A 57,671-nucleotide genomic window follows, 5' to 3' on the forward strand; every position below is an offset into this window, starting at 1 on the left:
GTTCGCGCTGGGGCTTCTTGCCTCGGGGCTGGCATCAACCTCGGTCGGGGCGTACGCCGGCGCGATGATCATGGACGGGCTGTTGCAGCGCAGGATCCCGCTCATACTCCGACGCCTGATCACCCTGATACCTGCCATCACAGTGTTGGCCATCGGAATCGATCCCAGCCGAGCTCTGATTGTCTCGCAGGTCGTTCTGTCCTTCGGCATCCCCTTCGCACTGGTTCCGTTAGTGCGTTTCACCAGCGACAGGATGCTGATGGGCGAGGATGTGAACAATCGACTCACCACGTCGCTGGCCTGGCTGACTGCAGCGGTCATCATCGTGCTCAACGTCGCCTTGATCTACCTGACAGTCACCGGTTAAGCGAGTCCGCGCGACGGTTCGATCCCCTAGGCGTCGCGCGGAGCTGACCATTCTTGCCGCAACACATCTAGCACGATCAGGACGACGCCGATGGTGATGAATGTGTCCGCGAGGTTGAACGTGGGGAACCAGCCGGTATGGAAGTAGTCGGTGACGACGCCGTCGGCGGCGCGGTCGATCAGGTTGGTGAGTGCGCCGCCGAGGACTGCAGCAAATCCGATCCGGCCGGCGACCCCCGCGTCGGGTGCGACGTGCACTGCGTAGCCGGCCAGTGCGAGGGTGATTAACCCGGCCACGGCGAGTATGGCCCAGCTGGGCAGCTGATCACCGAGGCTGAATGCAACACCGGGGTTGAACGCTAACCGCAATTGGAGCACTCCCAGATCGGCCGTACTGCCCTCGGTGAGTCGGCTGACAACGAAGGAGTTGACTGCCAGCCCGACGGAGGTCACCACGACAACCAGGACCAAGAGAACGCCTCGGGGGTGGAGTGTTTTCGTCACTGCCGGCGTCGCGTCGGTCACGTAAATGCTCCAGCCGGGGTAGAACTCGCTGACGCTGCGGCGGCGTCGCCGGCATAGTTCGGGCACAGCGCTACCGCGCTACCAGTGGCCGCCAGCAGGGTCTCCGCCGAGGCCAGCAGATCCATCAACTCGGGCCGAGTGAGGCGGTAGAACACCTGCCTACCCTGTGGGCGTCCCTCAACGAGCCCGCAGTCGCGCAGACATGCCACATGCGCCGACACTGTCGACTGCGCCAAACCCAACTCCCCTACCAGGTCGGCGACCCTGACCTCCCCGCCGGCAAGACGACGCACAATCGACAAACGGGTGCTATCGGACAGGCTGTGAAACAACGCCACCGCCGCGTCCACATTCGTTCCGGCTCTCGACGTGGGACACCCATCCATGCTATTGATCGTCACCAGACGATAATAAGCGGTCTCCGCCGATGAATGAGGGAGGGTGGTCAACAATGTTGATGAACCGCGTGGAGACTGTTCTGGTGAACTCGCCGCCCCGGCGGTGGCTGCAGCGCTACGAGGCGCGTGTATTGACCGCGTTGGGCGGACGGACCCCGGGAGCGCACGTTGCTGAGCTGGGGTGCGGGTCGGGTTACGGCACCCGGCTGATCCTCGACGAGTTCGGCGCCGCGCGCGTCGACGCGGTAGACCTCGATCCGGCGATGATTTCTCGCGCTCGCCACCGCCTGCGCCGACACACCGGCAGGGCACACCTCGCCCGAGGTAGCGCAACGGACCTGCGTTCAGCATTTCACGACGTCGGCGGAGGGCAGAACGGTACTTATGACGCAGTCTTCGACTTCGCGATCATTCACCACATCCCGAACTGGCGGGAAGCCTTGGACGAGGTGGCCCGCGTACTCAAACCGGGTGGGCGGTTCTTCTTTGACGAGGTCACCGCGACCGCCCTTGCTCGGCCGACCTACCAAGTGCTGTTTGACCATCCGAGCGAGGATCGGTTCACCGCCGGTGAATTCCTGCACGAGTTGTCCCACCACGGTCTCGACGTCGGCGAGCGGTGGCAAACACGCATCGGCGGGGATTACCTGTTGGGTGTCGCCACACGGCAATAGTGAGGTCGACGTGGTGGCTCGGCGGTGGCCCACCACGAAGACGTTTCGAACCTTCTCTCACGCGGTGCAGCGGGTAAAGGAGCGCACAGCCTTCAACTACTATCGTGGTTAGTAAAGCTAGTCCAGCGCCGAGTGGGAGGGTTCGACAATCGATGGGCCGCGTAAGAGGGACTCGAGCTACCGAAGAGCCACGTGATCGCCGATCGACTCACGGTGGGCAGCCGCAGTGCTCGGGCTCTCGTGAATGCCGCGGGTCGGTCCGGTCCGGTATCCCGCGACTGCTGATGCTCGCAACGCTGACGGCGGTGGTGATGGTGTTGACCTCGTGCAGCTCGACCGGAGGTGCCGTCTACAGCAACGAGATTCGGGCCGTTGACAGCTTCGCCGACATCACACACCCTTCCATCGCTGTGGCCACTGAAGGTGGCGGGCGACTTGCGCCCAACGCGGTTGTCGAACCTGGGCTTCCTATTGTTGTCACGGCCAGTCGCGGCGCGTTGACTAACGTCCGTATTCCCACAGCCAGCGGCCGTCCCTTGGCGGGCTCCCTGAGCGAGGACGGCTCAACGTGGACAAGCACCCAGCCCCTGGGGTATTCGAAGCGATACGTGGTTCAAGCCGAGGCCGTGGGCGTGGGCGGTCGATCGGTCGTCTCGCAGCGTTTCACCACGACCTCACCGGAATCGTTGACCAGCGCGGCCATTCTCGGCGAGAAAACCGTCGGGATCGCCCACACGATCGGCGTGCGGTTCGCCGATCCCATCCCTGACCGAAAGAAGGCACAGGCGGCGATCACCGTGTCGTCTGACCCCCAGATGCAGGGTGCGTTCTATTGGATCAGCGACTCTGAGGTCCGGTGGAGGCCCGAACGCTTCTGGACACCGGGCACCAAAGTCAGTGTCGCCGTCAACATTTACGGAGTCGATCTCGGCGACGGGCTCTACGGCGACGAGAACTTGTCCTACGACTTCACGATTGGCCGAGCTCAGGAAATCGTTGCCGACGACAACACCAAAACGATCGTCGTCAAACGAGACGGCAAGGTCATCCGCACGATGCCGACCTCGTTCGGCAAAGACAGCACTCCGACGCCCCGCGGCATCTACATGATCGGAGATCGCGTCGAGCACATCATCATGGACTCGTCCACCTACGGAGTGCCTGTCGAGTCCGCAGCGGGATACCGCACACCCGTTCAATGGGCGGTGCAAATGTCCTACAGCGGCATTTACATGCACGGCGCACCGTGGTCGATGTCGGCGCAAGGCAACAGCAACGTCAGCAACGGTTGCCCAAACCTGAGTCCCGCAGACGCGGAATGGCTCGTGAAGAACACCCTGCGCGGTGACCCCGTCACGGTCAAGAACACCAACGCCGACACGCTCTCGGGAGTCGATGGACTCGGCGACTGGAACATCCCGTGGTCACAGTGGAAGAAGGGCAACACCGACACCTAGGCGCCCCCCGCCGGGCTGGAGCTTGTCGACGCCAACTCGCCATATCGATGGGTGTTGAGGTATTCGCGCCGGCGCGCCTACAATGGGCCATATCAATGAACGTAAGGATGTTGATATGACTCAGGAGTCGGTGGACACATGCGACCTGCTGTGCCTCGATCTGCCGCACGCAGAAACTATCCGGACTGCGCTACCCGAGGTGACCGCGGTCGACCGTGCCGCCGCCGGAGCTCGCGCACTCGGTGATCCCACCCGGCTACGTGTAGCGACGGCGTTGCTGTCGGGCGAGGAATTATGCGTCTGCGACCTCGCGTGGGTGGTAGGCCTGGCGCAGAACCTTGTCTCGCACCATCTGCGCTTACTCAAGGGCGCCGGCCTGGTGACCGGGCGCCGGCACGGACGGTTGGTGATGTACGCGTTGACCCCCTCCGGCCACGCTCTCGTGACAGCCGTTCTAGCGATTGCATGTGTCTCCGTACCAGCCACGACGACGTCATCGGCGGCGGCCACAGTGCAGGGGCGAGCTCATGGCTGACGCATGCTGCGGACCATCAGATCCCGCCGACCTCGACGCCGAGGTCGATCAGGGCCCGGTTCGGTTGTGGCAGGTGCGCGAGCTGCGTTTCGCCGCCGCCGCAGCAGTGTTCCTCGCGCTCGGCTGGATCATCGGAGGCTCTCTGTCAGAGACCGCGGGCATCGTCGTGGAACTGGTCGCGGTCGTCGTCGCTGCCTCAACGTTCGTGCCGTCGACGCTGAGGTCGCTGCGCCACGGGCGCATCGGTGTCGGAACGCTGATGACGATCGCCGCGATCGGGGCTGTGGCGCTGGGCCAAATACCCGAGGCTGCGCTGCTGGGAATCTTGTTCTCGGTCGCTGAAGGACTCGAGCATTACGCGGTCACCAAGACCCGGCGCGGGCTGCGGGCACTGCTCGCGCTGGTTCCACCGACCGCGTCGGTGATTCGTGAGGGTCGCGAGATCACCGTGTCCCCTGATGAGTTGATCATCGGCGATGTGCTGGTGGTGCGTCCCGGTGAGCGCGCGTCGACCGACGGGACGATCACCGCGGGCACTACCAGCGTGGATATGTCGGCGATCACCGGCGAATCTGTTCCGGTGGAGGCGGGTCCGGGCGACTTGCTCTACGCCGGCGCCATCAACGGTGGCGGTGCGATCGAAGTCCGCGTGACCGCCCGCGCCGCGGATAGTTCCCTGGCCCGCATCGTTCACATCGTCGAGCAAGCGCAGGAACGCAAAGGCGCCGGCCAACGTCTCGCCGACCGCATCGCCCGCCCCCTGGTCCCCGCCATCATGGTGCTCGCGGCGCTCGTGGCAGGTATCGGTGCGCTGCTCGGTGATCCCCTGCTGTGGCTCGAACGCGGCCTGGTAGTCCTCGTTGCCGCGTCCCCGTGTGCGTTAGCGATCGCGGTGCCGCTGACGGTGGTCGCCGCGATCGGCGCCGCCAGCCGCCATGGCGCACTGGTCAAAGGCGGTGCTGCACTAGAGGAGTTGGGACGGGTCCGCGTCGTCGCACTGGACAAGACCGGCACCTTGACCCGCGGCACTCCGGAGGTCATCGCCGTGGTGAGCACACCCGAGATCACCCGCGAAGACGCGTTGTCCTATGCCGCCGCGCTCGAGGCACGCAGCGAGCACCCGCTGGCGAGCGCCATTCTCGCGGCCGCACCTGCCCTGGACTCACCTGCCGAGGACGTCACCGCGATCGCCGGTCACGGACTCACCGGCCAGATACGCGGACAGCAACTGCGCCTGGGCAAACCCGGGTGGCTCGATCCTGGCGCGCTCGCCGGCGAGGTCACCCGGTTGCAGAGCGACGGTGCCACCGTCGTGCTGATCGAACGCGATGGCACCGTCGTCGCCGCCATCGCCGTCCGCGATGAGCTTCGCCCCGAGGCCGCTGAAACGGTCGCTCAGCTGACGGCGCTGGGTGTCAACTCGGTCATGCTGACCGGGGACAACGATCGCACCGCACACGCCTTGGCCACGGCGGCCGGAATCAGCACCGTCCATTCCGAACTGCTTCCCGAAGACAAAGCCGACTTGCTGCCCACGCTGGCGCGCGGGCGGGCGATCGCCATGGTCGGCGACGGCGTCAACGACGCCCCAGCGTTGGCCACCGCCGATGTCGGAATCGCAATGGGAGCGATGGGTACCGACGTCGCCATCGAAACCGCCGATGTGGCGTTGATGGGCGAAGATCTCCGCCATCTCCCCCACGTGCTGTCCCACGCTCGGCGCGCACGCCGAATCATGGTGCAGAACATAGGATTCTCTCTGGCCATCATCGGTGTGCTGATTCCGCTGGCCGCCACGGGCGTCCTCGGCCTGGCCACGGTGGTCTTCGTCCACGAACTCGCAGAAGTGCTGGTGATCGCCAACGCGATTCGCGCTGCCCGGACGAAAGCACTGCCAGGCACCGGTGCCATGCCCCGGGTAACCCCCGGCAAGCTCAACATCTCGGTGGCGCCCTACAACGACACAGGCGACGCCTGCTGCGCCCCGGTATCCGCCACCACCACCGATCAGCCACGGCCGGTGCCCGAGGTGCCCCTGCTGCCGACTCCACGATTACGCGGCGCGGCGACCAGCACGAGTTGTGCTGCCACTACAGAACCAGGGTGCAGCTGCTGTTCGAGCCCGTCGGATGACGCCGATGACGCACCGAGTAGCTCACCAACGCCCCATCGCGAACGCCACTGAAGCAACCACGCCGCGTCAGGTGCGTTGGCGTGATCTCCACGTGCGTACAACCAGTGCCGCCAGGACCGCGGCAGCACAGATCCCTTCTCCTGCTGCTCCGATCCGCGTCGCCAGAGTCGTCGTTGTCCCCAGCGGCACCCGCGCGATGAGGACATCAGGGGTGAACAGCGCTGTGCGTTGTGCAACGGTCCCATCAGGCTCGATGATCGCGCTCACCCCACTGGTTGCTGCGATGACCACCGCCCTACCGTGCTCGACTGCCCGCACCCGCGACATCGCGAGTTGCTGGTAGGTCATCTCGGTGCGCCCGAACGTCGCGTTGTTGGTCGGTACGGCGATCAGTTGCGCGCCGGCGCGCACCGAGTCGGTCACCAGATCGTCGAACGCGACTTCGTAGCAGGTCGCCACCGCCACCGGTACACCTGCAAGATCGACGACACCATTGCCCGTGCCAGGAACGAAGTTGCCGGCCCGGCTGGCGTAGGACGACAGCTGTGTCATCAGTTCCCGCAGCGGCAAGTACTCCCCGAACGGCACCAGCTGACGTTTGTCGTGCTCCTGACCAGGACCGGTAACCGGATCCCACACCACCAACGTGTTGCGGGACGTGCCGTTGCTCCCGGCGATCACCGCTCCCACCAGGATCGGCACCCCGATCGCCCGCGCGGCACGATCAATCTGCGCCGCAGCATCGCGGTTACCGAACGGGTCGATGTCGGATGAGTTCTCCGGCCACACCACCACATCGGGACGCACGACCCGCCCAGAGCGGACCTGCTCTGCCAGGTCGAGGGTGCGTTGGACATGATTGTCGAGCACTGCGCGCCGCTGAGCATTGAAATCCAACCCCAGCCGCGGCACATTGCCCTGCACCACTGCCACCGTCACCGACCGCTCCCCCGCGTCATCGCCTCCCCCCGCGGGCGTCATCGTCCACACCAGCAGTCCAATCACGGCAACCGTGGCCGCAGGCCCGGCCAACGTTTGAGGCTGCCGGCGGACCACCGCCCCCGCCGCCGCGGCCAGGGCCGCGCCGAGCAGCACCACAACGAACGACAACCCCGGCGCGCCGGCCAGCGCCGCCAACGGCAGGAGCAACCCGTCGGGTTGACCGAATGCGATTCGGCCCCAAGGGAAACCGATAAACGGTATCCGGGAACGAACAGCTTCGACTGCCACCCAGGCGCCTGCCAACCACACCGGCGCGCCGCGCCATCTGCCCAGTGCCGCTGCCAACACCCCGAAGACCCCGAACGCCACCGCCTGGACTGCTGCCAAGACCAGCCACGGCACCGCACCCACATAGATGCCGACCCACGGCAGCAAAGGCACGAAAAACCCCAGCCCAGCCAGATAGCCATAGCCGGATGCCGCCCACAACGACCGCCCCCGCAGCGTCACCACCAGAACCGCGATAGCCAACGGGGCCAGGAACCACAGCTGACGCGGAGGGAAACTCACATACAGCATGCCGCCGGCGCCGACCGCAGCAGCGCTGCGCAACACCGGATGAAGCATCGGTGGAAACGACGCACCGGCCCGCCGAGCACCCGAAGAACTCACCACCGCGCACCGCACCCCTCACCGAAGTTTGTCGAGCGCACCGATCCGCCCGCGGGCGCCCGGCCGGGGCCGCGCGCCTGTAAACTACTAGCTAACGTAGTAGTAGTTTGACGGGAGTGAACATCGTGGCAGGTCAAGCGCTGAAGGTTCGACTCGAGTCGAGGGTGCCCCGGTGAGCCGCAACGTCAAGATCTCACTCGCCGTGGTGATCGTGTTCTGCCTGGCGCTGACAGTGGTGTTCGTGGTGTCCCGGGCCGGCGACAGCGAACAGGCCGACACCCAGGCGAGCATGACGGTACGGGATGATTCCCCACGTCTATCGACTCCGACCGAGTCCAAGGCAACATTCGTGGAATTCCTGGACTTCGAATGTGAAGGGTGCGGGGCGGCATACCCGGCGGTGGAGCAGCTTCGCCAAACATACGGCGATCAGGTCACGTTCGTGGTCCGCTACTTCCCGCTCCCCGGGCATTTCAACGCTGACCGCGCGGCACGGGCCGTTGCCGCCGCGGCCGAGCAAGGCCAGTTCGAACCGATGTACCGCAAGATGTTCGACACCCAACGCAGCTGGGGTGAGCAGCGGGTACCGCTGGACGATCTGTTCTTCTCCTATGCCCAGGAGCTCGGTCTGGACATGGATCGATTCGCCGCCGACTACAACTCGCAGGCCACCCGCGAACTCATCGACCGCGATGTCGCTGACGGCAAAGCGCTAGGTGTCACCGGCACACCCACCTTCTTCATCAACGACGAACTCATCAAACCCGAGAGCTATGACGATCTGAGCTCGGCGCTCGAATCCGCACTACGCCAGTGACCGTCCCACCACCACCCCGCCAGGCCTCGCCATCCTCGCCCACGGCGGCAGCTACACGATTCCCAGTGTCTCCGCGACTGCTCGCGTGGATCCTTGCGGTCTGCGGAAGTATCGGGCTCATCGCTGCGTTCACGCTGACGGTTGAAAAGTTCGAACTGGCAACCGATCCGGCGTACACACCGACCTGCAGTATCAACCCGATCGTCAATTGCGGATCGGTGATGGACACCCCCCAGGCGGTCGTCTTCGGGTTTCCCAACTCACTGATCGGAATTGCCGGCTTCTCCGCGCTGATTGCTGTCGCGGTCCTGATGGGGAGCCGGCCGCCCACCTGGGTCATGATCGGGCTGCAGAGTGGGTTGACGGGTGCGGTGGTGTTCGTCCATTGGCTGATCTTCCAGAGCCTGTACCGAATCAACGCGCTCTGTCCGTACTGCATGGCCGTGTGGGTGGTTGTCGTGGTTGCCTTTTGGTATGTGAGCCTGCGCAATGCCGACCATTTCTGCCCACCCGGGACAGCGCGCCGAGCCCTCGATGCGATCCTCACGGTGCACACCGTGGTACCGCTGGTGTGGGTGCTGGCAGTGATCGCCCTGATCGCCCACCGTTTCTGGTGGTACTGGTCGACGCTGATGTGACACCTCCGGGGCAGCGCCCGGCCCGAGACGGCAGACTCGCGTAGCAGAGATCCGCACTCGCGCAGACCGCAGGTGTGGTGTGACGCCGATGTGATCCCTCACGGGTGATGGGTGGCTAACGCTTCCTCGTGGTGGCGCTGGGCGCTGGTCTCGAGCTGGAAGGTGGAATGCTCGAAGGAGATGGCGAAGTGGGTCGCCACGCAGGTCCGGATGTCATCCAACATGGTGGGGGCGTGGCCGTCCTGGAAGCAGTCGTCATCGACCACAATGTGAGCGCTGATGATCGGTAGGCCCGTGGCCACCGTCGATGCGTGAAGGTCGTGCACGTCGTGCACACGGTCCATCTCGAGGATGTGGGCCCTGACGTCGTCGAGATCGATCCCTTTCGGGGTGAATTCCATCAGCACCCGCGTCGTCTCGGCCATGAGTTTGAGGGCGCGGGGTGCGATGAGCGCGGCGATGAACAACCCGGCCAGCGCGTCAGCTTGTTGGAAACCGGTGGTAGCGATGACGATTGCGGCGACGATCACACCCAGCGATCCCAGTGCGTCGTTGAGGACCTCCAGAAACGCCGCTCGCATGTTGAAGTTGGCGCCGCGTCCCGAGGCGAGCACGAGCATGGCGACGATGTTCGCCACGAGTCCGATGACTCCGAAGAGCAGGAGTTCGGTCGAGGGCACCTCGGGTGGCGAGAACAGTCGTCGTACGCCTTCGACAGCAGCGTAGAGGCCCACAGCGAGCAGCAGCGAGGCCTGCCCCAGAGCGGCGATGACCTCGATGCGCCGCAGTCCCCAGGTGCGGGTTTTGTTGACCGGGCGGTGCATCACGGTTGCTGCGACGAGCGCGACCGCTAAACCGATCGCATCTGTCGCGGCGTGCGCGGTGTCGGTCAGTAGCGCCAGACTTCCCGTGATCACCGACCCGACAAGCTGGGCCACGACAATGATCCCCGTCAGAGCAAACGCGATCGCCAACCGGACACGCAGCGACGAGTCGCTGGATGCGGGGTCGGTTGGTCCGTGATTGTGTCCGGCTCCCATGCGTCGTACTCCCTCTCATCCACACCCAGATAGCTACGCTGTCCACATATATCAATACATGCGCATGTGACTATATGACAGACCGGGGCGGAACGGAACCGGCGGATCACGTCACGACTGAATCGGGATGTGCTGAGATGGCCCGACGTCGGCGGCGTGACGCCGGTGGTGTTGGGTCTCGTGACGGTGCGGTGACCGGAAGCCGGTGGTGTTGGGTCCGTCGAACCGGCGCCGCCACTACAGGCCTCAGATGGGTAGTCAGATGGGTAGTTGGGTATCGGTGATGAACGCGTCGCGGACCCACACGATGAATTGATCCCACAGGCCGGTGATCAAGGCGATACCTACCGCGATCATCATGGCGCCGCCGACGATCTGGATCATGCGGGCGTGGGTCCGCAACCAGCCGAGGCTGCGCAACGCCCATGCCGAGGAAAACGCAAGCACGACAAAAGGAATACCAAGGCCCGCGCAGTACGCCACGATCAGCGCGACGCCCTTGGCTGCGGTGGCACCTTCGGTGCCGCTGGCCGTCGCAATGACCGCCGCGAGCGTGGGCCCTAGGCATGGGGTCCACCCGAGTGCAAAGACCCCGCCGAGCAGCGGAGCGCCGGCGATGTTGGAGACGCGGCGGGGGGCGAACCGTCGTTCCTGTTGCAGTGCCGGCACCAGCCCGATGAACACCAGGCCCATGATGATGGTGACCACGCCGCCGATGCGTTGGAGGACTTCACGATTCACCACGAAAGTGGTGGTGACTCCGAGTACGGTGGCGGTCGCTGCCACGAAGACCACCGTGAAACCGAGGACGAACAGGCCTGCGGCGAGCGCCACGCGCGAACGACCCCGCTTGTTCGGCTCCCCCACCGACACCGCAGGCGCCTCGGCGCCGACCACGCCAGCCAGATACGACAGATACCCCGGAACGAGGGGGACCACGCACGGTGAGGCGAACGACACCAGCCCGGCGATCACACACGCAAGCAGCGCCAGCAGGAGCGGACCGCTGGCGACGAGGTCGGCAAACGTCTCGCCGACCGCAGCCTGCACTTCGACCGACTGCGGGGTCATTGGGGTTGTGCCACAGGCTCAGCGAGGACTCGCTGAACTGTTGACCCGAGTTCGTCGGCGGTAATGGCCTTGAGGAACACCGCGGCCGGACGGTGGTCGCGGTCGAGCACGATGGTGGTCGGCACCACCGACGTTGGGGTGGTCAGCGCAGCCAGGGTCAGACCGGCAAAGTCGTAGATCGAGGGAAAGGCGACCTTTCTGTCGATCATGAAGTCCTTCGCCGCTTGCCGGTTATCGCGCAGATTGATACCGAGGAACTCGACTCCCGAGGCCTTGTTCTGGGCGTAGACATGCTCGAGGTCGTCGGCTTCTCCCCGGCAGGGTCCACACCACGAACCCCAGACGTTGATGACGACGACTTTGCCTGCGAAGTCGTCGAGTCCGATGGTCTGGTCGGTCACCACGTCAGGGCCGGAGACGTCAGCGATCCGCTGACGGCTCGAGGGCGGATCGTAGGTGATGACCGTCTGCCCGCCGGGCGAGACGAACTGAAAGGTTCCCCCCTGCGCAACGGCGTCGTCGCCAGCGCTACCACAACCCGACGCTACCCACGGCACCACGCATATCAGCGCCAGGACCGCCGCCCGCACCGCGGATACCCTTCTCCCCTGCTGCACCAGCACTCCTCGACGTTGATCTACTACGCAGCGTGGTAGATCACCATTCGAATTGTCAACATGACCATAGTTTTTGTGACATCCACCGACCGGAACCCCACTTCTCGCGACGTGCATTTTGCGGCGTCACCTCGTGTAAGAGATGCGCTCACCTGCAATTACCCTGTGTTCAGGGCGAGTTTCCGGCTTGGCAGTCACTGCGCATCCGCAACTACATCACCTAGTAGTAGAGGCCCGCGATTGCGATGGGCACTCAATCAGATCGTGTTACTGCTGTGACCTGTGGGGCCTATGGTTCGAACGGAGGGCTGCCGATCGTGGCCTCATGTGCACCTGGCGTGTGGTGCTGAACGTCAGTGCGTCGCGCCCGTCTCCGGAAGGTCTCGCTGGCATGCCTATGTCGTCCCTCACCCGCCGCTGCGGCGCTCCACGGCCCTGTCTGAGACTGGGGGTCGCGGGAATCGTTGCTGCGGTTCTGCTGAGCTTCTCAATTGACGCTCGAGCGCGAGCCGACGCCGATGCCACCCACGTGACTCAGCAGTTCGCCCAACTGGTCGCCGAGACGATCTCGGCGACACTGGGCGGCCCGGCGATGGGAACCCTCGCCGACGAGATCCGAACAGTCAGCACATGTCTGGCCGATCGAGCGCGCCCAGTCGAGCCGCCAGTGCCAGCCGAGGATCCCATCACTGCGGTGGGATGCTTCGCCGCCGTGCTCGGCGCGGGACGAGCAGCCGCCGAACTGATTGTCGACGCGCTGCCGATCGGGCGGCTGCTGGCGCTTCTGGCTTTCGAGATGCGTCCCCACGATCCCGCGGCTGCGCACCCGGCACCAGCTGGTCCACCCGTCTATTCGTCGCCGTCGCCGGGGTCGGTGGTCGCTCCCACGAACGGCCGAGTGACCTCCACCTTCGGTGACGGCCGCGGCCATCAGGGTATGGACATCGGCAACGACCTGGGGGCACCGATTTTCGCGGTCACCGACGGCGAAGTGATCAACTCGGGGCCAGCTGAAGGCTTCGGGTTGTGGGTACGCATCCGGCATGCCGACGGAACAATCACGACCTACGGCCACAACGACGACAATCTCATCGACGCGGCAGCGCCGGTCACGGTCGGTCAACCCATTGCCACGGTGGGCAATCGCGGTAACTCGACCGGGCCTCATCTGCACTTCGAGGTTGCTGATGCATCCGGCGCCGCCCTCGACCCGGTGCGATGGCTCGCCGAACGCGGCGTCAGTCTGCCCTCCGACAGCGACGCCGAACCTACTATCACGCCCAACGAACCGTCGGGCACCGGAAGCGCAGACCTCTGGCGGTAAGGGTGGGCGCGGCGCACGGCCGCGGCGGACCGGTCGGGCCGATCTCAATGAGGGAGGCGACCTTTCGTCGCGGTCCTGTCGCCTCCCGGTTGCGACTCGGAATTCCAGTATCAACTATGCTACCTAGTAGTTAATCGACTACAGTCCGTAGTAACGGCCCGGGAAGTCGCACGCACGATGCGCGTGTTGCTTCGATCAGGGCCGCCATTTTTTCAAGTCAGATGGAGGCCTCATGACCGCGGTGTCCCCGCGCCCGCCCGAGGTGGTCGCCACGCGGCCCTATCCCGAGCGGCGAAAGGCCAAAGGGTCATTCATCTACACGATGCTGACCACGACCGATCACAAGCTGATCGGCATGATGTACATCGTCGCGTGCTTCGGGTTCTTCCTCATCGGCGGACTGATGGCGCTGCTGATGCGCGGAGAACTCACGACGCCGGGCATGCAATTCCTCTCGACCGAGCAGTACAACCAGCTGTTCACCATGCACGGCACGATCATGCTGCTGATGTATGCCACCCCCATCGTGATCGGCTTCGCCAACTTCGTACTGCCCCTGCAGATCGGCGCTCCCGACGTCGCCTTCCCGCGGCTCAACGCACTGGGTTTCTGGCTGTTCGTCTTCGGTTCGACCATCGCGATTGCCGGCTTCATCACCCCAGGTGGCGCCGCGGACTTCGGCTGGACCGCCTACACCCCGCTCAGCGACGCCATCCACTCACCCGGCGTCGGCTCCGACATGTGGTTCCTCGGACTGACCGTGTCTGGTCTGGGCACCATCCTGGGCGCGGTCAACATGGTCACCACGGTCATCTGTCTGCGCGCACCGGGAATGACGATGTTCCGTATGCCGATCTTCACGTGGAACATCCTGGTCACCAGTGTGCTGATCTTGCTGGTGTTCCCGCTGCTCACCGCGGCATTACTCGGCGCCGAAGTCGACCGCCAGTTCGGCGCGCATCTGTTCGATCCGGCCAACGGCGGCGCCATTCTCTGGCAGCACATGTTCTGGTTCTTCGGTCACCCCGAGGTGTACATCATCGCGCTGCCGTTCTTCGGCATCGTCTCCGAAATCTTCCCGGTCTTCAGCCGTAAACCGTTGTTCGGGTACTCAGGACTGGTCTACGCCACCCTCGCCATCGCCGCCCTGTCGGTCGCGGTGTGGGCACACCACATGTACGTCACTGGCGCCGTGCTGTTGCCGTTCTTCTCCTTCATGACCTTCCTGATCGCGGTACCCACGGGCGTGAAGTTCTTCAACTGGATCGGCACAATGTGGCGGGGCCACATGACCTTTGAAACCCCGATGCTGTTCTCGGTCGGCTTCATGGTCACCTTCCTGTTCGGCGGACTCACCGGTGTGCTCCTGGCCAGCCCGCCGATCGACTTCCAACTCTCCGACAGCTACTTCGTGGTCGCCCACTTCCACTACGTGCTGTTCGGCACGATCGTGTTCGCCACCTACGCCGGCATCTACTTCTGGTTCCCGAAGATGACCGGACGACTGCTCGACGAACGCTTGGGCAAAATCCATTTCTGGCTGACGTTCATTGGCTTTCACCTCACCTTCTTGGTGCAGCACTGGCTCGGAGCCGAAGGCATGCCCCGCCGATACGCCGACTACCTGCCCTCAGACGGCTTCACCACGCTCAACATCATCTCCACCGCCGGCGCGTTCGTCCTCGGCGTCTCGACACTGCCGTTCCTGTGGAACGTTTTCCGCAGCTACCGCTACGGCGAGGTCGTCACCGTCGACGATCCATGGGGCTTCGGCAACTCCCTGGAGTGGGCCACCAGCTGCCCGCCGCCGCGCCACAACTTCACCGAACTGCCCCGCATCCGGTCGGAGCGTCCGGCGTTCGAACTGCACTACCCGCATATGGTGGAGCGGCTGCGCGCCGAAGCCCACGTCGGCACACGGCACGGTGAACCCAGCGAGGCGGCCGAAGAAGTCCGCCGTGCGCCGCTGACCACCGGAGACCACGAAGCATCTACAGATCCCGACCCGGAGAGCCGACCGTGAGCAACTACCCCTACCCTGCCCTCGACCAGGCCGTCCCGCGAACGCGCCGCCCGCTGACCGTTCCGCGGTGGTTCGCCATCCTCGCAGTCGGCTACACCGCGGTGATGACCTTTGCGCTGACCCTGCTCGCAGGTTCTGTCCTCGCTCAGGGCACTCCCCTGCTGCTGTGGCTGATCGCGGCGACCGCGGCAACGTGTGCGGCCCGCGGTGCGGCCGCGGTCGCGACCCGCGCAATGCAACCAGCACGAGGCCGTGCGGCGCGGCCGTAGCCGAAGCACCTCACCACCGACCCCCGCGGCCGCGGAGAGACCCGTCGCTACGCCGCGTCAGGCGAGACCACGAGCCACCGGGCCTTTCCCAAGATCACCGGGCCTGACCGAGAGCGAATCGGCTGGTGGAGCAAGGGTTAGCGGTCCCGGTCGAGCATCGGTTGGCGCTGCTCAGCACCGCACACCATGTATTTGGTACCGAACACGCAGGGTGTCGCGATAGCGCGACTGACTGGGTGTGCCGCCCGCGCAGGCAGCTGCGATCGACACGCTGAGACGAGCACCCGGTGAACAGCCTCCGCTACCGGTGGCGCAGCCAGGCGCGACACCCACGGGCGTCGAGCCGCAGCCACTGAGGAGCGAACAGGGCGTGACCGGGACTTATGCGGTAAGCCCATGCACGAGAACCGACAACACCGGAAGTGCCGCAGCCGTACACAACGCAGCACCCAGGAGGGGCAACACGCTCGCCGCAGCGTAGGTCGACTTCGTCGGCTCGATCGCGCCGTTCTCGAGCATTAGCAATCGGTAGCGCGTCGAGTGCGGCATGGGGGTCCCGGGGCCTACACCCTGGCCGGTCACATGCGCGAGTGCGCTGCGCACGGCAGCCGTGCTGGTCACCCGAGCAGCCGACATGTCGGCATCTGCTTCGATCAAGGCCGCGACTGCCGTCGGCGCCCGGCGAAACAGCGGCACAAAGGGCAGAGCACGTGCCATCACATCGCAGACCGCCAGAACGCGGTCATGCCGCGACCTCAGATGGGCGAACTCGTGCGCCAGTACTGCGGCCCGCGCCTCGGCGGGCACGTCTGTGCGCAGCGCACTTGTTGCCACAACGAAACCACTGCGCCCGCCGACGCAGTACGCCATGGGGTGGGGATGATCGATCCAGAGCACGTCGGGGGTGTCGGGTTCGGTACTGCCCACCACAGCAACGACATCGCGATGAAGACGGTGCACGCGATGCACATCGCGGGTGTGACGAGCGCACGACATCGCGGTGCGAGCGACCGCGGCGATCACCACCACGGCCACGGCAATGCCATACACCTGGCTGAAATCGTCGCGCACCGCGTGCAGGACAGCTCCCGCGCACCGAGCCAAGGTGTCAACGAAGCGTTCGGCCGGCGGCGGATCCGGCCACAACGCCGACAGCGCCGACAGAATCAACAATCCCACCGCCGTGGCGATACTGCTGACCCAGGCGGTGATCAGTACCCGCGGTGACCATCGCTGGGGCAATCGGTCGAGAACGTAGGGACCCAACACGCCCAGCACGGCCGCGCCCACCAGGTGGGCCAATGCGACGCTCACACTCTCAGCGCTTCCTCGGACGATCCGTCCGCGTCCGGGACAGGTGCTCGCTGAGGACCGCGCGCTCCTCGGGAGTAACCATCCGGGCGAAGTGCATCAGCACCGCCGTCGAATCGCCGCTGGCATCGAGCACCTGCCGCAGTGTCTGCGACGTCGCCTCCTCCCGCGACTGCAACGGGAAGTACCGATAGGCGCGGCTGATCTTCTCGCGACCCGCGAAGCCCTTCTTGTGCAGATTGGTGACCACGGTCAACACCGTCGTGTACGCCAAGTCGCGGTCGGCCAGCGCATCGACGATGTCGTGCACACTCATCGCCGCCGAAGCGCCCCACAGCACATCCATCACCGCGCGTTCCAACGAACCCAACTGAGTCACCGTCGCCTGCCTGATCGCCTCGTATTTGCTGCCAGTCTAGAACAAACTACCCTGCTTAGTAGCCGAAGCCTGGTTGCCTCAGCCCTGCTGCCACTGCCCCACGGGGGCCCTCGCATCTTGCGGTGCCGGACCCTCACCGCCTACTGAAAGCGCCCACCCGTGACCGACCTCGTTGACCACACGCACCCAACACGCCGCATCCAACTCGATGTGGGCGGGATGACCTGCGGTGCGTGCGCAGCTCGGGTGGAACGCAAACTCAACAAGCTCGACGGCGTGCGCGCCTCGGTCAACTACGCCACACGGCGAGCCACCGTGGAACTCGATACCCACGCACACGTCGCCGATGCTATCGACGCCGTGCACACAGCAGGGTATGCGGCTGCGGAACTGTCCGAGCAGGCCCCTGCCGTCAACGAAGATTCAGCGACTGCGAAGGCACTGTTCACCCGGCTGATCGTCGCGCTAGCCCTGTTCGTGCCCCTGGCCAACCTCTCCGTGGTGCTTGCTGTCGTCCCCGACCTTCGCTTTCCCGGCTGGCAAGCAGTGTTGGTGGCGCTTGCCGCGCCGGTGGTGACCTACTGCGCGTGGCCCTTCTACCGCACCGCGGTGCGCACGTTGCGGACCGGCGTGGCCACGATGGACACCCTCGTCTCGCTGGGAGTGCTGGCCGCGACCGCACTGTCGGTGTACTCGATGTTCTCGGCCGAAGCGACCTCGACCGCAGGCCAGGGGGTGTGGTCGGCAATCTTTTCCAGCGACTCCATCTATCTCGAAGTTGCAGCCGGTGTCACCGTCTTCGTGCTGGCAGGACGCTACTACGAGGCGCGTGCCCGGGCACAAGCTGTTCAAGCACTGACGGCGCTGGCCGCTCTGCGTGCCACCGACGCCCGAGTCGAGTGCGCAGGGGACACGACCATGCTCATACCCCTCGCGGAACTCAAAGTGGGGCAACGACTCATCGTGCTGCCGGGAGAGACCATTCCATCAGATGGGCAGGTGATCGAGGGCGCCGCCAGTGTGGACCTCAGCGCCATGACCGGTGAGACGACGCCGGTTCAGGTGTCAGCCGAGCAAGGCTCCACCGCCGTCGGGGGCACGACGTGCCTCGACGGGCGACTACGCGTCGAAGTCACCGCAGTCGGTGACGACACCCGCCTGGCCGAGATGATCGCGCTGGTCGACAGCGCGCAGACAGCCAAGGCTCGCGCTCAACGCGTCGCCGACCGTATCGCCGCGATCTTCGTTCCGTGTGTCATCGCCCTAGCCGCAGCCACTGTCGTGGGCTGGTCGCTCACCGGGGCGTCATGGGAGCACGCGGTGAGGGCCGCGGTGGCCGTGCTGGTCATCGCCTGCCCATGCGCGCTGGGCCTGGCCATGCCCATGGCGCTGGTGATCGCTACCGGGCGAGGCGCCCAACTGGGCATCTTCCTCAAAGGACACGCCGCATTGGAACTGTCCGGGACGATCGATGTGGTGGTCTTCGACAAGACCGGCACCCTCACCAACGGGCAGCCACACGTCACCGGCGTATACACCGTCGACGACGACAGTGCCGAGCTGATCCTGGGCTGGGCGGCGACACTCGAGCAGCACACCAGCCACCCCATCGCCACCGCTATCGCTGCCGCGGCCGGTCCGCAGTCGCTTGCCGCACCGGTCGACGAGGTGGTCACCGACGTCGGTAGCGGCGTGCGAGGGGTAATCGACGGAGTGAAGGTGCAGGTGGGTTCCCCGGCATGGATCGCCCGTAGCGCCGCGGTGCCCGCCGCGATCGACGCGCGGCGCACTGACATCGAGCGCTCTGGGGGCACCGCGGTCTATGTCGCAGCCGATGATGCAGTCCGGGGCCTGATCGACATTCGTGATGGCATCAAACCCTCTGCCCGCCAGGCGGTCGATGAGTTGCACCGCATGGGAATTCGCACGTTCCTGGTCACCGGCGATAACGCCGGCGCAGCGCAGCGCACCGCGGAGCAGGTCGGCATCGACGACGTGATCGCCGGGGTGCTCCCGGCCGAGAAAGTGGCCATCATCGACAACGTGCGCAGTAGTGGCGCCGGTGTGGCGATGGTCGGCGACGGCATCAACGACGGGCCCGCACTCGCATCGGCTGATCTGGGCATTGCGATCGGACGCGGTACCGATGTTGCTATCGGCGCCGCCGACATCGTGTTAGTGCGCGATGACCTCACCACCGTCGCTCTGGCGCTGCAACTCGCCTCGGCCACGCGACGCACGATGCGCACCAATCTGGCATGGGCGTTCGGCTACAACCTCGCCGCGCTGCCGCTGGCTGCCGCTGGATTGCTCAATCCTCTGATCGCCGGGGCCGCAATGGCTTTGTCATCGTTTTTCGTCGTCTCCAACAGCCTGCGTTTGCAGAACTTCGCGCGTATAGACCGCTGAAGGTGACAGAGGCTGGGGCTGGGCCAACTGCGAGACCATCGCAGCGACGGTGTGGGAGGTGCCGGCATCAATGGCCGTGGACTCGGACCGATCGGGTCGACGTTCGGCACGCACCCACTGCGCCAACAGCACCAAGCACACCAGCACCATCGGAATCTCGCTGATCACCGCAGCCACCACACCACCCACCCATTGCGTGCGAGCCAGATCGGGATTCCACGGTAGCTGCAACTGGCTGTAGAAAGACTCACCGATCACCGTGGTGGAGGTCATCAGCGCGATACCAAAGAAGGCATGAAAAGGCATGACGGCGAACAGCAGACCAAGCCGCGCCAGAAACGGTAACTGTCTGGGTCCAGGATCAATCCCCACAGTCACCCAGAAGAACAGGTAGCCGATGGCCAGGAACAGCACGCTCATCACGACGTGCCCCCAGTGGTAGCGCACGAGGACGTCGAACACCGGAGTGAAGTACACCAGATACGACGAGCCCACAAACAACGCGAACGCGGCAATCGGATTGAGCAGCAGCTGCAGGCCCCGCGAGCCGAGCACGATCAGCAGCGCCCGCCGGCACGCCGCGCCACCGGTGGTTCCGATCGTCGGCAGCACCCTCAACAGCAAGGTGATCGGCGCACCACCCACCAACAGGATGGGTGCGATCATGGTCAAACCCGTGTGTTCGGCCATGTGCACACTGAACAACGCGTTGCCGTAGGCCTTCAGCCCAGAGCTGGTGGACACCACCACCACAGCGCACCCCGCGACCCACGACACCGTTCGCCGGATCGGCCACCGGTGTCCACTTGCCCGCTCCCGCCGGGCGGCAACGACATAGCCCACGACACCCACCACCGCCGCCACACCCACCACGAGATCAACACGCCACAGCGAGACCAGCGATCCGACATCGGGCGGGCCAGGAAGGGAATACCCCAGGTACACATCCCAGCCCGTAAAAGGGTGGGCAATCAACCCGGGTGCGACCCTGGTGTCCATCACCGCCCAGCACGCCACGGCCACCAGTGCGGTCCCCGTGGCGAAGGCAGAAGCAGTTGCCGGCGTCACCACACCCCGGCGCAAACGCACGAGGTCGGCAATCATTAACACGGTCAGTACAGCCACCAACAACCCCGCGGCGCGACCGAACGCCGACGACCACACATCGGGAGTCCGCAGCAGCAGCGTCACAGCCACCGCGCCCGCCAGTGCCATCACATCGGCGCCCAGGACAATGCCACCAACACGCCGGTCGGCCGCCTCGTCGATGGTCGCCGACCCCAGACCACGAACCCGGAACCGATCAGCCCACCGCAGCCCCACCGACAACGCCAAGCTCACTGCGAAGACGATCACCGCGCCGGTCGTGTAGTCGTGGTCAGGGCCCTGCGCGGCATTGCCGACCACGGGCAGCGCGAGCACACAAATCGCTGCGGGAACCACCAGCGCCACCTGCATCGACCACCGCAGTGACACCGAACCGATCAGCACCACGACACCCGCTGCCGCCACGACCAGCCACGCCAGCGCCGGCAAACTCACACTGAACGCGTAACCGACCTTGCCGCTCGAGACCATCGTGCCCACAGACACGCCGGTGGTGTCTGCGGCCGCGGTGAAAGCCATGAATAGCGCAACGACCACAGAGCACCCCGCGGCGCGGCGGACGCGGCGAAACACTGGATAGACCGCAGCGTCGATGAAGCCTTGCGAGTCAGGCACGGCCGTGAGCACCATCGAGACCAGTCCCCCGAGCATCACCGCAGCCAACGCAAAGCCAGCGAAGTTGCCGACCACATCGGCGACAGCTGTGCCCGCCCCAGGATATGGATCTGCGCTTTCGACGTAGCGACTGGCGCCGGAGATCCAGGCGTAGATCACCAGCGCCACAATTAGCCCACCGACCAGCAGTGCAGCCATCAACCGGGGTACGGCTACGCCGTGCGGAGTTGACGGTGCGGTCGCCTCCGTCGACGGCTTCATATCACCCACCACCTACATGCTACTACTGCGCATAGTAATTACGGCGCACGGACTGAAGAACTGGTAGTCGCGGCTGATTCTCGGCTTGCTTGCCACCGCCTCGGTTCGCTGCGGGGCCGCGTCCGCGCGGGCCCCTACCTAATTTTTCGCAGGATCGGTTCGGGCGCCCACTCCTCATCCCCGGTCTGTCCGCTCCCCCGGGTGCGCCGCGACGCTGGTCCGCCTTCGAGATCAGTGTCGGACCAGCGTCGGACGTTGATTACCCTAGGGGGGTATGGTACCAAGGTGGGAGTGGCTCAGTTGTCACTGCCGCGGGTGGGGTCGGGATACGGCCGTCCGGGGTATCGCCAGAAGGGAAGGGCAGCATCGCTATGAGTACGTCTACCGTCACTGTCACCGGGATGACCTGCGGACATTGCGCCTCGTCGGTACGCGAAGAGATCAGCACCCTCGACGGTGTAACCAATGTCGCCGTGGACGTGGCCAGCGGCCAGGTCACCATCGACAGCTCCGCTCCGCTGGAGCGTGACGCTATCCGCAGCGCGGTGCAAGAAGCCGGTTATCAACTCGCTGAGTGAGGTCGCGGGCCGGGCCGCCCCGGTGGTGGCCCGGCTCTCCTCGGCAGCGCAGCGTCGCTGGGCGATCTCCTGACAGACAGGAACATGACAATGAACGTCCCTTCTAAGCTGGGCCTTTTCGCTGGTGCGCTGGCGGTGGTCTTCGTGGCCGCCTACACCGTGGCAGCCGCGGTGGCCCCGGACCGGTCAGGCGCTACTGGGTCGGACTCACCGGCGCACGCCGGACACCAGAGCGCACCGGCCTCGTCTGCCGCCGCGACGCCGGGTGTGCGCGGGGTCACCGTCGGGTCGGGGGGTTATCTGCTCTCCGGACTCGCAGCGCCCGCGCAGACCGGCCAGGCGGGCGTGTTGACGTTTTCGATCACCGACCCCGCCGGTTCGGCGGTCACCGACTACACGGTGGAACACGACAAACAACTGCACCTGATCGTGGTCCGGTCTGACGGCACCGCATTCCGCCACGTGCACCCCACGGTGGATGCTGCTGGGCGGTGGTCGATTCCATGGCAGTGGCAGACGGCCGGCACCTACCGGGTGTATGCCGATTTCGTTCCGGCAGCGACCGGTGAAACCCTGACGCTGACACGCACTCTCGAGGTGGGTGGCGACTATCAACCCCGCCCACCAGCCGGTGAGTCGCGGCGGTCGGAGGTGGCCGGGTTCCAGGTCGAGCTGACCGGTGAGCTGCACGCCGGCACCGACTCAGAGCTGACTGCGACCGTGAGTCGCAACGGTCAGCCGGTCACCACCTTGCAGCCGTATCTGGGTGCCTTCGGGCATCTGGTGGCGTTGCGCGATGGCGACCTGGCCTACCTGCACGTGCATCCCGAAGGCTCGACACCCACGCCAGGGCAGTTGTCCGGGCCGCAGGTGAGGTTCGCGACGAACGCACCGACACCGGGCCGCTACCTGCTCTATCTCGACTTCCAGGTCGACGGACAGGTACACACCGCGACATTCGTCGTCGACACCGCTGCAGAGCGTGTTCGAGCAAGCGCGACATCCTCGTCGTCTCCGGCGTCGTCTGCGTCGGTCCCGCCTGAGCACGCCGGGCACTGACCGCCCGTCATCCATCCCGCCGGCTCAACCCACGTCTTGGAGTCCTCATGACCACCACCTCCCCGTCCCGCTCGGCCGGGTCAGACATCGAACTCGCCGTCAGCGGAATGACGTGCGCGTCGTGCGCGATGCGTATCGAGCGCAAACTCAACAAGCTCGACGGTGTCAGTGCCACAGTCAATTACGCCACCGAGAAGGCGCGTATCACCACCTCGGGTGATCTGGATCCGCAGCTGCTGATCACCGAGATCGAGAACGCCGGCTACCAGGCCACGCTTCCGCCGTCGGCGCAGACCGATCACGATGCGAGCGCAGCGGCGACCGATGAGGCCGCCAGCGACCCCGAGCTGCAGGCATTACGCACTCGTCTGATCGGCGCGGTGGTGCTGTCGGTACCGGTCATCGCGATGGCGATGATCCCGGCGCTGCAGTTCACCTATTGGCAGTGGGCCTCGTTGACCCTGGCCGCCCCGGTCATCGTGTGGGCGGCGTGGCCGTTTCACCGCGCGGCCTGGGTGAACCTGCGTCACGGCACCGCCACCATGGACACCCTGATCTCAGTGGGTACCGGTGCGGCGTTGCTGTGGTCGTTGTACGCCCTGTTCTTCGGTACCGCCGGCACACCCGGGATGACCCATGGCTTCAGTTTTACCGTGGCGCCCTCCGACGGAGCGGGCAACATCTACCTTGAGGTGGCCGCCGGGGTCACCATGTTCGTACTCGCGGGCCGCTACTTCGAGAAACGCTCCAAACGGCAGGCCGGTGCAGCGCTGCGGGCGCTGCTGGAACTCGGCGCCAAAGAGGTCGCCGTCATCAAAGACGGCCACGAACAACGGATCCCGATCAACGAGTTGTCGGTCGGCGAGGAGTTCATCGTGCGGCCGGGAGAAAAGATCGCCACCGACGGTGAGATCGTGTCGGGCACCTCGGCGATCGACGCCAGCATGCTCACCGGCGAATCGCTGCCGGTCGAAGTCGGTCCGGGCGATACCGTCACCGGGGCAACGGTCAACGCCGGCGGGCGGCTGCGCATACGCGCCACCCGCATCGGTGCCGATACCCAGCTAGCCCAGATGGCCACCATGGTCGAACACGCCCAGTCCGGCAAGGCCCATGCCCAGCGGCTGGCCGACCGCATCTCGAGCATCTTCGTGCCCGTGGTCATCGCCATCGCTGTCGCGGTCCTGGGCGCCTGGATCGGGGCGGGTTATCCCATCGAGGCAGCGTTCACTGCTGCGGTGGCCGTGCTGATCATCGCCTGCCCCTGCGCGCTGGGATTGGCCACTCCGACCGCCCTGCTGGTCGGTACCGGACGGGGAGCCCAGCTCGGCATCCTCATCAAGGGACCGGAAGTCTTGGAGACCACCCGCACGATCGACACCGTGGTCCTGGACAAGACCGGCACCGTCACGACCGGTCAGATGACGTTGCTGCACGTGCACACCGATGCCAACACGTCCGACCGCGAAGTACTCGCCCTCGCCGGTGCGCTCGAAGACGCCTCCGAGCATCCCATCGCCACCGCCATCGCCGACGCGGCACGCACCGAGCTCGGCGCCCTGGCCGAGGTCGAGGAATTCACCAACATCGAAGGTATGGGAGTGCAGGGCACCGTCGAGGGCCATGCAGTCCTCGTCGGACGCGACAGCCTGCTCGCCGACTGGGGACTGTCGCTGGACGATCCCGATCTGACAACTGCCCGCGAATCCGCGCAAGCCGCAGGACAAACCGCAGTGATGGTGGCCTGGGACGGACAGATCCGTGCGGTGCTGGTCGTCGCCGACGCCATCAAACCCACCAGCGCCGCAGCCGTCGCCCGACTGCAGGCCATGGGGTTGACTCCGGTCCTACTCACCGGTGACAACCAGAAGGCCGCCGAACACGTCGCACGCGAGGTCGGCATCTCCACCGTGATCGCCGAAGTCCTACCCGCCGACAAAGTCCAGGCCGTCACCGCACTGCAGAACGACGGCAAAGTCGTTGCCATGGTCGGCGACGGGGTCAACGACGCCGCAGCGCTGGCCTCGGCCGACCTCGGCCTGGCCATGGGCACCGGCACCGACGTGGCCATGCAAGCCGCCGACATCACCCTGGTCCGTGGCGACCTCAACGCCGCCGCGGACGCGATCGCCCTGGCCCGCAAGACGCTGGCGACGATCAAGACCAACCTGTTCTGGGCCTTCGCCTACAACGTCGCCGCCATCCCCCTCGCCGCACTCGGGTTGCTCAACCCCATGCTCGCCGGCGCCGCGATGGCCTTCTCCAGCGTGTTCGTCGTCAGCAACAGCCTGCGGCTTCGTGCCTTCACCTCACGCACCACACCCGGTGACGACAACCGCACCTCCCACACACCCTCGACACATACCCCCCAGGGGTATAAGGTGGCGTCATGAACGAGCACACCTCTGCTGAACACGCCGGTCACACGGCCGCCGATCAGCACCACCACGGCCAGGTTGAGCACCACGAGGCGGTGCTCGATCACACCGGACATCACCACCCCGATTCCTCTGCCGGACAACGCCATCACGGTTCCGACGACCACGCCGGTCACGACAGTCACAGTGGTCATGCCGGTCACGGCGGTCACGGGCACGGCGGGCATGGTGACCATGTGGGCCAGTTCCGGCAGTTGTTCTGGATCATGCTCGTCCTCGCAGTGCCGGTCGTCGCGTTCTCACCGATGTTTGCCATGCTCATCGGCTATCAGCTGCCCGATACCGGAGTGGTCCAATGGATTTCCCCGGTACTGGGCACGGTGATGTTCGCCTGGGGCGGGCGTCCGTTCCTGTCGGGGGCCGTAAGTGAATTACGCTCGCGCACACCGGGCATGATGTTGCTGATCGCTCTGGCGATCACGGTGGCCTTCGTCGCCTCGTGGGGAGCCAGTCTCGAGGTTGTGCACCATGAACTGGACTTCTGGTGGGAACTGGCCCTGCTGATCGTCATCATGCTGCTCGGGCACTGGATCGAGATGCGGTCGCTGGCCCAGACGACCTCGGCGCTGGACTCGTTGGCGGCACTGCTGCCCGATGAGGCCGAACGCGTCGACGGTGAACAGATCAGCATTGTGGCCCCGGCGCAGTTGCAGGTCGGGGATGTGGTGATCGTGCGCCCTGGTGCCAGCGTTCCCGCCGACGGCCGCGTCATCGACGGAACCGCCGAGGTCGACGAATCGATGGTGACCGGTGAATCGCGCACCGTCCGCCGTGGCGTAGGTGATCCGGTCGTCGCCGGAACGGTGGCCACCGATTCCGGTCTACGCGTGCAAGTCACCGCGACCGGTGAGAACACTGCGTTGGCCGGTATCCAGCGGCTGGTCACCGACGCCCAGAATTCGTCGTCACGTGCGCAACGCCTCGCCGATTCCGCGGCCGCGCTGCTGTTTTGGTTCGCACTGACCGCTGCGGTCATCACCGCGATCGTGTGGACGGTGATCGGTCAACCCGATGACGCGGTCATCCGCACGATCACCGTGCTGGTCATCGCCTGCCCGCACGCACTCGGGCTGGCCATACCGCTGGTGGTCGCCATCGCCACCGAACGCGCTGCCCGCGGGGGAGTGCTGATCAAAGACCGCCTCGCCCTGGAAGCTATGCGCACCGTGGACGCAGTGCTGTTCGACAAGACCGGAACCCTCACCAAGGGGGAACCGACTGTGATCGCCGTCGAGCCCGCCCCTGGTAGCGACGCCGAGGACGTGCTGGCCGCCGCTGCCGCCGCCGAAGCGGACAGCGAACACCCCCTGGCCCGGGCGATTGTCGCCGCCGCCCGAGACCGGGCCCTGCAGATCCCCTCGGCCACCGAGTTCACCTCCTCACCCGCGGTCGGGGTCAGCGCCCATGTCGAAGGGACGGTCGTGCGGGTCGGCGGGCCGCGCATGCTCGAGGAGCACCGCCGGCACGAACTCGCCATCGCCGAGCAGTGGCGCGCCGACGGGGCCATCATCTTGCACGTCGTGCGTGACGACGAGGTCGTCGGCGCGATCAAACTCGCCGACGAAGTACGTGCGGAGTCCCGCCAAGCCGTCGACGCCCTGCACCAAGTGGGCGTGGCGGTAGTGATGATCACCGGTGATGCCGAAGCGGTCGCGCACAGCGTCGCCGCAGAGCTCGGTATCGACCGGGTCTTTGCCGGGGTGCGCCCTGAGGACAAAGCCGACAAGGTCGCCGAGTTGCAGCGCGAGGGCCGCAAAGTCGCCATGGTCGGCGACGGCGTCAACGATGCCCCCGCACTCGCTCAAGCCGACGTCGGCATCGCCATCGGCGCGGGCACCGACGTCGCGATCGCCTCGGCCGGAGTCATCCTCGCCAGCGATGACCCGCGTTCGGTGCTCTCGGTGATCGAACTGTCCAAGGCCAGCTACCGCAAGATGAAGCAAAACCTGTGGTGGGCAGCGGGATACAACCTGATCTCGGTGCCACTGGCTGCCGGGATCCTCGCCCCGATCGGATTCGTGCTGCCCATGTCGGTCGGTGCCATCCTGATGTCGGCGTCCACGGTGGTCGTGGCTCTCAACGCCCAGCTCCTGCGCCGCCTGGACCTACGCCCGCAGACCAGCACCACCCACGCGCTGCACGACACCCGCCCCACAGCCAGCACTGGGTAAGGAAACAGACCCTTGAAAAGGAGATGATTGTCCGATGACGACATCGTCCGCACCGGAGAACGAGTGCGCACATACCGCGCACGGCTACATCAGTGACAAAAGCCGCTACCTCGCGCGACTCAAACGCATCGAGGGCCAAGCCCGCGGAATCCACCGCATGGTCGATGAAGAGCAATACTGCATCGACATCCTCACCCAGATATCGGCGCTGACCAAGGCGCTCGAAGGTGTCGCGCTCGGCCTGCTCGACGACCACCTCAAACACTGCGTCCTCGACGCCGCCCAGGCCGGCGGCGCCACCGCCGAGGACAAGATCGCCGAAGCCTCCGCCGCCATCGCCCGACTCGTCCGTTCCTGATCCCCACCCGCACAACCGATCACGCCCGACCCTCGGCGCGGACGCATCCGCTCACGTCCGTGGCTGTCGCACCCACTGCGGCACCACCGGCCCGCCCGGGGCCGGGCGTTCGGCCTCGGCATCAACGGCCAGCACCACCCCACGCTCGGCCAGCCACTGTGCGGGATCGACATTCACCCCGGCGGGATCGAGAACCTCGAAATGCAGGTGCGGGCCGGTCGACACACCGCGGTTGCCCACCGTGGCCACGATCTGTCCCATCCGGACCCGGGTGCCCTGCTCGAGCAGATTCTCATCGTTGTGGCCGTAGGTGGTGATCGTGCCGTCATCGTGGCGGATCCGCATCCACAAGCCGAAGCCTTGCGCTGGGCCGGCGGTGATGATCTCCCCATCGGCCACCGCGACAATCGGAGCACCCAGATCGTTGCCGATGTCGATGCCCTGATGGCCGCGCCCATCCCCGAACGTCGAGGTGATCGAGCCGGCAGTAGGCGCCACCGCACCCCCGCTCCCCGGCACCGCAGCACCCGGAGCCCCCGGTTGTGGTTGCGGCCCATGCGGGACGCTGGGATCGTGCGGCACCAACGCCGCCACCAACGTTGCCACCAGACGAGCCAGCGGCAACGCATCGATGATGCGAAAGCCACTGAGCGGATCGACAGTCGAACCAAACGCGCCGAAACACTCCAACGCGGCCACACTGCCGCTGTCGCTGCTCCCGGACTGCGCATGATCACGTAAACACGACGACGCATGCTTGATCGGCTCACCCAAGCTCGCTGCCGCCGCACCGCCCAGCGCCGCCTTGACCGTGTCCTGCACGAGAACCACCAGCTCCCGGGCGACATGGTCATCGGGTGCGGCCGCCGCGGGCAGCCCCGGCGCCCACGCCACACCCACTGCCGTCGCCACCGCGACCACCATGAGCATCCACCGCCCGTTCACTGCGCCCGCGAACGAAGCCACCACCATGTGCATACCGTCGAACCCTTCTGACGTCGACGTCGACCACCACTCGGGCGGATCGAATCGATGCCGAAAGTCCACGCCGAGAGAGCGACGCCCAGCATCACACCACGCACACCACCAGCCCCACCAGTCACACAAGTTCCCACGACTGCAGCCGTGATTTTCGTCGCGAGACATGCTTCCCGCAGGTCAGTAGGGGAAAGGCAAGGGCCCGAACCGCACCGAACTACTATCGTGGCTAGTAGAATTGTTATCGAAGCGCCACCTTGCGGGGCGTCTGAAACAAGGAGGACAGATGTCGACAAAGCGCGCGCGCATCATCATCGGGGCATCAGCGGCGGGCCTGCTGGTGTTGGCGGGCTGTTCCGACTCCGAGGGACAAGACCACTCCTCGATGACGGGAATGGTCACCACCACCTCGATAGCGGCACCATCCTCTGTGGCCGACATGGGCGAGCACAACGCGGCCGACATGACCTTCGCCCAGGAGATGATTTCCCATCACTCACAAGCGATCACGATGAGCAACATCCTGCTCGACAAGAACGACATCAATCCCGAGGTCGTCCGACTGGCCCAGCAGATCAAAGCCGCCCAGCAGCCCGAGATCGACCAGATGAAGTCCTGGGTGACCACGTGGGGAGCTTCGATGAGCTCGAGCTCGCAGGGCCACGACATGAGTCAGATGAGTGCCGGGGAATCGATGTCGCCGTCAATGGGCGGTCACGACATGCCCGGAATGATGACCGAACAACAGTTCCAACAGCTGCGCGAGGCCCAGGGAACCGCGGCGGCTCGCCTCTACCTCACACAGATGATCGAGCACCACCGCGGCGCCGTCGCCATGGCCAAGACCGAGATCCAGGACGGGAAGAACCCCGAAGCCATCGCACTGGCGCGAAAGATCATCTCCGACCAGGAATCGGAGATCGCCGAGATGCAGCGACTACTCGCCGGCCTGTAGTGGCCCAGCCGCACCCGCCCGACGGCCTCGAGCAAATGACACGCTCGCTTTCACCATCACAGCAGGCAAGCTACCGCCACCAGCGCCGACACGGCGCCGGTGGCGGTGACGACGGTAGGTAGGACAACAACCCCTGCAACCGTGGCAGCGGCCATTGCGTGGTGACCACGTGACACACATCGCCGACCGTCATAGAGCCGGTGCAAACGCGGCGTCACACTCGCAGAATCACTGATCGACAACGCCCCCGCCGGAAAATCCGACGACCCGGCCGATCGGGCCAGCGTTCCCAACGCCGAGCACACTGTCCGGGTGCCGACCTGTTCGGCCGCCCGTGCATCAGCGGCCTGCTCGACAAGTGTCGCCACCTCATCAGCACCGCGAGCGAACAGCGGAATGAACGGCAACGCTCGGCCCAGAACCCCAGCGAGCAACACGATCGCGTGATGCCGCTGGCGTCGGTGTGCGCGTTCGTGAGCCATCACAGCATTCAGTTCAGCGCCGGTCAGAACGTCCTGCAAACCCGTCGTCGCAGCGATCCCCGCGTTGCGGCCCGGCAAACAGAAGGCCATCGGCCGCTGATCGCTGAGCCACCACACATCAGGAAACCGATCACAACGTTGGCCAACCAGACGTAACGCTTGCAGATAGTGCTCGCGTGCCCGGCCCATTGCGACCGCAGCACGTGCCACCAAGGACACCACCCAAACGGCCGCCGCCACCGTGCTGGCCAGCACCGCGGCCCCAGCCACGGTCTCCACCTGGGCCGGCGCGCCATGAGACAACACACGCAGGCAGGAGGCCACCGCCGACAACTTATGCACGCCGAAGTGGTTCGGCACCACCAGCACCGACACCGCAGCGACCCACAACGCCGTGAACATCGCCTGGGCGGCCGGCCACGCCACCAACACCCACCGAGCATCGATGCGTGGCTGGATACGCACCATCCACCGCGGCCACCACCAACCCAGCAGAGCCGCTGCAGCCACCAGCACCACCGCCATGCTCATCAGCGCCAACCCATCTCGCGCCAGGCGCCGACGGTGTTCAACTCGCTGGGACCGTTCTCCATCAATCCTTCTTCCCTCGCCACACGGCACTGCACCCAAGTATGACCGGAACACACGCCTGCATGCCCCAAGAAACTCGGCACCGCAACCCCTAGAACGCTCCCTACTAACGGAGATAGTATTTAGAGTCGATGTGGACAGGGGTCATAGTGAACCTCGCCGACAAGGGAGCGTTTCGGGTGGTCACAGGTTTCGAGCACGTCGATGATGAGCAGCGGCGGTACCGAAAGGCCATGCGAGAGGTCCGGCGGGCGCCAACACCCCACTCAGCGCACACTTTCTTCGCCGAAGCACATGGCCTCTGCACGACGAACCGCCGACGGCACGTCACCGCTCATCTAGGCATGGCGCGCCAGCTGGCGAAACTCGGCGACAATCGAGGATCGATACACCACACGGCCGCAGCAATTGGCGTTGCCGCCAAGATTCGAGCCTGCCCTAGGTGACATGGCTGGCCGATCGTGCATGGTGCGTCGCCGACCCGCAATTCGCCACCATCGGTGCCAGTGCCGCCGCAATCACCGACACCCTTGCCGACTCGAGGATCGATACCGTCGACGACGACCCAAGAGTCGATCCCCCGCGCTACCTCTGATGGCGGAGCGGCAGCACAGCGGATCACCAGCTACGACGTCGTAAGGTACATTTTCGGCGAATTGCGGTGTATAGCACTATCTTTCGTCACCAGTGACGATAGTGAACGGGAATCACGGGGCCGAACGCCCCGGCTGATGTACATTTGCAACAGCGAACCGGATCACATTGGTGGCTCTTAGAGCGCGCCGATGGTGATGTTGTTCGTTGCACGCCAGCAGCTTTGGCTACTTGTGACTGCGTCTGACCGCAGCTGGCTCGCGCGCCGCGAACATGCTTGCCCAGTTGTCGACTACAGCAAAGATCCGGTTTGCTAATGTGGCGACGCGTTCTTCTGAGTTGCCACACCCAGCCGAAGACCGTTCTCACAGGATCGGAGGGGAGGGCGGTGAGGCCCCCTACTGTGCAGTCCCTCTCCCCTCCGTCCTGGGTCCGAGGCCGCGTGTCACCCCATGCAGGGAAGGTCAGTGCCCGATCTTATGAAGTAGCTGCGAGGCCGGCATTTTCAGAGCTTTGGCGATGCGCGCCAGGGTGATGATGGTTGCTCGCCGCGATCCGTCTTCCACGCCGCGCAGCATGTTGCGCTCGACGCCGGCCTCGAGACCCAGGGCCCGCTGACTGAGGCCCAGTTCCTCGCGGCGGGTCGTGATCGCTTCTCCGAGAGCGCGTAGCAACGCAGGTTCGTCGATGTCGACGGCCATGACGGCTCCTCCTCCCCTATCGCCCGCCAGGTCGGCGGGCGCACTCGGCGTGGCTGAGCCTACCGGCGAGGTCGCCGCGGGCGGCACTACGACGGCGGTGCGCCCGGTCGGCGCGGGACAGCTGCTCACTGCGCGGGTTTCACGATCGTCAGGGTCAGCTGGTCGTCGTCGATGTGCTCGTCGAACTCCTCGACAGCCAGCCAGTGGTCACAGTAGTACTGGTCGCGGCCGGAATCGTCCATCGCCGCCCACTGCTCAGGCAGCGGGCCGACGTAGCGCTGCACCCGGCGGACCAGATACGACCGCTCGACAACCTCGGTGCGCGCCAGCTCGGGCATCGCTTGCTCGACCAGCCCGACAAGGGCGGCAGCCGCGTCATGTTCAGCGTCGACACTGCCTGCGAGGTCGCAGGCTCGGCGCCACTGCTCGATGCTTGCGGCGATCGCTCGCGCATGAACGCTCATCGGTGTTGCCGCGCAGGTGTTTTCGGTGGTCGTTGCCATGTGCTGCTCCTTCTTACGCCGTGCCGTAATGGTTGCCTATAGGCTACCGCTGATGGTAGTCTATAGGCAACCACCACGGATGGAATGGGCGAGGAAGCGACGATCATGGGGCACATCATCTCGAAGACAGCGGAACATCGACCGGCGCTGCGTCGCAGACGATTCCGTCACGACAACCCGACCGCGCTGGACTTGTTCTCAGGATTTGGCGGATTCACCCAGGGCATCGAGGCCGCAGGATTCGACACCATCGTCGGGGCCAACCACAACCGCTACAAGGTCGAGGTGCACGAGGCCAACCACCCGCACGTCGAGCACTGGATCGCTGATCTGATCAACACCGACTCCGACACCTACCACTCGGTGCGCGAACTCCCGGCGGCCGATCTGCTGGTCGCGGGGGTGACCTGCACCAACCATTCCCAGGCCAACACCCAACGTGCCTACGAACAGGGTCTGACGTTGTTCGACCTCGACGACCCCGAGTTCGAGGAACGCGCCACCCGATCCGAGCGGGACCGCGCAACGGCCAACTGCGTGCTGCACTACGCCGATCAGCACCACCCGCTGCTGATCCTGGTCGAATGCACCACCGAGTTGCAGTCTTGGGGACCAGCGGTGCCCGGGCGACGCAAGGTCGGCGACGGGTCGACGTATCGGTGGTGGCTGCGCGAGATCACCAAGCTCGGCTACGAGCACAAGGTGCTCTACCTCAACTCGATGTTCTTCGGCGTCCCCCAGAGCCGGGACCGGCTCTACATCGTGTTCTGGGACCGCACGCTGCCCGCTCCCGACCTCGATCACCGCCCCCAGGCGTGGTGTGGCCCCTGCGATGAGGCTGTCGAGGCGATGTGGGCGTGGAAGACCGGCGTGCCCGCCAGCGGATCGGTGCGCTACGGCAAGCAGTACAACTACCGTTGCCCGCGTTGCTTCGGTGAGGTCTCTCCCACCGCCACACCGTCGTTGACGGCCTTGGACCTCACCCACCTGGGCACCCGCATCGGCGAGCGGACCAAGCCGCTGGCCCCGGCGACCATGGCCCGTGCCGAGCGGTGCCGCCAGAAGTTCGCCGAGTTCCCCGCTGTGCTGATGCCGGCCAAGGCCCAACGCGGCGTGGAACGCCATCCGCTGCAACCGATGGCCACCCAGACCTCGCAGCAAAAGACCGCGCTGCTCAGTACCGGCGCCATCATGGTCGCCGCCGGAAACACCTTCGAGCGCCCCGGATCGCAGTGCCGGACCCGGACCCTGGGTCAGCCGCTGTGGACCCAGCCCGCCACCAACACTACCGGCCTGCTCACTCCCCCGGTCGCGATGGCCATCAACAACTTCCAGGGCGCACCACGCGGCCTCGACGAGGCGCTGCCCACCCAGGGCGGTTCGGAGACCCTGAGCATCGTGTCCTCGGGTGTGGTGCCCTTCCGCAAGCACACCACCCCGACCAGCCATGCCCAGGCCATGCCGACGATCACCGCCGAACAGACCCCCGGCCTGCTCACCGCGACCGGCGACCCCGCCCTGCTCGCAGGCTGGTTCAAACAGAACGGCAGCACCGGCACCGAAACCGCCGCGCACCCGCTCACCGACCCACTGGGCACCCTGACCAGCCGCGACACCACCGCCCTGCTGGCCTCCCACTGGCGCGACGCCCTCGCCGACATCCCGCTCGATGAGTGCTTCTTCCGCATGATGACCCCGCACGAGGTCGGCCGCGGCTGCGGATTCGACCCCGACTTCGGCGACCACAAAGGCACCTTCACCGTGTGGGGCAAAGGCCGCGACCAGATCGACGGCTACGGCAACGCCGTCACCCCACCAGTCCCGCTATGGATCGGCACCCGCCTACGCGAAGTCCTGCACCCCACCAGCGGATGACGACGTCGACCGCCCCGGCACACCGTGACCACTGTGCCGGGGCACGCGGGCCAGTCTGCACGGACGGGCCGCGCTCGGACAGCTCGGAAAGCCTCACCGATCACTCCCGTTGCTATTATTGCTGCATGATCGACGCTGGCCGGTGGGGCGCGATCCGCGGGCTGGCGGATCGCCAGTTCGGCCTGTTCACCACCGCCCAAGCCCGCAACCTCGGCGTCGCGCCCTACGTCCTGGCCCGCCTCGCTGCCCGTGAGGCCATCGTCCGGGTCCACCACGGCGTCTACGAGATCCCCGAGTCCACGGCCTGGACAACCCTCGGCGACTGGGCGGCACAATGGTTGGCGCTCCACCCCGCCGCCGACATCGAGGAACGCCGCACACGCCCCGACAGCGTGGTGAGCCACGCCGCCGCCGCCCAGGTCCTTCGGCTGGGCACGATCACCGCATCCGGGCTCGAGCTGAGCAGCCCGCATCGCATCAACGTCCGCGACCCGTCGGTGCGCACCTGGCGCCGGCCGATCGGTGACCGCGGCCGCGACTGGGACCTCGTCGACGGACTGCCGGTGACCACACCCGCGCGCACCGTGGTCGACCTGCTGCTCACCCACGGCGACGGCGGGCACATCGGGACCGCGCTGCACACCTGCCTGACCGAATCGCTGGTCGACGCCGACGAGCTGATCGCGGCATGTGATCGGGCCGCGCCGCGCTGGAACTACGCCTCGGGTGCTGAGCTGTTCGCCTCGTTGCTCGATCAGGCCCAGATGCCGGCCGAACCGGTGCTGGTCGGCTGATGGCGTATGCGTCCGAAGAGGCCTTCCGTGCCGGGCTGAAAGCCCGCCTGTCCGCCGAGGCTCGGACGAGCAGATTCAGCCGTGACGAGCTCGCTCAGACCGTGACCCTCCAGTTGTTCCTGGCCCGGCTGTTCCGTTCCCCCGACGCCGACCAGTGGATCCTCACCGGCGGCACCGCCCTGCAATTCCGGGCGCCGACCCAGGCCCGCCCCACCGCCGACGCCGACCTGGCGACCCGCCTCGACGCCGAACACATGCAGCACTCGCTGCGCCAGGCCGCCCACCCCGGACCCGGCGACTTCGGCGAGTTCGACATCACGATCACCGCGACTCGTAGCCCGGGCTTGTTCGCCGGGCGTATCCGTTACAACCTTGCCGGACAACGGTTCTCCGACGCCACGCTCGACCTCGCGACCCACCGGGAGATGCTGCTACCGCCCGAGACGATCAGCCCGCGCCCGGTGCTCGCGCTCGACGAACTCGACCCCATGCCCGTGATCCGGATGCAGGCCGCCGCCGAGGCAGTCGCCGACAAAGTCGCTGCCCTCTACGAGCTGCACGGCCCCCACGGCGACAGCCCCTCGACCCGCGCCCACGATCTGGTCGACCTCGTCATCCTCGCCCGCACCCAGTCGTTCGACGCCGAGCAGCTGCATGCTGCGATCTGCCACCAAGAACAGCGCCGCGACCTGACGATCCCTGCGCCGTTGGTGCTGCCCAACCCGACCTGGGAGCGCGACTACCCAGAGCGCGCCGCGCACAGCGGCTTGCCGGCGCACCTGCACCAGGCCGACGCCGCGCTCACGGCCGCCAACAGCCTCATCGAACCGATCCTGACGGGCGCGACAGAGAACGGCCAGTGGAACCCCGACGACGGTGTCTGGACTTCGGACAGGCCACGTTCGATTGGAGAACTGCTCGCCGACACCCGTGCTGCACAGGCGGCACCGCGCACACCGGCACCGGGGACCTCCCCGCGGCCATCGTCGCGTAGCACAGAACGCTCCCGCGACCACGGACCCGAGCTTTAGATTTGACCAGCGGCCCCGCCGCAAAGCGGGAATGGCGCAGCGAAGGCAGGAGGACGCGATGCGTGATGTGTTCGGTGAGTGGTACTCCGATGGCGACGATGAGCGCCGCGATTTCGTCACTAAGGCCAGAATCGCGTTGGATGCCAACGTCCTGCTGGGCCTGTACCGGATATCGAAGGAGTCCCGCGAGAAGATCCTCGTCCAGCTCGAACGGGACGATATCCGTCCGCGCCTCTTCCTTCCCTACCGCGCCGGCTTCGAATACCACCGTCAACGACTGTCCGTCGCAGCCGATCACGCCAAGCAATACACCAGAGCGACGAACATCATCTCGGGAGTCAAGGGCAAAGGCGTCAATAGTCAGCTCCTGCAGGAACTTCGCGCGGCTATCAGGGAAGTCAAGGACACCGGAGTACAGAAACGACTACTCGACGCGGCGGACACGGCATTCAAGGAAGCCGCGACTACCATCGACGGAGCGATACGGGCAGAGCGTGAGTCGAATATCCTCCACCCCAAACAAATTCAGACAGATGACCCAATCCGGGATCGTATCGAGAAGCTGTTCACCGATGCCGGTCAGATCGGTCGTCGGCGGACATCGACCGACCTCCGGGCATGGGAGGACCAGGCACGTGCTCGGCTCGCCGCTGCCATGCCCCCCGGGACCGGAGTCGATGAGTCCAAGCGGGACGGCGGGATCGGTGACCCACTCATCTGGATGGAGATGATGGACCTGGCCCGAGCTGTCGAGCAGGACGTGCTGTTTGTGAGCGACGACATGAAGGCAGACTGGCGTCAGATCGTTGACGACAAGGACTTCGGGCCTCTACCTGACCTTCTGCGTGAGTTCGCTGACGAAACCGGCCAGCGATACCACCACGTGAACTCGGACACCTTCCTCGAAGACCTCAACACCTATCTCGACGCCGATGTGGACAACGATGTGATCGACGAGGTCAAGAATGCACGCATTTCTGTCTCCGATTCTGGTTCGAGGATCGTTCTGCCCGAAGAGACTATGGAGCGCCTGAGGGAATGGGTTCGCACCAACGAGGCGTTTGACACGACGCTGCGCTCCGAGGCGTTCCGAAACTTCATGTACGGGGAAGACAATCCCGCATCTAAGTCGTTCCAGAAGTTTATGTACGGGCCAGGCAATCCGGCATCTAACCTCGATGTTTCGTGAGGTGGCGGTCCCTTGTTGAGTGGCCCGGTTGGATGGTCTGAGGACCGGATTTCGGGCGTGGGCCGTGTGGTGTTGTCCGAGGCGTCGGTGTGCGTCGGGTTTCACGGCCCCGAGGTGTGAATGTCCTTTCTGGATCGAAGGTTGGTCGGCCTGGTGGTCAGGCCGGCGCTGGAAGTGCTGCAAGCCTTGCTAGCCCGTCGAGTAGCAGATCGACGTGCGGAGCGTGGGTGGCCAGCTTCATGCGGGTTCGCCGGGCGTGGCGGCTGATCTTGGCCGCGATCGAGAACACGCGGTGGCGCAGTCGCTTGGGTTCCCACCGGCGAGCAGGGTGATCGGTGAACGCGAGCATCTGCGTCCAGGCGATCAACTCGCAGGCGAGCATCACGATCGCGCACCAGATCCGGTTCTGATCGAAGCCGTGCAGCGGGAGATTCGTCAGGCCACAGTCTTTGGCGGTACGGACCCGGTCCTCACATCGAGCCCGCCGCCGGTGACACAGCTCCAGATCAGCGAGTTGGCCACGGACGGTGTTGGTGGCGAACGCGGTCAGCCGCAACCCATCACGGTCGGTGAACCGCAATTGTGCACCCGGGTGCGGCCTCTCCTTCCGGACGATCACACGCATCCCCTGCGGCCAGCCCGATAGGTCGATCAACCCGGTCAACTCGGCCACCCACGCCCCGTCGCGTTGCACGCCGTCGGCATCGTAGGCCGGGGTCCACGCCTCGGGACTGATCCGGTCGGTTGCGGCCGCGATGGTCTCGGTCAGCCCGAATCCCACTGAATAGGCCAGGCGCCGGCGGGTGAGATAGCCGAGGAACTCGTGGGTGCCGCCGGCCGAGTCGGTGCGTACCAGCACCGACTTGCCGACCCGATACCCCTGCACCGTCGGTAGCTGCTCGAGTGCGGCGGCGGTGACCGTGATGTGGTCGGCGGCGGTGTTGGCGCCGGCGTTGCCGGGCCGCAATTGGATGGCCAGGGGTTCGCCAGTGCCCTGGCTACCGTGATCGACAAACGCACACAGCGGGTGGAAACCGAACCCGCGCTTGTAGGTTGGTGCCGCATCCTGTTTCTCCGAGTGCGCGGTCACCAAGGTTGCGTCGAGATCGACGATCAGGGGATCGCCAGTATCGGCGTCGTGATCGGGGGCGGACGTGGCGGCTGCTGACCAGCACTCTGCCCGGGCAGCAGCGCGGGCGGAGTTGATGGCCGTCAATGCCGCTGGGGCGTCGGCGGCCAACGCCGAGATCAGTCGTGACACCGTGGGGTCAGAGGCGACCTGACCGAATACGGCGGGGTCGGCGCGCAGTTGGTTGATGTCGGCCAGACAATCACCGCCGATCGCGACTGCCACGGCCAGATCCGTGATGATCTTGCCTGGATCGTGGGTCGCCAGGGGTTTACGCCACGGTGTCAACGCGTCCGATAAATCGGTGGTCAGGCCCGTTTTCTCGGCTGTCCGCAGCAACACCGTGGCGCCGGCTTGCGACACTACCCCGGTTCCGGTGCCATCTGCAGACAGCACGGGATAGGGCGACGTAGACTTACTCACCTGAATGGTGCTCCTCGATCTGGTCCGATTGATGACTTCGCAATCTCAATCATCCCAGGTCAGGGCACCATTCTTCATTCACGACACGGAATCAGCGTGAAAGCACGAGGCTAGCTCCCGCACGGCCGCGGACAGCTCATCGCGTGACGATGCCCTTGCCAGAGTGGTGCCTTGTTCTTCGTCCACCGATCCGGGGGCTACAGGTCGTGGCGCTGCTGCGGATCGGTCGTCGGCGGACACGCCAGCCATGAGCGCTGGGGTGTTCGTTGGATTGTGACGATCGGCGAGCGCGGTGGCCGCGGCCCCGCCGGCTACACAGAGAACCACCGCGGCCACGAGCGATCCACTCAGCCCGGCAACGGCCGTCGACCTGGCTGATGCGCCCGAGACCTTCTCGTCGTCGAGCACGTCGAGAAAAGCAGATCGAACTTGCTGACTGCCTTGGCAATCGAGACCGGACGCCCGCTCCCATGGAGCAGTAGGCGCTGCGGCCCTGGGTTCCTGCCGAGATCGACCGTGCGCGGTGTGCGCGGTGGCCCGAAACCCCTATGATCGAACCGGGCTGCGCGCGGCCATACATCATGCGAGCGAGACGTGTATGGACGGCCATCGCGAGGTAGATATGAAGATGAAGACGTCCCGGGCGCACCCCCCGACCGAGCGTGCGACGCGCGCGGGGGAACAGAGGTAGCGGGCCGGATGGACCTGACCACAGCTTCGGGGGAGGGAGGCATCCGATGTCGCCCCGCCGCACGCGCGACACCCGAAGGCTGCGGCCCCGTGGCTCCGAGGGTGAAGGCCGCCGAGGCACCGCGAGGGGACGTGTGCATACCAATGGGGAGCGGGCTGGGGTCAGCTTTGCGATGCCGTGCCAAGGAAGGTCCTTCAGTCCAAGAGTCGTCCCGGATGGAACAGATCGATATCAAACGAGCCACGAACAGGTTACTACTACGTGGGTTAGTTTCTCTCCGCGCGGGCGCGCCGAACCGGCGCCCCTCACGGTTCCATCAGCGTTTTAAGTTGACCAGTGGGTCAGGGCTATGCGCTGGGGCGGAAACAGTTCGCAACGATGACAGCGCCCGACTAAAGCGTTTGCACGAGCGACCCCGCTAGGCGCGGTAGAAGCCCCACGTTGCCGGAGGCCTTGAACTACGTCGATGGTAGTAGTGCCACAGTGGTAGTAGTGCCACAACGGTGCAGCGCCCCTGAGCACAACCATGGACCAACCGAAGGACGGCTGTCTACCGGTTACGGCCTCGAATAGCACTTCATTCTTTGGAGCCGATCGCCGCTGTCCTCCGTGATCTGGGCCGTGCAGACCGGGACGACGGTCAGAGGCCGAATGCGCCGCCGCTGACGAGGATGACGATTCCGAGAACGATCAGCACGAGCGGGAACAGGATGTGTTCCCACCGTTCCAAGATCTCGGCGATGGCCTTGCGGGTGGTGAGGAACTTCGCGGTGAACACCAGCACGGCGACCAAGAGCAGGAACACGACCGAGTAGGCGACGATCGCCGCTGTACCCACGGTCGCGAAGACCGGGACGTAGACGCCGATGTTGTCGCCGCCGTTGGCGAAGGTCACCGCCGCCACCGTCCAGACCGCGACCTTCTTGCCCTCGAACCGTTCATCGTCGTCGCCGTTGTTGCGCCATGCTCTCCAGGCGGCGAGCAGACCGAGCAGCAGAGGAATGAGCCCGAAGTAGGCGATGGCTTCTTCGGGCAGCAGCGCCGTGACTCCCAGCGCTACGAGGACCGACGCGGCGAGGATCGCTCCGAAACCGAGATATTGTCCGGTCGCGATGGCGGCCGTTGTTCCGCGGGTTCCCGCGCCGCGGGCGAAGAACAGCGAAAGCACGATGATGTCGTCGATGTTGGTCACCAGGAAGAGTCCGATGGCCTGCAGGATCGAGGTAACCATTCCGGCGGATGCCCTTTCTCTGGGAGTGCACTGCTGCTCGGCTGACACGCAGTTGTGTCGCGTGCCGTAGCCGCTGTCATGGGAGTGGCTATTTCAGTTTCGATCACGCGCCGGTGATGTCGGCGCGGGCGCAGGAGTGTGGTTGGGGAGTTTGGCGGCGATGGCCGCGGCCAGTAGTGCGCTGATGGCGGCGCTGGCAAGGAACACTGCGGACATGGCGTGGCTGTAGGCGTGGGCGCTGGACGCGGCCAGATCGGCGCCCGCTGGGCCGGGAATCTGGGTCGCGGCAAGTTGCGCTCCGGCGATGTTGTCACGCGCCGCGCTGACCACTGGTTCGGGCAGGCCGCTCAGGTGGGGGTCGAGGTCGCGGGTGTAAACGACGGTGAGCAGGGTGCCCAGGATCGCGACGCTGAACGCGGCACCGACCTGTCGAATGGCCATCAGCAACCCAGCTCCTGCGGCGCTGCGATGCTCGGGCAGGCTCGCCATGACCGCGTCGACAGCCGGCGCCAACGCCAGCCCGGCTCCCAGGCCCACGGTCGCCAGGCACACCGCGACGAAGCCGTAGCCGGAGTCGACGGTGATGCGGGATGCGAGCACGAATCCGGCCGCGGCGATCACCATGCCGGTGGCGATCGGGATTTTGGCGCCGAGTCGGGTCACGATCTTGTCCACAGCGGCTGCGGCGACGATGATCGCCAGCACCAGAGGCACCAAGCGCAGGCCGGTGCCGAAGGCGTCGTGGTAGCGCAGTATCTGCAGGTATTGCGGCAGCACGAACAGCACGCCGACCAGGGTGAAGGTGCCCGCGGTTGCGGCCAGGGTGGGCCAGGTGAAGGCCGGATTGGTGAACAGTGCCAGATCGACCAATGGGTCGCGGGCACGGCTTTCCCACACCAGAAATCCCGCGATCAGCCACACACCGGCCGCCAGAGCCGCGAGCACGACGGGATCGGTCCACCCGTACGCGGGAGCCTGGATGATGCCGAATACCAGCGCCGCCGTACCGGGCACGGCGGTGAGGATCCCGAGCCAGTCCAACGCCGGTGCATGCGGGTCGACCGATTCGGGCAACAGCACCACACAGGCAACCAGGGCGGCGACACCGACCGGGACGTTGATCAGAAACACCGAGCCCCACCAGAAATGCTGCAGCAGCCAGCCACCGACGATCGGCCCCAGCGGCAACCCGACACCCAGTGCACCGACCCACACCGCGATCGCGCGGCGACGCTGGTCGGGGCCGAACAGGGTCGGCAGGATCCCCAGCGACAGCGGCACGATGATCGCGGCCCCGATGCCCATGACCGCGCGGGCGGCGATCAGCGAGCCGGTGGACCCGCTGAAAGCGGCCCAGGCCGAGGCGGCGACGAAGGCGACCAAACCTATCAGCAGCAGCCGTTTGCGACCGTAGCGGTCACCGAAGCCGCCGGCGGGCAGCATGAGCGCGGCGAAGACCAGGGTGTAGGCGTTGACGATCCACTGCAACTGGGTGGTGCTCGCGCCGAGGTCTTGGGCCAGGGTGGGCAGGGCGACGTTGAGAACCATCAGGTCCAGCCCGACGGTGAGCAGGGCGACGACCAGCGCCGCCAGCCCTGCCCACCGACGTGACGGGCCCGGCTCAGTCCCGGTCGTCGGCGTGGTGTTCGGGTGAGAGTGGTTCTCGCTCATCGGAGTTTCCGATCAGAGTGGCGATGATGAGGGCGGTCGCGCCGAGCACGATGAAGGTGTCGGCGAGGTTGAAGGTGGGCCACCAGCCGGTGTGCAGGTAGTCGGTGACCACACCGTCGGGGGCCCGGTCGATGACGTTGGCGGCGGCACCGCCCAGGATCGCGGCGAGCGCGACGCGGGTGAGCAGGTTCGCGCGCAGCGCGACCACCCATCCGCCGACCGCGACCGCGGTGGTGATCACCGTGGTGAGCGTGAGCATCACCCAGCTCGGTGCGTCGGCGGCGATCGAGAACGCCGCTCCCGGGTTGAACGCCAACTTAAGGTCCACCGGACCCGCCTCGATCGGGGCCCCGGCCAGCGTGGTCTGCGCCCACGCTTTGAGCGTGAGGTCGATACCGGCCAGCGCGGCCGCGGCAGCGACCCACCGCAGTCGCCGCCCCCACCGCGACACGGTGGGAGCAGACGACGCGGTGGCGGTCACGCGGGCGCTCCGGCCAGTACCGGTGCGGGCTTTGCCGCCGAATCGGTCAGCGAGGCCAGGGGTTTGGTGCGTCCGGCGCGGACACCGTTGGCGATGACGACGATCTCGGCGAGTTCGTGCACCAGCACCACCGCCGCCAACCCGAGAATCCCGAACAGCGCGAGCGGGATCAAGATCGTGATCAACCCCAACGACAAACCGACGTTTTGCAACATGATCCGGCGAGCCCGACGAGCGTGCTCGAGAGCCCGCGGCAGGTGCCGCAGGTCCTCACCCATCAACGCCACATCCGCGGTTTCGATAGCGACATCGGTGCCCATCGCGCCCATCGCCACACCGAGGTCGGCGGTTGCCAGTGCGGGGGCGTCGTTGACGCCGTCGCCGACCATCGCGGTGAACCGGTCGCTGCGCAGTTCGCCCACGATGTGGGCCTTGTCCTCCGGGCGCAGATCCGCGTGCACGTCCTCGATCCCCGCCTCAGCGGCCAGAGCGGCGGCGGTGCGGGCGTTGTCACCGGTGAGCATCGAGACCCGGATTCCCAGCGCGTGCAATCGGTCGATGACCTCGTGTGCCTCGGGCCGCAGTTCGTCGCGCACAGCGATCGCACCGATCACCTGGCCGTCGAGCTCGATCAGCACCGCGGTCGCCCCCGCGTGCTGCATCCGTTCCACATCGGCGGCCAGAACACCCGGTTCGATCCAGCCCGGACGGCCCAGCCGCGCCCGGCGTCCGTCGACGCGGCCGGTCAACCCGGCACCGGTGACCGCCTCGACGTCGGTGGCGGGAGTGACGGTGTCGACGGCGGCGAGGATGGCGCGGGCGAGGGGATGTTCACTGCGCGATTCCAGCGCGGCCGCGACCGCCAGCACCCGGTCCCCGTGCACACCGCCGGTGGCGGCGATCTCGACGACGGCAGGCTTGTTCGCCGTCAGCGTGCCGGTCTTGTCCAGCGCGACCTCGCGCACCCGGCCCATCGCCTCGAGTGCGGCACCGCCCTTGACCAGCACACCCAGCTTGCTCGCCGCACCGATCGCGGCGACCACGGTCACCGGCACCGAGATCGCCAGCGCGCACGGTGAGGCGGCGACCAGCACCACCAGCGCACGTTCGATCCAGGTGACCGGATCCCCGAAGAGCGCGCCAATCACCGCGATGGCTGTGGCGGCGATCATGATGCCGGGCACCAGCGGTTTGGCGATCTTGTCGGCCAAGCGTTGAGCGTCGCCCTTGCGGGCCTGCTCGGCCTCCACGATCCGCACGATCCGTGCCAGGGAGTTGTCCTCGGCGGTCGTGGTGACCTCGACGGTCAGCACACCGGTGCCGTTGATCGCCCCGGCGAACACCTCCGCGCCCGGCCCGGCTTCTACCGGTACCGATTCGCCGGTGATCGCCGAAACATCCAGCGCGCTACGCCCGTCGACGATCACCCCGTCGGTCGCGACCCGCTCACCGGGGCGCACCAGCATCCGATCCCCGACGCGCAGCTCGGCAGGGGCGATGACGGTTTCGGTGCCGTCGCGTAGCACGGTGGCCCGGTCCGGTACCAGGTTCAACAGGGCGCGCAGCCCGCGGCGGGTGCGCGCGACCGCGTACTCCTCGAGGCCCTCGCTGATGGAGAACAGGAACGCCAGCATGGCGGCTTCGCCGACCTCGCCGAGGATCACCGCGCCGATCGCGGCGATCGTCATCAGCGTGCCGACACCGATCTTGCCCTTGGCCAGCCGTTTGAGCGTGGAGGGGACGAAGGTGTATGCACCGACGAGCAGTGCGGCGATCTCCAACCCCAACTCGACGGCGCGTGGGCCGCCGGTCCAGCCGACGATCAGTGCCGCGACCAGCAGCACTCCGGCGACCGCGGCGGCGCGCAGTTCACTGACTTCCCAGAGCTTTTCGGGTTCGCGTTCCTCGGCCTCGCCGTCACCGGCGGGTTCGTCGTGGCCGCAGCCGCATGCGTCGCTCATGCTCGTACCTCCGCGCTCTCCGTCTCGGTGGTGGAGTCGGTGCCGTAGTTCGGGCACAACGCCACCGCATTGCCTGTCGCCGCGAGCAAGGTCTCTGCCGAGGCGAGTAGGTCCATCAACTCCGGGCGGGCCAGGCTGTAGAACACCTGCCGCCCTTGCGGGCGGCCCACGACCAGCCCGCAGTCGCGCAGGCACGCTACGTGCGCCGATACCGTTGACTGAGCCAGTCCGAGCCCGGCCATCAGGTCCAAGACCCGCGCTTCCCCGCACGCCAGCCGGTGCACGATCGCCAACCGTGTCGCATCGGAGAGGCTGTGGAACAGGGCCACCGCCGGATCCAACCCCTGCGTCTCGACGAGGCAACCCCCGCCATCATTAATCGCCATAAAGCGATGATAGCGGCGAAAGCTATTGATATCGAGTGAGAGTGTGATTAATCTCGTTTCAACGATTACATCGTGATATGGCGATCAATTCGTGGTCGCTACGGAGGGAGGACGCGTGAACCAGCAGAAGTCCGCCGTCGTCGAGAACTCGCCTCAGCAACCATCGCCGCCGGGCTCGCCCGGAGTGCTATATCGGTGGGGCGTTCTGATGGCCCGGCGCAGACGTGCGGTCCTGGCGGTCTGGGGACTGCTGCTGGTGGTGTGCGCGGTGGCCTACCCGCTGCTCGAGAACCGGCTCGGTGCGATGGATTTCGGTGTCGAGGGCTCGGAGTCCACCGAGGTGGATCGCCTGGTTGCCCGGCACTTCCCGCAGTTCGGTACGGAACAGGCGGTCATCGTGCTGCAGTCTGGCGCGGTCACCGCCACCGACGCCGAGTTCCGTGCAGCGGTGGCTCGCACGATCACCGCCGCCACCGCGGTCGAGGGCGTGGTCGACGTCGTCGGCCCCTACGACGGGCTGCCCGGATCCCAGATCTCGGCCGACGGTCACGTCGCGATCGCGCTCGCCGGCATGGACGGCGACATGGCCGAACGCGCGAAAGTCGCGCGCGACCTGCAAGACGCCATCGCCACCACCGGCGACGATTCCATCGACGTAGGGGTCACCGGGTACTCGGCGGTACAGAACGCGGCCACCGAACTGCAGAACGCCGACCTGGCCCGCGCCGAGGCAATCGGCATCCCGGTCGCGCTGGTCCTGCTCGTCCTCGCCCTCGGCGCCCTGGCCGCAGCGGCGGTCCCGATCGCAGTGGCCATCGCCGGGATGCTGACCGCGGTCGGAGTGTTGTTCACCCTCACTGCTGTGACCGCGTTCGATTCGCTGACCGTGGCCATGGCCACCATGGTGGGCCTCGGCGTCGGTATCGACTACGCGATGTTCATCGTCAGCCGCTTCCGCGAAGAACTCACCCACCACACCGGGCCAGACCATGCCGCGATCAGCGGCGCCGTCGGTCGCTCCCTCGCCACAGCAGGCAAAACGATTCTGGTCTCGGGCTTGGTGGTGATGATCTCGCTGTGCGCGTTGATCATCATCCAGGCACCGATCTTCCGTGGCATCGCCATCGGCGTCGCCACCGCCGTCACCAGTATGCTCACCGTCGCCGTCACCCTGCTACCCGCCCTGCTCGCCGCCTTGGGCCCGGCTGTCAACCGCGGTAGTCTCCCGGCCCGCTGGCGCCCTGCCGACAGCGCCACCGACGCTCCCGGCGTTCTCGGTGGCCGCTGGGCGCGCTGGGCGTATCTCGTCATGCGCCGACCCGTCCTCTTCGGCACCGCGGCCGCAGCGGTGCTGGTCCTCGCCGCGCTGCCGGTATTCGGGATCCGCTACGGCCTCGACATGGGCACCACCGCCCTCGACGACACCCCGACCGGACGCGCCAGCACCGCATTGAACACCAACTTCCCGCCCGGAGCACTCTCCCCGGTCGAGATCATCGCCACCGGCCCCAGCGACACCCCACTCACCGCAGACGCCGAAGCACGGGTCAACCGATTCCTGACCGAGATCGACGGCGACGCCCGCATCGACACCGTCCTGCCCGCCCAGCTCAATGACGGTCGAATGCTCGCGATGGCGATCCCCTCGGTCACCTTCGACTCGATGGCCGCCACCGACCTCGTCCGCGACCTGCGCAACACAGCCGCCGGCGCAGCCGGAGCCGAGATCCGCATCGGCGGCAGCACCGCCGAATTCGTCGATCTCTCCGACGAAATGACCACCAAACTTCCGCTGGTCGTAGCCCTGGTGCTGACCGCCTCGCTGGTCTTCCTCATCGCCGCTTTCCGCAGTATCGCCTTACCCCTCAAGGCCATCGCGATGAACCTGCTCGCCACCGGCGCCGCCCTCGGTATCACCGTCGCGGTGTTCCAGTGGGGTCTGGGCGAGAACGTCCTCGACTTCACCAGCCCCGGATTCGTGCAGGTCTACCTACCCACCGTGGTGTTCGCGCTACTGTTCGGGCTCTCGATGGACTACGAGGTGTTCCTGATTCGTCGCATCCGCGAATACTGGGACGCCAGCGGCGACAACCAGCGCGCCGTCGCGGCCGGGCTCACCCACACCGCACGCCCCATCACCGCGGCCGCCGCGATCATGATCGCCATCTTCGCAAGCTTCCTCACCGCCGACATCCTCGAACTCAAACAACTCGGACTCGCCCTTGCCGTCGCCGTCGCCATCGACGCCGTCCTCATCCGCCTCGTCCTCGTCCCCGCCCTCATGCGCCTGCTCGGCGGCTGGAACTGGTGGCTGCCCGCCCTCAGGTTTCGCCCACCCAACACTCGCGCACCACGGGCCGCCGCTGAGTAGCGCGGCGATCAGACCAGGTTGATTCGTCGCGGACACGGGACCGGCCGCCGGGGCCACACCGCCCTCGGGGGCAACCGTCACGGCCGGTCTGACCTTCGAGTCGAGTCGAAGGTTCAGGGTCGCGGGGTGGTGATGATGCGTATTACCCAGCTGGCGCGGCGGAGCGGTGTCCCTGCCACCAGCTGCGGCTCTACGTCGGATCTGGCCGAGTTCGTGGAGGCCGGACCGTTCCTGGAAGCGTTCCTCGTGTTGATCGTCATCCCACTGACGCTGGCGTGGCTCACCCCAGGTGTACCGCGCGCCGGGACCGGGCAGCGGGTCTCGGCGCGCGGTGAGCACCGGCGATGGCGCCGTTGATGGCTACGGTGCTGATCACCGTGGTGGCCTCGCAGGCGCCAAACTCGGTGACGGCCTGAGCCAGGTCGCGGCGGTGGTGCGGGCCGGAGTGCCCGCGTCGCCGGAAGGTGTGGCTGCGCAGCCCTCATCGCAGCCGCGGGCGCGAGTCATTGGCGGGACCAGATCAGTCCGAGGAGCCCGAGTCCGATGGGCGAATCCGAGCGGTTGGAGCCATGACAGGCTCACCAGCAGCGTGCCGCTGCTCAGTGCTACGGCCGCGATCAGCAGCGGGGCACCACCGCGCAACAGCCCAGGCAGCAGTGCCGCGGTCCCGATGCAAGCCCGCCAGCGGCGTGTCTAGGTCGCAGCAGCCACAACGGCCTCCCCCGCAGCTCGCCGAGCCACCGCTGCCTGGCGCTGGGTTCGGTGTCGATGGGACAGGGCAGCAGGGGGATTCGCTGCGCTCGAGCAGGTCTTCGCGTCCGGCCGCCAGCGCGGCGGCCAGGGTGTCGCCGGACCGCGGTGAGTTCGGCGAGCTCGGCATCGACCTCGGCGAGCTTGACACCCAGTCCCAGCCGCGGTGAACCCGCCGACGGTGAGCGGCTGCCGAGACGTGAGGGCTGTCGAGGGCGTTCATGTCCGGTCACCGTCCGGTACCTGGTCGATGCGGGTGCAGCACGTCAGGGCGGCGGCGTTGTCGGCCGCGAGCAACCGGGCGAGCAGCACCAGTTCGGCCACGCGCGGGTCTCCGACCGTGTACCGCAGCTTCTTGCCGTCGCGGCGCGCGACGATGTATCCGCAATCGGCCAGACACGACAGGTGCACCGACACCCGCGGCTGGGAGATGCCGGCGTGCGCGACGCAGTCGGCCGAGGTGCGTTCGCCGGCGAGGATGTATTCCAGCAGCTTCAACCGGGTCGGATCCGACAGGGCGCGAAAGAACTTCGCCGTCGTATCCAGATGTGTGCACGCCAGCTCGTCGCCGGGCACGGCGGTCGTGGACCGGGACATGGGGCACCTCCACACCACTTGAACTATTCGCTTAAGCGCATAGTATGAGCCCTGTAGGTATTCGTCAATGCGAATAGCAGCCGTTGGCTGGCGACGCGGTTGCTCAACCCCTCAGGAGGCAGGCGTGGCCACGACACAATCCCGTCCGGATCTGGCGATCGTCGGGTCCGGTTCGGCGGCGTTCGCCGCCGCTATCGCCGCGGTCGGCCACGGCAGGTCCGTGGTGATGATCGAGCGCGACACCGTCGGTGGCACCTGCGTGAACGTCGGGTGTGTGCCGTCGAAGACGTTGCTGGCCGCCGCGGAGGCCCGCCACGCCGCAGCCGCCGCCGACCGGTTTCCCGGCCTGGGTGCCGCTGCGGTGCCGCTGGATTTTCCGGGCCTGATCGCCGGTAAGGACGCGCTGGTCGCGCAGCTGCGGGCAAACAAGTACATCGAGCTGGCGGGCGAGTACGGGTGGGAGATCGTCTCCGGCACGGCAGTGTTCGACGGCACGAGTGCGGCGCCGGGGTTGCGGGTCGGAGCGAACGACGGCGGGACCCGGGTGATCGAGGCTGGCCATTACCTGATCGCGACCGGTGCGACGCCGTGGATCCCGCCGATCGACGGTCTGGTCGAGGCCGGGTATCTGACCTCGACCACCGCCATGGACCTGAAGCGGCTCCCGGAGTCGCTGATCGTGATCGGCGGCAACACTGTCGGGCTCGAACAAGCCCAGTTGTTCGCCCGCCTCGGCGCCCGGGTGACGGTGATCGAGGCCCTGGGGCGGCTGGCGCCGGGCGAGGAACCGGAAATCTCGGCCGCGATCGAGGCTGTCTTCGCCGATGAGCATATCGCCGTGTTGACCGCGGCCACCGTCGAGAAGGTCCTGGCCGGTGGCGGCCACAAGCTGGTGAGCGTGCGCACTCGGGCCGGGGTCAGCGAGCTGCGGGCCGAACACGTGTTGGTCGCGACCGGTCGCCGCCCGAACACCGCGGGGCTGGGCCTGGAGGCGGTCGGGGTCGGTGTCGACGGGCGCGGCGCGGTGATCGTCGATGACCGTCAGCGCACCGGCAATGCCCGGATCTGGGCGGCCGGGGACGTGGCCGGGGGCCCGCAGTTCGTGTATGTGGCCGCCGCGCAGGGAACGCTGGTGGCCGACAACGCGTTCGCCGACGCGGATCGGGTCCTGGACTACGCCACAGTGCCGCGGCTGACGTTCACCAGCCCCGCCATCGCCGCCGTGGGGCTCACCGAGGCCGAGGCGGTGACGGCCGGATACCGGTGCCGGTGCCGGACGCTGGCGTTGTCGAGTGTGGCGCGGGCGCTGGTCAATCGCGATACCCGTGGCCTGGCCAAGATCGTCGCCGACGCCGATACCGGCCGGATCTTGGGCGTGCACGCGCTGGCCGAGGGTGCCGGAGACCTGATCACCGCCGCCGGATACGCGATGACCGCGGGTATGACCGTCGACCGGCTCGCCCACAGCTGGGCGCCGTATCTGACCATGGCCGAAGCGTTGAAACTGACCGCCCAGACCTTCACCACCGACGTGACGAAACTGTCCTGCTGCGCAGGCTGACGATCTCCTCCAGGAAAGGCCGAGATGAACGGGCACATGACGATCGGCGTGTTGTCGGCGCGGACCGGGGTGAGGGTGAAGGCGTTGCGTGAATACACCGACCTCGGGCTCATCCACACCCTGGGGCGCAGCGCGGCCGGCTACCGCCTGTACACCGATGACGCACTGTGGTGTGTGCGGTTCATCGGCGAGCTGCGCGGGCTTGGGCTCACCATCGCCGAGATCTGCCAGCTCACCGATGACGCCGTCGATAGTGGAGACGGAGCGGTCGGCGCGCGTCTGGCCGAGCTACTGGAGCGGTCGCGACAGCGGCTGCACCGCCGGATCAGCGACGCCCAGCAGATCCTCGACCGCATCGACGACTTCACCAGCATCCACCGTGCGCGGTGGGCCGCCGACGATGTGTGCTGGACCGAGGTCCGTGCCGATGCCCGACGCGGGCTTGACTCTGCCCCCGGGGGCAGACCCTACCGTCATCGACATCGCACCCGACGCATTCTCGGAAAGGCTGACTCTCATGAGCACCGACTCCATTCCCGCCGACGTTTTCGCCACGATCGCACCAGCCGACCGTGACCGGGCGCTGCTGCGGGCCGCGCTGCGGCTGCTGGCCCACGGAGCGCCGGTCACCGTCACGGAGTTGGCGGCCGCAGCCGGTGTCGACGCCGGAGATCTCGAAGAGACACCGATCGGCGCCGACATCGAATACGACGAGCAGGGCCGGGTCCTCGGGTGGGGATTGACCCTGAATCCGACCCCGCACCGATTCACCGTCGCAGGCCATCAGCTCTACACCTGGTGTGCGCCCGACACGCTCGTCTTCCCCGCCGTGATCGGGGCGAGCGCACACGTCGAATCCGAGTGCCCGGTTACCGTCAGCGCCGTGCGATTGACCGTCGATCCAGTCACGGGAGTCACCGACCTGCAACCGGCCGCCGCGATGGTGGCCTTCGTCGACCCCGCCGGGATCCGGGGCGGGCAGGTCCGCGCCACCTGCTGCAATCCGCAGATGTTCCTGGCCACTCCCGACGCCGCCGAGCAGTGGCGATCCGAGCATCCTGGGATGACCGTGCTACCGGTCGCCGACGCCTACACCCAGCTCGCACGCCCACTGGCCGAGGCGCTCATCGACCCGGCCGGCGAGGCGCCGTGCTGCTGACTCAGAACAGGGTGTCGCGCACCCACAAGGGCCGGTACCCGGTCGGGCCGAGCTGGGCGAGTTCGGCGTCGATATCGGTCTTGAACGCGCCGAAGAAGACCTCCGATCACACCAAGAGGTCAAGCCGCGATCTCGAAGGACGCGTCCTGAGCGGGCCCGAACGCCTTGATCGGGTCGTAGTGCTGACCGGTTTGCAAGCAGTAGTGGAGCTGCCCGAGCAAGCGGTCGAAGAGGTGCCGAAGCGCAGCGGCGTGCCGATCGCCGCGGTCGCGTCCTCGGCGTTAATGGTCTTGGGGTGCGCCGGCTTTCGCCATCGCGGCGAACGCCCAAAGGAATCCTGCAGCGTTGAGTCGGTTGTTCTTCACCACGCGGCGGGTAATCGAGATGCTGCGCCCGGAGGCCCGCGTGATCAGCACAGAACCGGCGTAGGTCCTTCAGCGAACGGGCGTCGGTGAACCGCTCGCGGTCGTCGCCGATCTCGCCGAGCACCCGAGCGCCGGAGAGGTCAGCCAGGCCAGGAAAACTGGTGATCACCGCGTAGTCGGGGTACTGCTGGAATGCCTCGGTAGTGGCCTCGGTGAGCTGATCCACGGCGGCGCATTCAGCATCGACGCCACCCAGCAGCGCGAGGGCCTGGCGGCCGAAGGCATCCGCTGATCTACAGATCGAGAGTCAGGGTGGCGGTGCGCGCTCGAGATACGCACGGGTAGATGACTCCGGTGACGAGCGCTACTGACACGAGTGACGAATCCCCAGGTCGCCAACTGACATCCAAATGACGGATCTCAGGCCACGTGTTGCATCTGATGCAATATGCAGGGGCTTACTTGACATAAGATAGGGGCTTCACCGTAGGCGGCTTTGTAGGCGGCCGCGAACCGTGCCACATGAGCAAACCCATTGTCGTAGGCGACGTCTGCAACGGTGGCTGCGCCTCGAGTTCTGTCGGAACGGGTGGAGAGTGTCAGAGCGCCGCGGTCAGATCGTGGGGGTCAAGTGCGAGCGTCGACAGGGTGTAGAGCGAGTCCTTCTTTCGGATGGAAATGGGCATGTATGCGATTGAGTCGTTCGATCCACTCGATGCCGGTGAGTGAGTCTGGTCCGTGGTCGAATGGGCAGGTTCAGTCCTTGGACTGCGGTCGACATGAGTAGTGCGCGACTGTGTGGTGCCTAGGTGGTCTGGTCGTCGACTGTGGCGTCGCCGGCGTTGTGTTTGACCGACTCGATCCCGGTTCGCGCTGAGGCCTTCGACTCATATGCGTGGCTGGCGGCGATGATTTCGCCGTTGGCTGCTTCAGATGGAAACGGTTCTTGCCGGGCCTCGTCGGTGAACAGTTCGAACTTCGCGGCCATCGTTGGGGTTCCTTCCGGTCGGGAGTGCCGCAGTCACTACAAATCGAATATGCGCGACCGTGGGCTCGACTTCTCCCCTCGAGACCTGATCCGGTGCTGATTTGTCCCTGGCCTTGCGGTCCTGCACAACGCTGGATGTGCGGCGTCGGCGATGCCGGTATCTCATTCTTATTCATCGGTACCATCCGTCGTTAGGTGACGAATCCTGACACCAGCGGGCGCGGCGGTCACCACGCCTGCCGTTCACGTCTCTCGCCGAGTGTGCAGACCGAGTATGATCCAGGCGCCAGGTCTCGATGAGTCCGCAAAATCTGTAGACGATTGAGCGCGATGTCGAGATTGTGGATGGCGCGGTGATGGTTGGGCCCGCCAGAGACGTGTAGTGCCAAGCTGGATCTCTCCGCCGTGAGAGCGAGTCTTTCAGCCGCCCGCACTACTAATTTCCGGGGGGACACAGCTCCTCGCCCCTGGATAATTTCGGCCGCCCGCTCGACTTCGGGCCGATGGCGGCGAGTAGGTATTTTGCGCGGTGGGAGGTGTTGCGCGCTTCGCGGACGGCGTCGAAGGGGTACAGCTCATTCAGACGATATGTTGTGACGAGTGCGGTCAACAACTCGACGACCTCTGCTAGGTCTGCGTGGTCACCGGCTGCGTCGCGCGGTCGTCGCGCCCGGGTGTCGAGCCGAGCGCGTATTAACAGCCGGTGCCGATCGAGTTCAAGGGCGAGCAGTAGCCCCTGCAGGCGTGTGGTTGCGCGGCTCTGCTCAAGTGGGACCATTCGGATCAGCCTCAATCCTCAGTTGCCGCAGAATGTCGGTTTGCGTCGCTTGGTTGGTCGACGTGACAAGCCAGCGGCGCGCGTCCGAGAACTGGATCTGTGAGCTTTGCCCGCGAGGGTGGGGAAAGGTCCACGAGATCGAGGGTCATCAATCGCCTGAAACGCCCCGGGTTTGTCGGAGGCTCTCGAATCTGTGAAGGATGGAGAGCATGGCAGCACCACGGAAGTACAGCGTTGAGCTGAAGGAGCGGGCGACGCGGATGGCGGTGGAGGCCCGCAAGGACCCAGCCACGCGACCAGGGGCGCTCAAACGGATCGCCGATCAACTCGGTGTGCACCCGGAGGCGCTTCGCACCTGGGTCAAGCAGGCCGAGATCGATGGCGGGGACCGCCCGGGGACCACGACCAGCGAGGCTGAGCGGATCGCGCAGCTGGAACGGGAGAACCGGGAGTTGCGGCGGGCGAACACCATCTTGAAGCAGGCATCAGCTTTCTTTGCGGCGGAGATCGACCGCCCACAGCGTTGATCGTGGAGTTCGTCGCCGCTTTCCGCGACGAACACGGAGTCGATCCGATCTGCGCGGCCCTGCGCGACACGGCCGCCCAGATCGCTCCGTCCACAGTCCGAGCCCATCTGAGCTCTCGACGAGTCGAGGCGCCACGGGTGGTCCGTGACCGCGAGATCCTCGGTGAGATCCGCACCGTGCATGCCGACAATCTCGGCGTCTACGGTGCCCGCAAAGTCCACGCCGAACTACGCAGAAAGGGTATCGGCGTGGCCCGGTGCACCGTCGAGCGGTTGATGAAAGCTGATGGGCTGCAGGGGATAACGAGATCCAAGACGCGGAAGACCACGCACAGCGAGGGGGCCGAAACTCCGCAGCCGGCCGATCGTGTCGAACGGCAGTTCACCGCGGCGGCGCCCAACGCGCTGTGGGTGGCGGACCTGACCTACATCCGCACACACTCGGGGTGGGTGTATGCCGCGTTCATCCTCGACGTCTTCTCAAGGATGGTCGTGGGCTGGCAGGTCTCGACCACCATGCACACCGACCTCGCGCTCGACGCCTTGGATATGGGGTTGTGGGCGCGGTCGCGTGCCGGCCAGGGCGTGGCCGGGCTGATTCACCACTCCGACCGCGGAGTGCAGTATCGAGCCATCCGCTACACCGAACGTCTCGCCGAAGCAGACGCAGTGACTTCTGTTGGCTCCAAGGGTGATTCGTACGACAATGCGATGGCCGAGGCGTTCAACTCGTTGTTCAAGGCCGAGTGTATCCGTAACCCAGTCATGCGCCCTCGCGGTGGCTGGGGCGGTGTCGGCGAGGTCGAGATCGCCGTCGCCGAGTACATCGACTGGTTCAACCACCGCCGCCTGCACGGCGAGATCGGGCACGTCCCACCCGTCGAGTACGAGACCACCTACTGGTCGACCCACACAGTCACCAGCTACCGTGAGAACCCGGTCCCGGCAGTCGCTGGAACCAAGTAAACGAGCCCCCAGCAAACCCGGGGCGATTCAGATTGCTTCGAGACCCTCGTTCCCGGCGCCCACGCCCGATGGCCACAGAATACGAAGGTGGTTAGTAGAAGTGGGGTGTGATGCGGGTGTGCTGAGGAGATGGTTGGGCATGACTGACGGTGTCGAGGTGCGGCGTGCGGGTCGGTTCGGCCCGCGCGGTCCTGCCCGTACGATCTCCCGTGCGGTGGGTCTTGCTGTGGTGATGTTTGAGGCGGTGGCCGCGTTCTGGCTGGTGATGCTGCTCCGAACGTCGGATCTCGTGCCATCCGACCCCCGCTCAGGAGTCGGGCGCGGTGATCCGGTTGAGCTGCGGGTGCTGACCGCTGTGGATGTGCACGACTGGGTGTCGGCTCTGAGTGCTGCGGCCTTCGCTGCGGGTGTGGCCGGTGCGCTGGTGGCGCGTCTACTCCCAGCAGTCAAGGGGCGCGCGACCGGTTGAGTAGTCGGGCCTGGGCCTCGCCGGAGTTTCCCTTGTCGGAGGGTTTCTATGGCTTAGGCTTTGGTGCCGCCGCCGCGGGTGTGGCGAGGTTTAAGGGTGAGGTATTCGCTGAGCACTTCACGCTCGGCGGGTGTCACGGTCTGGGCGAAGTGCATCAGTACTGCCGCGGAGTCCCCGCTGGCGTCGAGGACCTGACGCAAGGTGCGTGAGGTGGCCTCTTCACGGGTCTGCATGGGGAAGTACCGGTAGGCGCGGCTGACTTTTTCTCGACCGACGAACCCTTTTTTGTGCAGGTTGGTGACGACGGTGAGCACTGTGGTGTAGGCCGGTTCGCGGTCGTGGAGTTCCTCGACTAGGTCGTGCACCGACATCGCCGCACCGGCTGACCACAGCACGTCCATCACTGCGCGTTCCAGTGAACCCAGCCCAGTCATTTTCACCCACCATCTCTAGATGCGGGTCAATCTTACGACGGACTACCTCAGTTAGTAGCTTGGTCCCGTTGGAGCGCATCGGCAGCGCCGCGACGCGTGCGGTGTTTGAAGGCCACGGAGAATTCGGTTCCAGGGGTGCTGCGGTGGATGTGACGTCGGGTGGTGGTCGGCAACGTGATGGTGAAGGTGGCTCCGTGTCCGGCTCCCAGGCTTTCGGCGAGCAAGGTGCCCCCATGGTCTTCGACGATAGAGCGGGCGATGGTGAGGCCGATTCCGCTGCCGCCGGCGTCTCTGGTGCGTGAGGAGTCGGTGCGGTAGAAGCGGTCGAAGATGTGTGGAAGGTGTTGAGGGGGAATGCCGTCACCGCAGTCGACGACGCTGATGCGCACCGCGTGTGCCGGGGCGGTGTCGGCTTTCACTACGACTCGCTGGCCCGGGGAGCTGTGTCGCAGCGCGTTGGTGAGCAGATTGAGCAGTACTTGGCTCATTCGTTCGGCGTCGACATGGATGTGTACGCGCGCGGCGGTGGTGACGATGCCCAGCGTGACTTCGGCGTCGGTGAACAGGTCGGCGGCTTCTTCGTAGGTCGCGATGAGCAGTTCGTTGACAGTGATCGTCGCCGGGTGGAGGGGCATCTGATGCTCGTCGGTGCTGGATACGGTCGCGATGTCCTCGGCGAGACGCTGCAGGCGGGTGGTGGCGGTGCGCACGACGTCAAAGGTCTGTGAGTCGGGAGCCCGGATTCCGTCTTCGATGGCGTCGGTGATCGCGCCGATGGTGGTCAGTGGGGTGCGCAGTTCGTGGGCAAGGTCTGACAGCATCCGCTTACGGATGTCGTCTTGTGAATCCAGCC

At 66.0% G+C, this 57,671-nt stretch carries 51 protein-coding genes, 2 pseudogenes and 1 other annotated feature (2 of these 54 cut by a window edge); of the genes and pseudogenes, 29 read left to right on the top strand and 24 right to left on the bottom strand.

Going from position 1 to position 57,671, the window contains the following annotated elements; all coding sequences use genetic code 11:
- Positions 1-367: the 3' end of an Nramp family divalent metal transporter gene (locus FFS52_RS08300; RefSeq protein ID WP_137809380.1), read on the top strand. Its footprint begins 866 nt before the window's first position; the window shows 367 of its 1,233 coding nt (coding positions 867-1,233); its start codon lies beyond the left edge, outside the window; the stop codon is at positions 365-367.
- 26 nt (positions 368-393) lie between these two features.
- Here the strand turns inward: FFS52_RS08300 and lspA (FFS52_RS08305) are convergent, their stop codons facing one another.
- On the bottom strand, positions 394-891 hold the full coding sequence (lspA, locus tag FFS52_RS08305) for a signal peptidase II (RefSeq protein ID WP_011161125.1): 498 nt from the start codon (positions 889-891) through the stop codon (positions 394-396).
- Entirely contained in the window at positions 888-1,292 is a 405-nt protein-coding gene (locus tag FFS52_RS08310; RefSeq protein ID WP_074848398.1) for a metalloregulator ArsR/SmtB family transcription factor, read from the bottom strand. The genes lspA (FFS52_RS08305) and FFS52_RS08310 overlap by 4 nt, the downstream gene beginning before the upstream one ends.
- A gap of 80 nt (positions 1,293-1,372) precedes the next feature.
- Here FFS52_RS08310 and FFS52_RS08315 point away from each other — a divergent pair, with 80 nt between their 5' ends.
- From FFS52_RS08315 to FFS52_RS08335, 4 genes are all read left to right on the top strand, one after another.
- A complete protein-coding gene (locus tag FFS52_RS08315) occupies positions 1,373-1,963 on the top strand; it encodes a class I SAM-dependent methyltransferase (protein ID WP_311199297.1) in 591 nt (196 codons plus the stop codon).
- A gap of 284 nt (positions 1,964-2,247) precedes the next feature.
- A complete protein-coding gene (locus FFS52_RS08325) occupies positions 2,248-3,420 on the top strand; it encodes an Ig-like domain-containing protein (protein WP_011161128.1) in 1,173 nt (390 codons plus the stop codon).
- Positions 3,421-3,535: 115 nt separating this feature from the next.
- A complete protein-coding gene (locus tag FFS52_RS08330; protein ID WP_011161129.1) occupies positions 3,536-3,955 on the top strand; it encodes a metalloregulator ArsR/SmtB family transcription factor in 420 nt (139 codons plus the stop codon).
- Positions 3,948-6,140: a cation-translocating P-type ATPase gene (locus tag FFS52_RS08335; protein WP_011161130.1), complete on the top strand. Its 2,193-nt coding sequence runs from the start codon at positions 3,948-3,950 to the stop codon at positions 6,138-6,140. Before FFS52_RS08330 ends, FFS52_RS08335 begins: the two co-directional genes overlap by 8 nt.
- A 15-nt stretch (positions 6,141-6,155) precedes the next feature.
- Here the strand turns inward: FFS52_RS08335 and lnt are convergent, their stop codons facing one another.
- The gene (gene lnt, locus FFS52_RS08340; protein ID WP_137809381.1) at positions 6,156-7,658 is read right to left on the bottom strand and encodes an apolipoprotein N-acyltransferase; all 1,503 of its coding nucleotides are present in this window, start codon (positions 7,656-7,658) and stop codon (positions 6,156-6,158) included.
- Positions 7,659-7,875: 217 nt separating this feature from the next.
- On the opposite strand from lnt, the gene FFS52_RS08345 reads away from it, so the two are divergent.
- Positions 7,876-8,520: a thioredoxin domain-containing protein gene (locus FFS52_RS08345; RefSeq protein ID WP_137809382.1), complete on the top strand. Its 645-nt coding sequence runs from the start codon at positions 7,876-7,878 to the stop codon at positions 8,518-8,520.
- A 65-nt stretch (positions 8,521-8,585) separates the two neighbouring features.
- Entirely contained in the window at positions 8,586-9,158 is a 573-nt protein-coding gene (locus FFS52_RS08350) for a vitamin K epoxide reductase family protein (protein WP_011161133.1), read from the top strand.
- Between the two features lie 98 nt (positions 9,159-9,256).
- Here FFS52_RS08350 and FFS52_RS08355 read toward each other — a convergent pair whose 3' ends face one another.
- The 3 genes from FFS52_RS08355 to FFS52_RS08365 form a co-directional block, all read right to left on the bottom strand.
- A complete protein-coding gene (locus tag FFS52_RS08355) occupies positions 9,257-10,198 on the bottom strand; it encodes a cation diffusion facilitator family transporter (RefSeq protein WP_011161134.1) in 942 nt (313 codons plus the stop codon).
- A 258-nt stretch (positions 10,199-10,456) separates the two neighbouring features.
- Positions 10,457-11,269, bottom strand: a complete 813-nt coding sequence (locus FFS52_RS08360) for a cytochrome c biogenesis CcdA family protein (protein ID WP_011161135.1) — start codon at positions 11,267-11,269, stop codon at positions 10,457-10,459.
- Positions 11,266-11,886: a TlpA disulfide reductase family protein gene (locus tag FFS52_RS08365; RefSeq protein WP_082652992.1), complete on the bottom strand. Its 621-nt coding sequence runs from the start codon at positions 11,884-11,886 to the stop codon at positions 11,266-11,268. Before FFS52_RS08365 ends, FFS52_RS08360 begins: the two co-directional genes overlap by 4 nt.
- A 529-nt stretch (positions 11,887-12,415) precedes the next feature.
- On the opposite strand from FFS52_RS08365, the gene FFS52_RS08370 reads away from it, so the two are divergent.
- From FFS52_RS08370 to FFS52_RS08380, 3 genes are all read left to right on the top strand, one after another.
- Positions 12,416-13,210, top strand: coding sequence for a M23 family metallopeptidase (locus FFS52_RS08370; RefSeq protein ID WP_306413978.1), 795 nt, complete (start codon positions 12,416-12,418; stop codon positions 13,208-13,210).
- Between the two features lie 232 nt (positions 13,211-13,442).
- Complete coding sequence (gene ctaD, locus FFS52_RS08375; RefSeq protein ID WP_011161138.1) at positions 13,443-15,233, top strand: cytochrome c oxidase subunit I; 1,791 nt, start codon at positions 13,443-13,445, stop codon at positions 15,231-15,233.
- Positions 15,230-15,502, top strand: a complete 273-nt coding sequence (locus FFS52_RS08380; RefSeq protein WP_011161139.1) for a hypothetical protein — start codon at positions 15,230-15,232, stop codon at positions 15,500-15,502. The genes ctaD and FFS52_RS08380 overlap by 4 nt, the downstream gene beginning before the upstream one ends.
- Positions 15,503-15,883: 381 nt before the next feature.
- On the opposite strand, the gene FFS52_RS08385 is transcribed toward FFS52_RS08380, so the two are convergent.
- Complete coding sequence (locus tag FFS52_RS08385) at positions 15,884-16,792, bottom strand: M56 family metallopeptidase (protein WP_249356257.1); 909 nt, start codon at positions 16,790-16,792, stop codon at positions 15,884-15,886.
- A 28-nt stretch (positions 16,793-16,820) separates the two neighbouring features.
- Positions 16,821-17,192 carry a BlaI/MecI/CopY family transcriptional regulator gene (locus FFS52_RS08390; protein ID WP_005199796.1) on the bottom strand — a complete coding sequence of 124 codons (372 nt, stop codon included), beginning with the start codon at positions 17,190-17,192 and terminating at the stop codon, positions 16,821-16,823.
- A gap of 159 nt (positions 17,193-17,351) precedes the next feature.
- Between FFS52_RS08390 and FFS52_RS08395 the strand changes: the two genes are divergently transcribed.
- Positions 17,352-19,601: a heavy metal translocating P-type ATPase gene (locus FFS52_RS08395; RefSeq protein ID WP_035755525.1), complete on the top strand. Its 2,250-nt coding sequence runs from the start codon at positions 17,352-17,354 to the stop codon at positions 19,599-19,601.
- Here the strand turns inward: FFS52_RS08395 and FFS52_RS08400 are convergent.
- Positions 19,539-21,584: a cytochrome c oxidase assembly protein gene (locus FFS52_RS08400; RefSeq protein WP_231381027.1), complete on the bottom strand. Its 2,046-nt coding sequence runs from the start codon at positions 21,582-21,584 to the stop codon at positions 19,539-19,541. The two genes, FFS52_RS08395 and FFS52_RS08400, sit on opposite strands and share 63 nt — an antisense overlap.
- 371 nt (positions 21,585-21,955) lie before the next feature.
- Between FFS52_RS08400 and FFS52_RS08405 the strand changes: the two genes are divergently transcribed.
- From FFS52_RS08405 to FFS52_RS08425, 5 genes are all read left to right on the top strand, one after another.
- The gene (locus FFS52_RS08405) at positions 21,956-22,162 is read left to right on the top strand and encodes a heavy-metal-associated domain-containing protein (protein WP_035755517.1); all 207 of its coding nucleotides are present in this window, start codon (positions 21,956-21,958) and stop codon (positions 22,160-22,162) included.
- A gap of 90 nt (positions 22,163-22,252) precedes the next feature.
- A complete protein-coding gene (locus tag FFS52_RS08410; protein WP_035755515.1) occupies positions 22,253-23,221 on the top strand; it encodes a hypothetical protein in 969 nt (322 codons plus the stop codon).
- A 47-nt stretch (positions 23,222-23,268) separates the two neighbouring features.
- The gene (locus FFS52_RS08415; protein ID WP_035755513.1) at positions 23,269-25,614 is read left to right on the top strand and encodes a heavy metal translocating P-type ATPase; all 2,346 of its coding nucleotides are present in this window, start codon (positions 23,269-23,271) and stop codon (positions 25,612-25,614) included.
- Positions 25,611-27,830 carry a heavy metal translocating P-type ATPase gene (locus tag FFS52_RS08420; protein ID WP_035755504.1) on the top strand — a complete coding sequence of 740 codons (2,220 nt, stop codon included), beginning with the start codon at positions 25,611-25,613 and terminating at the stop codon, positions 27,828-27,830. The genes FFS52_RS08415 and FFS52_RS08420 overlap by 4 nt, the downstream gene beginning before the upstream one ends.
- A gap of 34 nt (positions 27,831-27,864) precedes the next feature.
- Positions 27,865-28,188, top strand: coding sequence for a metal-sensitive transcriptional regulator (locus tag FFS52_RS08425; RefSeq protein ID WP_035755503.1), 324 nt, complete (start codon positions 27,865-27,867; stop codon positions 28,186-28,188).
- A gap of 51 nt (positions 28,189-28,239) precedes the next feature.
- Here the strand turns inward: FFS52_RS08425 and FFS52_RS08430 are convergent, their stop codons facing one another.
- Positions 28,240-29,166, bottom strand: coding sequence for a M23 family metallopeptidase (locus tag FFS52_RS08430; protein ID WP_137809383.1), 927 nt, complete (start codon positions 29,164-29,166; stop codon positions 28,240-28,242).
- A 286-nt stretch (positions 29,167-29,452) separates the two neighbouring features.
- Here FFS52_RS08430 and FFS52_RS08435 point away from each other — a divergent pair, with 286 nt between their 5' ends.
- On the top strand, positions 29,453-30,121 hold the full coding sequence (locus tag FFS52_RS08435; RefSeq protein ID WP_035755501.1) for a DUF305 domain-containing protein: 669 nt from the start codon (positions 29,453-29,455) through the stop codon (positions 30,119-30,121).
- Between the two features lie 56 nt (positions 30,122-30,177).
- Here the strand turns inward: FFS52_RS08435 and FFS52_RS08440 are convergent, their stop codons facing one another.
- Positions 30,178-31,134, bottom strand: coding sequence for a M56 family metallopeptidase (locus tag FFS52_RS08440; protein ID WP_035755572.1), 957 nt, complete (start codon positions 31,132-31,134; stop codon positions 30,178-30,180).
- A 502-nt stretch (positions 31,135-31,636) separates the two neighbouring features.
- Between FFS52_RS08440 and FFS52_RS23655 the strand changes: the two genes are divergently transcribed.
- Positions 31,637-31,789 (top strand): hypothetical protein, encoded by a 153-nt coding sequence (locus FFS52_RS23655; protein WP_171011586.1) that lies wholly within the window; start codon positions 31,637-31,639, stop codon positions 31,787-31,789.
- Between the two features lie 463 nt (positions 31,790-32,252).
- Here FFS52_RS23655 and FFS52_RS08445 read toward each other — a convergent pair whose 3' ends face one another.
- Together FFS52_RS08445 and FFS52_RS08450 are read right to left on the bottom strand one after the other, a co-directional pair.
- Positions 32,253-32,489, bottom strand: a complete 237-nt coding sequence (locus FFS52_RS08445) for a helix-turn-helix transcriptional regulator (protein ID WP_035755500.1) — start codon at positions 32,487-32,489, stop codon at positions 32,253-32,255.
- A gap of 125 nt (positions 32,490-32,614) precedes the next feature.
- The gene (locus FFS52_RS08450) at positions 32,615-32,992 is read right to left on the bottom strand and encodes a hypothetical protein (RefSeq protein WP_137809384.1); all 378 of its coding nucleotides are present in this window, start codon (positions 32,990-32,992) and stop codon (positions 32,615-32,617) included.
- 84 nt (positions 32,993-33,076) lie between these two features.
- Between FFS52_RS08450 and FFS52_RS08455 the strand changes: the two genes are divergently transcribed.
- From FFS52_RS08455 to FFS52_RS08470, 4 genes are all read left to right on the top strand, one after another.
- On the top strand, positions 33,077-34,867 hold the full coding sequence (locus FFS52_RS08455) for a DNA cytosine methyltransferase (protein WP_231381006.1): 1,791 nt from the start codon (positions 33,077-33,079) through the stop codon (positions 34,865-34,867).
- A gap of 125 nt (positions 34,868-34,992) precedes the next feature.
- Positions 34,993-35,661 carry a type IV toxin-antitoxin system AbiEi family antitoxin domain-containing protein gene (locus tag FFS52_RS08460; RefSeq protein WP_137809385.1) on the top strand — a complete coding sequence of 223 codons (669 nt, stop codon included), beginning with the start codon at positions 34,993-34,995 and terminating at the stop codon, positions 35,659-35,661.
- Positions 35,661-36,692, top strand: coding sequence for a nucleotidyl transferase AbiEii/AbiGii toxin family protein (locus FFS52_RS08465; protein WP_055476913.1), 1,032 nt, complete (start codon positions 35,661-35,663; stop codon positions 36,690-36,692). The genes FFS52_RS08460 and FFS52_RS08465 overlap by 1 nt, the downstream gene beginning before the upstream one ends.
- A gap of 58 nt (positions 36,693-36,750) precedes the next feature.
- The gene (locus FFS52_RS08470; protein ID WP_137809386.1) at positions 36,751-37,881 is read left to right on the top strand and encodes a PIN-like domain-containing protein; all 1,131 of its coding nucleotides are present in this window, start codon (positions 36,751-36,753) and stop codon (positions 37,879-37,881) included.
- 157 nt (positions 37,882-38,038) lie between these two features.
- Here the strand turns inward: FFS52_RS08470 and FFS52_RS08475 are convergent, their stop codons facing one another.
- From FFS52_RS08475 to FFS52_RS08505, 6 genes are all read right to left on the bottom strand, one after another.
- Complete coding sequence (locus tag FFS52_RS08475; RefSeq protein ID WP_055476915.1) at positions 38,039-39,433, bottom strand: IS1380 family transposase; 1,395 nt, start codon at positions 39,431-39,433, stop codon at positions 38,039-38,041.
- A gap of 1,331 nt (positions 39,434-40,764) precedes the next feature.
- Positions 40,765-41,355, bottom strand: coding sequence for a cadmium resistance transporter (locus FFS52_RS08485; protein ID WP_005179560.1), 591 nt, complete (start codon positions 41,353-41,355; stop codon positions 40,765-40,767).
- 93 nt (positions 41,356-41,448) lie between these two features.
- Complete coding sequence (locus FFS52_RS08490; RefSeq protein ID WP_005179563.1) at positions 41,449-43,026, bottom strand: DHA2 family efflux MFS transporter permease subunit; 1,578 nt, start codon at positions 43,024-43,026, stop codon at positions 41,449-41,451.
- Positions 42,977-43,507 (bottom strand): signal peptidase II, encoded by a 531-nt coding sequence (lspA, locus tag FFS52_RS08495; RefSeq protein WP_137809387.1) that lies wholly within the window; start codon positions 43,505-43,507, stop codon positions 42,977-42,979. The genes FFS52_RS08490 and lspA (FFS52_RS08495) overlap by 50 nt, the downstream gene beginning before the upstream one ends.
- The gene (locus FFS52_RS08500; protein WP_006902503.1) at positions 43,504-45,468 is read right to left on the bottom strand and encodes a cation-translocating P-type ATPase; all 1,965 of its coding nucleotides are present in this window, start codon (positions 45,466-45,468) and stop codon (positions 43,504-43,506) included. The genes lspA (FFS52_RS08495) and FFS52_RS08500 overlap by 4 nt, the downstream gene beginning before the upstream one ends.
- Complete coding sequence (locus FFS52_RS08505) at positions 45,465-45,854, bottom strand: metalloregulator ArsR/SmtB family transcription factor (protein ID WP_005179570.1); 390 nt, start codon at positions 45,852-45,854, stop codon at positions 45,465-45,467. The genes FFS52_RS08500 and FFS52_RS08505 overlap by 4 nt, the downstream gene beginning before the upstream one ends.
- A 115-nt stretch (positions 45,855-45,969) precedes the next feature.
- Between FFS52_RS08505 and FFS52_RS08510 the strand changes: the two genes are divergently transcribed.
- The gene (locus FFS52_RS08510; RefSeq protein WP_039994351.1) at positions 45,970-48,225 is read left to right on the top strand and encodes an MMPL family transporter; all 2,256 of its coding nucleotides are present in this window, start codon (positions 45,970-45,972) and stop codon (positions 48,223-48,225) included.
- Positions 48,226-48,357: 132 nt separating this feature from the next.
- The gene (locus FFS52_RS08515; protein WP_223374213.1) at positions 48,358-48,582 is read left to right on the top strand and encodes a hypothetical protein; all 225 of its coding nucleotides are present in this window, start codon (positions 48,358-48,360) and stop codon (positions 48,580-48,582) included.
- A gap of 612 nt (positions 48,583-49,194) precedes the next feature.
- On the opposite strand, the gene FFS52_RS08520 is transcribed toward FFS52_RS08515, so the two are convergent.
- The gene (locus FFS52_RS08520; protein ID WP_005179587.1) at positions 49,195-49,572 is read right to left on the bottom strand and encodes a metalloregulator ArsR/SmtB family transcription factor; all 378 of its coding nucleotides are present in this window, start codon (positions 49,570-49,572) and stop codon (positions 49,195-49,197) included.
- Between the two features lie 124 nt (positions 49,573-49,696).
- On the opposite strand from FFS52_RS08520, the gene merA reads away from it, so the two are divergent.
- From merA to merB, 3 genes are read left to right on the top strand one after another with little or no spacing between them, the layout of a single operon-like run.
- The gene (merA, locus tag FFS52_RS08525; RefSeq protein WP_055476916.1) at positions 49,697-51,133 is read left to right on the top strand and encodes a mercury(II) reductase; all 1,437 of its coding nucleotides are present in this window, start codon (positions 49,697-49,699) and stop codon (positions 51,131-51,133) included.
- A 24-nt stretch (positions 51,134-51,157) separates the two neighbouring features.
- Complete coding sequence (locus tag FFS52_RS08530; RefSeq protein WP_005179589.1) at positions 51,158-51,709, top strand: MerR family transcriptional regulator; 552 nt, start codon at positions 51,158-51,160, stop codon at positions 51,707-51,709.
- Positions 51,651-52,292, top strand: coding sequence for an organomercurial lyase MerB (merB, locus tag FFS52_RS08535; RefSeq protein WP_005179592.1), 642 nt, complete (start codon positions 51,651-51,653; stop codon positions 52,290-52,292). Before FFS52_RS08530 ends, merB begins: the two co-directional genes overlap by 59 nt.
- Before the next feature lie 119 nt (positions 52,293-52,411).
- On the opposite strand, the pseudogene FFS52_RS23860 reads toward merB, so the two are convergent.
- Positions 52,412-52,943 (bottom strand): annotated as a pseudogene (locus tag FFS52_RS23860) (transposase); the annotation flags it as partial.
- Between the two features lie 519 nt (positions 52,944-53,462).
- Positions 53,463-53,645 (bottom strand): DUF1508 domain-containing protein, encoded by a 183-nt coding sequence (locus tag FFS52_RS08555; RefSeq protein WP_055476917.1) that lies wholly within the window; start codon positions 53,643-53,645, stop codon positions 53,463-53,465.
- A 987-nt stretch (positions 53,646-54,632) separates the two neighbouring features.
- Here FFS52_RS08555 and FFS52_RS08560 point away from each other — a divergent pair.
- Together FFS52_RS08560 and FFS52_RS08565 are read left to right on the top strand one after the other, a co-directional pair.
- Positions 54,633-55,915, top strand: a pseudogene (locus tag FFS52_RS08560) (IS3 family transposase).
- Positions 54,911-55,039 (top strand) — a sequence feature (AL1L pseudoknot). Its footprint overlaps the pseudogene before it by 129 nt.
- A gap of 139 nt (positions 55,916-56,054) precedes the next feature.
- Positions 56,055-56,384: a hypothetical protein gene (locus FFS52_RS08565; RefSeq protein ID WP_005180014.1), complete on the top strand. Its 330-nt coding sequence runs from the start codon at positions 56,055-56,057 to the stop codon at positions 56,382-56,384.
- Between the two features lie 53 nt (positions 56,385-56,437).
- On the opposite strand, the gene FFS52_RS08570 is transcribed toward FFS52_RS08565, so the two are convergent.
- Together FFS52_RS08570 and FFS52_RS08575 are read right to left on the bottom strand one after the other, a co-directional pair.
- On the bottom strand, positions 56,438-56,818 hold the full coding sequence (locus FFS52_RS08570; protein ID WP_005180013.1) for a BlaI/MecI/CopY family transcriptional regulator: 381 nt from the start codon (positions 56,816-56,818) through the stop codon (positions 56,438-56,440).
- Between the two features lie 47 nt (positions 56,819-56,865).
- Positions 56,866-57,671, bottom strand: the 3' portion of a protein-coding gene (locus FFS52_RS08575; protein WP_137809433.1) for a HAMP domain-containing sensor histidine kinase. It continues 427 nt past the right edge of the window; only the last 806 of its 1,233 coding nucleotides appear in the window; the start codon falls outside the window, past its right edge — the gene reads right to left on this strand; it ends in the stop codon at positions 56,866-56,868.

The sequence above is a fragment of the Gordonia sp. ALPHA1B1 genome (assembly GCF_005502615.1).
GTDB classification, from domain to species: domain Bacteria; phylum Actinomycetota; class Actinomycetes; order Mycobacteriales; family Mycobacteriaceae; genus Gordonia; species Gordonia hongkongensis.

Bases quoted from the DNA above. Each gene is read 5' to 3' on its own strand.
- FFS52_RS08455 (WP_231381006.1), top strand. From the start codon at position 33,077: ATGGGCGAGGAAGCGACGATCATGGGGCACATCATCTCGAAGACAGCG.
- FFS52_RS08420 (WP_035755504.1), top strand. From the start codon at position 25,611: ATGAACGAGCACACCTCTGCTGAACACGCCGGTCACACGGCCGCCGAT.
- FFS52_RS08515 (WP_223374213.1), top strand. From the start codon at position 48,358: ATGATGCGTATTACCCAGCTGGCGCGGCGGAGCGGTGTCCCTGCCACC.
- FFS52_RS08440 (WP_035755572.1), bottom strand. From the start codon at position 31,134: ATGAGCATGGCGGTGGTGCTGGTGGCTGCAGCGGCTCTGCTGGGTTGG.
- FFS52_RS08465 (WP_055476913.1), top strand. From the start codon at position 35,661: ATGGCGTATGCGTCCGAAGAGGCCTTCCGTGCCGGGCTGAAAGCCCGC.
- FFS52_RS08405 (WP_035755517.1), top strand. From the start codon at position 21,956: ATGAGTACGTCTACCGTCACTGTCACCGGGATGACCTGCGGACATTGC.
- lnt (WP_137809381.1), bottom strand. From the start codon at position 7,658: ATGCTTCATCCGGTGTTGCGCAGCGCTGCTGCGGTCGGCGCCGGCGGC.
- FFS52_RS08435 (WP_035755501.1), top strand. From the start codon at position 29,453: ATGTCGACAAAGCGCGCGCGCATCATCATCGGGGCATCAGCGGCGGGC.
- merB (WP_005179592.1), top strand. From the start codon at position 51,651: ATGAGCACCGACTCCATTCCCGCCGACGTTTTCGCCACGATCGCACCA.
- FFS52_RS08520 (WP_005179587.1), bottom strand. From the start codon at position 49,572: ATGTCCCGGTCCACGACCGCCGTGCCCGGCGACGAGCTGGCGTGCACA.
- FFS52_RS08485 (WP_005179560.1), bottom strand. From the start codon at position 41,355: ATGGTTACCTCGATCCTGCAGGCCATCGGACTCTTCCTGGTGACCAAC.
- ctaD (WP_011161138.1), top strand. From the start codon at position 13,443: ATGACCGCGGTGTCCCCGCGCCCGCCCGAGGTGGTCGCCACGCGGCCC.
- FFS52_RS08415 (WP_035755513.1), top strand. From the start codon at position 23,269: ATGACCACCACCTCCCCGTCCCGCTCGGCCGGGTCAGACATCGAACTC.
- FFS52_RS08400 (WP_231381027.1), bottom strand. From the start codon at position 21,584: ATGAAGCCGTCGACGGAGGCGACCGCACCGTCAACTCCGCACGGCGTA.
- FFS52_RS08490 (WP_005179563.1), bottom strand. From the start codon at position 43,026: ATGAGCGAGAACCACTCTCACCCGAACACCACGCCGACGACCGGGACT.
- FFS52_RS08330 (WP_011161129.1), top strand. From the start codon at position 3,536: ATGACTCAGGAGTCGGTGGACACATGCGACCTGCTGTGCCTCGATCTG.
- FFS52_RS08325 (WP_011161128.1), top strand. From the start codon at position 2,248: ATGCTCGCAACGCTGACGGCGGTGGTGATGGTGTTGACCTCGTGCAGC.
- FFS52_RS08505 (WP_005179570.1), bottom strand. From the start codon at position 45,854: ATGGCGATTAATGATGGCGGGGGTTGCCTCGTCGAGACGCAGGGGTTG.
- FFS52_RS08430 (WP_137809383.1), bottom strand. From the start codon at position 29,166: ATGCACATGGTGGTGGCTTCGTTCGCGGGCGCAGTGAACGGGCGGTGG.
- FFS52_RS08500 (WP_006902503.1), bottom strand. From the start codon at position 45,468: ATGAGCGACGCATGCGGCTGCGGCCACGACGAACCCGCCGGTGACGGC.
- FFS52_RS08410 (WP_035755515.1), top strand. From the start codon at position 22,253: ATGAACGTCCCTTCTAAGCTGGGCCTTTTCGCTGGTGCGCTGGCGGTG.
- FFS52_RS08555 (WP_055476917.1), bottom strand. From the start codon at position 53,645: ATGGCCGCGAAGTTCGAACTGTTCACCGACGAGGCCCGGCAAGAACCG.
- FFS52_RS08460 (WP_137809385.1), top strand. From the start codon at position 34,993: ATGATCGACGCTGGCCGGTGGGGCGCGATCCGCGGGCTGGCGGATCGC.
- FFS52_RS08445 (WP_035755500.1), bottom strand. From the start codon at position 32,489: ATGGCCGTCGACATCGACGAACCTGCGTTGCTACGCGCTCTCGGAGAA.
- FFS52_RS08355 (WP_011161134.1), bottom strand. From the start codon at position 10,198: ATGGGAGCCGGACACAATCACGGACCAACCGACCCCGCATCCAGCGAC.
- FFS52_RS08470 (WP_137809386.1), top strand. From the start codon at position 36,751: ATGCGTGATGTGTTCGGTGAGTGGTACTCCGATGGCGACGATGAGCGC.
- FFS52_RS08335 (WP_011161130.1), top strand. From the start codon at position 3,948: ATGGCTGACGCATGCTGCGGACCATCAGATCCCGCCGACCTCGACGCC.
- FFS52_RS08450 (WP_137809384.1), bottom strand. From the start codon at position 32,992: ATGGCAACGACCACCGAAAACACCTGCGCGGCAACACCGATGAGCGTT.
- FFS52_RS08565 (WP_005180014.1), top strand. From the start codon at position 56,055: ATGACTGACGGTGTCGAGGTGCGGCGTGCGGGTCGGTTCGGCCCGCGC.
- FFS52_RS08360 (WP_011161135.1), bottom strand. From the start codon at position 11,269: ATGACCCCGCAGTCGGTCGAAGTGCAGGCTGCGGTCGGCGAGACGTTT.
- FFS52_RS08425 (WP_035755503.1), top strand. From the start codon at position 27,865: ATGACGACATCGTCCGCACCGGAGAACGAGTGCGCACATACCGCGCAC.
- FFS52_RS08530 (WP_005179589.1), top strand. From the start codon at position 51,158: ATGAACGGGCACATGACGATCGGCGTGTTGTCGGCGCGGACCGGGGTG.
- FFS52_RS08570 (WP_005180013.1), bottom strand. From the start codon at position 56,818: ATGACTGGGCTGGGTTCACTGGAACGCGCAGTGATGGACGTGCTGTGG.